Annotated in this window: 58 protein-coding genes (2 of these 58 cut by a window edge); 43 read left to right on the top strand and 15 right to left on the bottom strand. The window is 49.5% G+C overall.

From position 1 onward, the window contains the following. From DUW71_RS12285 to DUW71_RS12300, 4 genes are all read left to right on the top strand, one after another. A protein-coding gene (locus DUW71_RS12285; protein ID WP_119395552.1) for an AMP-binding protein crosses the window boundary here: on the top strand, positions 1-16 show its end. Its footprint begins 1,643 nt before the window's first position; the window shows 16 of its 1,659 coding nt (coding positions 1,644-1,659); the start codon falls outside the window, past its left edge; it ends in the stop codon at positions 14-16. A gap of 153 nt (positions 17-169) precedes the next feature. Further along, the gene (locus DUW71_RS12290) at positions 170-1,813 is read left to right on the top strand and encodes a GGDEF domain-containing protein (RefSeq protein ID WP_158584049.1); all 1,644 of its coding nucleotides are present in this window, start codon (positions 170-172) and stop codon (positions 1,811-1,813) included. A gap of 66 nt (positions 1,814-1,879) precedes the next feature. Further along, positions 1,880-5,770: an ATP-dependent RNA helicase HrpA gene (gene hrpA, locus DUW71_RS12295; RefSeq protein WP_119395554.1), complete on the top strand. Its 3,891-nt coding sequence runs from the start codon at positions 1,880-1,882 to the stop codon at positions 5,768-5,770. Positions 5,771-5,946: 176 nt separating this feature from the next. After that, the gene (locus tag DUW71_RS12300; protein ID WP_119395555.1) at positions 5,947-6,129 is read left to right on the top strand and encodes a MerR family transcriptional regulator; all 183 of its coding nucleotides are present in this window, start codon (positions 5,947-5,949) and stop codon (positions 6,127-6,129) included. Between the two features lie 53 nt (positions 6,130-6,182). Here DUW71_RS12300 and DUW71_RS12305 read toward each other — a convergent pair whose 3' ends face one another. After that, on the bottom strand, positions 6,183-7,715 hold the full coding sequence (locus tag DUW71_RS12305) for a sensor histidine kinase (protein ID WP_119395556.1): 1,533 nt from the start codon (positions 7,713-7,715) through the stop codon (positions 6,183-6,185). Beyond that, a complete protein-coding gene (locus tag DUW71_RS12310) occupies positions 7,715-8,092 on the bottom strand; it encodes a PilZ domain-containing protein (RefSeq protein WP_119395557.1) in 378 nt (125 codons plus the stop codon). The genes DUW71_RS12305 and DUW71_RS12310 overlap by 1 nt, the downstream gene beginning before the upstream one ends. A gap of 160 nt (positions 8,093-8,252) precedes the next feature. Here DUW71_RS12310 and DUW71_RS12315 point away from each other — a divergent pair, with 160 nt between their 5' ends. The 3 genes from DUW71_RS12315 to DUW71_RS12325 all read left to right on the top strand — a co-directional run bounded on the left by DUW71_RS12315 (position 8,253) and on the right by DUW71_RS12325 (position 9,891). Next, positions 8,253-8,645, top strand: coding sequence for an MAPEG family protein (locus DUW71_RS12315; protein ID WP_119395558.1), 393 nt, complete (start codon positions 8,253-8,255; stop codon positions 8,643-8,645). Between the two features lie 75 nt (positions 8,646-8,720). Then, complete coding sequence (locus tag DUW71_RS12320; RefSeq protein ID WP_119395559.1) at positions 8,721-9,080, top strand: DUF4870 domain-containing protein; 360 nt, start codon at positions 8,721-8,723, stop codon at positions 9,078-9,080. Positions 9,081-9,192: 112 nt separating this feature from the next. Further along, positions 9,193-9,891: a DUF3581 family protein gene (locus tag DUW71_RS12325; RefSeq protein WP_119395560.1), complete on the top strand. Its 699-nt coding sequence runs from the start codon at positions 9,193-9,195 to the stop codon at positions 9,889-9,891. 60 nt (positions 9,892-9,951) lie between these two features. Here the strand turns inward: DUW71_RS12325 and nhaD are convergent, their stop codons facing one another. Then, entirely contained in the window at positions 9,952-11,343 is a 1,392-nt protein-coding gene (gene nhaD, locus DUW71_RS12330) for a sodium:proton antiporter NhaD (protein WP_119395561.1), read from the bottom strand. A gap of 171 nt (positions 11,344-11,514) precedes the next feature. On the opposite strand from nhaD, the gene DUW71_RS12335 reads away from it, so the two are divergent. Genes DUW71_RS12335 through DUW71_RS12350 form a run of 4 tightly spaced genes read left to right on the top strand, consistent with a single transcriptional unit; the run spans position 11,515 to position 15,377 of the window. Beyond that, positions 11,515-12,879, top strand: coding sequence for a ribonuclease J (locus DUW71_RS12335; RefSeq protein WP_119395562.1), 1,365 nt, complete (start codon positions 11,515-11,517; stop codon positions 12,877-12,879). 9 nt (positions 12,880-12,888) lie between these two features. Continuing rightward, the gene (gene pyrC, locus DUW71_RS12340) at positions 12,889-13,920 is read left to right on the top strand and encodes a dihydroorotase (RefSeq protein WP_119395563.1); all 1,032 of its coding nucleotides are present in this window, start codon (positions 12,889-12,891) and stop codon (positions 13,918-13,920) included. 12 nt (positions 13,921-13,932) lie between these two features. Beyond that, positions 13,933-14,625 carry a hypothetical protein gene (locus tag DUW71_RS12345; protein ID WP_119395564.1) on the top strand — a complete coding sequence of 231 codons (693 nt, stop codon included), beginning with the start codon at positions 13,933-13,935 and terminating at the stop codon, positions 14,623-14,625. Continuing rightward, positions 14,625-15,377 (top strand): 1-acyl-sn-glycerol-3-phosphate acyltransferase, encoded by a 753-nt coding sequence (locus tag DUW71_RS12350; protein ID WP_119395565.1) that lies wholly within the window; start codon positions 14,625-14,627, stop codon positions 15,375-15,377. The genes DUW71_RS12345 and DUW71_RS12350 overlap by 1 nt, the downstream gene beginning before the upstream one ends. Here DUW71_RS12350 and DUW71_RS12355 read toward each other — a convergent pair. Next, the gene (locus DUW71_RS12355) at positions 15,374-16,282 is read right to left on the bottom strand and encodes a bile acid:sodium symporter family protein (RefSeq protein WP_119395566.1); all 909 of its coding nucleotides are present in this window, start codon (positions 16,280-16,282) and stop codon (positions 15,374-15,376) included. The genes DUW71_RS12350 and DUW71_RS12355 overlap by 4 nt on opposite strands. A 117-nt stretch (positions 16,283-16,399) precedes the next feature. Between DUW71_RS12355 and DUW71_RS12360 the strand changes: the two genes are divergently transcribed. Further along, positions 16,400-17,065 carry a nitroreductase gene (locus tag DUW71_RS12360; protein ID WP_119395567.1) on the top strand — a complete coding sequence of 222 codons (666 nt, stop codon included), beginning with the start codon at positions 16,400-16,402 and terminating at the stop codon, positions 17,063-17,065. Positions 17,066-17,092: 27 nt separating this feature from the next. Here DUW71_RS12360 and DUW71_RS12365 read toward each other — a convergent pair whose 3' ends face one another. From DUW71_RS12365 to trxA, 6 genes are all read right to left on the bottom strand, one after another. Further along, positions 17,093-18,136, bottom strand: a complete 1,044-nt coding sequence (locus DUW71_RS12365; protein ID WP_119395568.1) for a thiolase family protein — start codon at positions 18,134-18,136, stop codon at positions 17,093-17,095. Next, the gene (locus DUW71_RS12370) at positions 18,111-19,250 is read right to left on the bottom strand and encodes an AMP-binding protein (RefSeq protein WP_119395569.1); all 1,140 of its coding nucleotides are present in this window, start codon (positions 19,248-19,250) and stop codon (positions 18,111-18,113) included. Before DUW71_RS12370 ends, DUW71_RS12365 begins: the two co-directional genes overlap by 26 nt. Further along, positions 19,243-19,803: a biotin transporter BioY gene (locus DUW71_RS12375; RefSeq protein ID WP_233546126.1), complete on the bottom strand. Its 561-nt coding sequence runs from the start codon at positions 19,801-19,803 to the stop codon at positions 19,243-19,245. Before DUW71_RS12375 ends, DUW71_RS12370 begins: the two co-directional genes overlap by 8 nt. 15 nt (positions 19,804-19,818) lie before the next feature. Further along, a complete protein-coding gene (locus DUW71_RS12380; RefSeq protein ID WP_119395571.1) occupies positions 19,819-20,421 on the bottom strand; it encodes an energy-coupling factor transporter transmembrane component T family protein in 603 nt (200 codons plus the stop codon). After that, positions 20,418-21,116 carry an energy-coupling factor ABC transporter ATP-binding protein gene (locus DUW71_RS12385; RefSeq protein WP_119395572.1) on the bottom strand — a complete coding sequence of 233 codons (699 nt, stop codon included), beginning with the start codon at positions 21,114-21,116 and terminating at the stop codon, positions 20,418-20,420. The genes DUW71_RS12380 and DUW71_RS12385 overlap by 4 nt, the downstream gene beginning before the upstream one ends. 85 nt (positions 21,117-21,201) lie before the next feature. Next, positions 21,202-21,612, bottom strand: a complete 411-nt coding sequence (gene trxA / locus DUW71_RS12390) for a thioredoxin (RefSeq protein WP_267896667.1) — start codon at positions 21,610-21,612, stop codon at positions 21,202-21,204. Between the two features lie 53 nt (positions 21,613-21,665). Here trxA and DUW71_RS12395 point away from each other — a divergent pair, with 53 nt between their 5' ends. Further along, positions 21,666-22,442 (top strand): PhzF family phenazine biosynthesis protein, encoded by a 777-nt coding sequence (locus DUW71_RS12395; protein WP_119395574.1) that lies wholly within the window; start codon positions 21,666-21,668, stop codon positions 22,440-22,442. 42 nt (positions 22,443-22,484) lie between these two features. After that, positions 22,485-23,252 carry an alpha/beta hydrolase gene (locus tag DUW71_RS12400; protein ID WP_158584051.1) on the top strand — a complete coding sequence of 256 codons (768 nt, stop codon included), beginning with the start codon at positions 22,485-22,487 and terminating at the stop codon, positions 23,250-23,252. Here DUW71_RS12400 and DUW71_RS12405 read toward each other — a convergent pair. Both DUW71_RS12405 and fliK read right to left on the bottom strand, forming a co-directional pair. Further along, positions 23,245-23,532, bottom strand: a complete 288-nt coding sequence (locus DUW71_RS12405) for an EscU/YscU/HrcU family type III secretion system export apparatus switch protein (protein WP_119395576.1) — start codon at positions 23,530-23,532, stop codon at positions 23,245-23,247. The two genes, DUW71_RS12400 and DUW71_RS12405, sit on opposite strands and share 8 nt — an antisense overlap. Further along, positions 23,529-24,860: a flagellar hook-length control protein FliK gene (gene fliK / locus DUW71_RS12410; RefSeq protein ID WP_119395577.1), complete on the bottom strand. Its 1,332-nt coding sequence runs from the start codon at positions 24,858-24,860 to the stop codon at positions 23,529-23,531. The genes DUW71_RS12405 and fliK overlap by 4 nt, the downstream gene beginning before the upstream one ends. Positions 24,861-24,928: 68 nt before the next feature. On the opposite strand from fliK, the gene ccmA reads away from it, so the two are divergent. From ccmA to DUW71_RS12485, 15 genes are all read left to right on the top strand, one after another. Then, positions 24,929-25,513 (top strand): heme ABC exporter ATP-binding protein CcmA, encoded by a 585-nt coding sequence (gene ccmA / locus DUW71_RS12415; protein ID WP_119395578.1) that lies wholly within the window; start codon positions 24,929-24,931, stop codon positions 25,511-25,513. After that, positions 25,510-26,169: a heme exporter protein CcmB gene (locus DUW71_RS12420; protein ID WP_119395579.1), complete on the top strand. Its 660-nt coding sequence runs from the start codon at positions 25,510-25,512 to the stop codon at positions 26,167-26,169. The genes ccmA and DUW71_RS12420 overlap by 4 nt, the downstream gene beginning before the upstream one ends. 4 nt (positions 26,170-26,173) lie before the next feature. Next, positions 26,174-26,938 carry a cytochrome c biogenesis protein gene (gene ccsA / locus DUW71_RS12425; protein WP_119395580.1) on the top strand — a complete coding sequence of 255 codons (765 nt, stop codon included), beginning with the start codon at positions 26,174-26,176 and terminating at the stop codon, positions 26,936-26,938. 1 nt (position 26,939) lies between these two features. Continuing rightward, positions 26,940-27,122: a heme exporter protein CcmD gene (gene ccmD / locus DUW71_RS12430; RefSeq protein WP_119395581.1), complete on the top strand. Its 183-nt coding sequence runs from the start codon at positions 26,940-26,942 to the stop codon at positions 27,120-27,122. After that, positions 27,119-27,583, top strand: a complete 465-nt coding sequence (ccmE, locus tag DUW71_RS12435) for a cytochrome c maturation protein CcmE (protein ID WP_119395582.1) — start codon at positions 27,119-27,121, stop codon at positions 27,581-27,583. The genes ccmD and ccmE overlap by 4 nt, the downstream gene beginning before the upstream one ends. After that, positions 27,580-29,514 carry a heme lyase CcmF/NrfE family subunit gene (locus DUW71_RS12440; RefSeq protein ID WP_119395583.1) on the top strand — a complete coding sequence of 645 codons (1,935 nt, stop codon included), beginning with the start codon at positions 27,580-27,582 and terminating at the stop codon, positions 29,512-29,514. Before ccmE ends, DUW71_RS12440 begins: the two co-directional genes overlap by 4 nt. Further along, positions 29,511-30,038, top strand: a complete 528-nt coding sequence (locus DUW71_RS12445) for a DsbE family thiol:disulfide interchange protein (protein WP_119395584.1) — start codon at positions 29,511-29,513, stop codon at positions 30,036-30,038. Before DUW71_RS12440 ends, DUW71_RS12445 begins: the two co-directional genes overlap by 4 nt. Further along, on the top strand, positions 30,035-30,490 hold the full coding sequence (locus DUW71_RS12450; protein WP_119395585.1) for a cytochrome c-type biogenesis protein: 456 nt from the start codon (positions 30,035-30,037) through the stop codon (positions 30,488-30,490). Before DUW71_RS12445 ends, DUW71_RS12450 begins: the two co-directional genes overlap by 4 nt. Then, positions 30,490-31,710 carry a c-type cytochrome biogenesis protein CcmI gene (gene ccmI / locus DUW71_RS12455; RefSeq protein ID WP_119395586.1) on the top strand — a complete coding sequence of 407 codons (1,221 nt, stop codon included), beginning with the start codon at positions 30,490-30,492 and terminating at the stop codon, positions 31,708-31,710. The genes DUW71_RS12450 and ccmI overlap by 1 nt, the downstream gene beginning before the upstream one ends. A gap of 69 nt (positions 31,711-31,779) precedes the next feature. After that, a complete protein-coding gene (gene smc, locus DUW71_RS12460) occupies positions 31,780-35,229 on the top strand; it encodes a chromosome segregation protein SMC (RefSeq protein ID WP_119395587.1) in 3,450 nt (1,149 codons plus the stop codon). 14 nt (positions 35,230-35,243) lie between these two features. Then, positions 35,244-36,059: a cell division protein ZipA gene (zipA, locus tag DUW71_RS12465; RefSeq protein ID WP_119395588.1), complete on the top strand. Its 816-nt coding sequence runs from the start codon at positions 35,244-35,246 to the stop codon at positions 36,057-36,059. Positions 36,060-36,066: 7 nt separating this feature from the next. Further along, positions 36,067-38,118 carry an NAD-dependent DNA ligase LigA gene (ligA, locus tag DUW71_RS12470; RefSeq protein ID WP_119395589.1) on the top strand — a complete coding sequence of 684 codons (2,052 nt, stop codon included), beginning with the start codon at positions 36,067-36,069 and terminating at the stop codon, positions 38,116-38,118. Continuing rightward, positions 38,115-38,543: a hypothetical protein gene (locus tag DUW71_RS12475; RefSeq protein WP_119395590.1), complete on the top strand. Its 429-nt coding sequence runs from the start codon at positions 38,115-38,117 to the stop codon at positions 38,541-38,543. Before ligA ends, DUW71_RS12475 begins: the two co-directional genes overlap by 4 nt. After that, the gene (locus DUW71_RS12480; protein WP_158584053.1) at positions 38,540-38,767 is read left to right on the top strand and encodes a YheU family protein; all 228 of its coding nucleotides are present in this window, start codon (positions 38,540-38,542) and stop codon (positions 38,765-38,767) included. The genes DUW71_RS12475 and DUW71_RS12480 overlap by 4 nt, the downstream gene beginning before the upstream one ends. A 2-nt stretch (positions 38,768-38,769) precedes the next feature. After that, positions 38,770-39,237, top strand: coding sequence for a DUF2489 domain-containing protein (locus DUW71_RS12485; protein ID WP_119395592.1), 468 nt, complete (start codon positions 38,770-38,772; stop codon positions 39,235-39,237). Here DUW71_RS12485 and DUW71_RS12490 read toward each other — a convergent pair. Further along, positions 39,234-39,662 carry a hypothetical protein gene (locus DUW71_RS12490; protein ID WP_119395593.1) on the bottom strand — a complete coding sequence of 143 codons (429 nt, stop codon included), beginning with the start codon at positions 39,660-39,662 and terminating at the stop codon, positions 39,234-39,236. The two genes, DUW71_RS12485 and DUW71_RS12490, sit on opposite strands and share 4 nt — an antisense overlap. 62 nt (positions 39,663-39,724) lie before the next feature. Continuing rightward, on the bottom strand, positions 39,725-40,609 hold the full coding sequence (locus DUW71_RS12495) for a recombination-associated protein RdgC (protein WP_119395594.1): 885 nt from the start codon (positions 40,607-40,609) through the stop codon (positions 39,725-39,727). Between the two features lie 72 nt (positions 40,610-40,681). Here DUW71_RS12495 and rrtA point away from each other — a divergent pair, with 72 nt between their 5' ends. Further along, entirely contained in the window at positions 40,682-41,284 is a 603-nt protein-coding gene (gene rrtA, locus DUW71_RS12500) for a rhombosortase (protein WP_158584057.1), read from the top strand. On the opposite strand, the gene DUW71_RS12505 is transcribed toward rrtA, so the two are convergent. Then, positions 41,256-42,131: a LysR family transcriptional regulator gene (locus tag DUW71_RS12505; RefSeq protein ID WP_119395596.1), complete on the bottom strand. Its 876-nt coding sequence runs from the start codon at positions 42,129-42,131 to the stop codon at positions 41,256-41,258. The two genes, rrtA and DUW71_RS12505, sit on opposite strands and share 29 nt — an antisense overlap. Before the next feature lie 99 nt (positions 42,132-42,230). Here DUW71_RS12505 and leuC point away from each other — a divergent pair, with 99 nt between their 5' ends. From leuC to galU, 13 genes are all read left to right on the top strand, one after another. Beyond that, complete coding sequence (leuC, locus tag DUW71_RS12510; RefSeq protein WP_119395597.1) at positions 42,231-43,658, top strand: 3-isopropylmalate dehydratase large subunit; 1,428 nt, start codon at positions 42,231-42,233, stop codon at positions 43,656-43,658. Then, positions 43,655-44,299 carry a 3-isopropylmalate dehydratase small subunit gene (gene leuD, locus DUW71_RS12515; protein ID WP_119395598.1) on the top strand — a complete coding sequence of 215 codons (645 nt, stop codon included), beginning with the start codon at positions 43,655-43,657 and terminating at the stop codon, positions 44,297-44,299. Before leuC ends, leuD begins: the two co-directional genes overlap by 4 nt. A 9-nt stretch (positions 44,300-44,308) precedes the next feature. Further along, complete coding sequence (leuB, locus tag DUW71_RS12520) at positions 44,309-45,385, top strand: 3-isopropylmalate dehydrogenase (protein ID WP_119395599.1); 1,077 nt, start codon at positions 44,309-44,311, stop codon at positions 45,383-45,385. Positions 45,386-45,400: 15 nt separating this feature from the next. Then, a complete protein-coding gene (gene asd, locus DUW71_RS12525) occupies positions 45,401-46,504 on the top strand; it encodes an aspartate-semialdehyde dehydrogenase (RefSeq protein ID WP_119395600.1) in 1,104 nt (367 codons plus the stop codon). Positions 46,505-46,692: 188 nt separating this feature from the next. Next, entirely contained in the window at positions 46,693-49,347 is a 2,655-nt protein-coding gene (locus DUW71_RS12530; protein ID WP_119395601.1) for a FimV/HubP family polar landmark protein, read from the top strand. Positions 49,348-49,441: 94 nt separating this feature from the next. Next, a complete protein-coding gene (gene truA / locus DUW71_RS12535) occupies positions 49,442-50,290 on the top strand; it encodes a tRNA pseudouridine(38-40) synthase TruA (RefSeq protein ID WP_119395602.1) in 849 nt (282 codons plus the stop codon). Beyond that, positions 50,274-50,900, top strand: coding sequence for a phosphoribosylanthranilate isomerase (locus tag DUW71_RS12540; protein WP_119395603.1), 627 nt, complete (start codon positions 50,274-50,276; stop codon positions 50,898-50,900). The genes truA and DUW71_RS12540 overlap by 17 nt, the downstream gene beginning before the upstream one ends. 94 nt (positions 50,901-50,994) lie before the next feature. Continuing rightward, positions 50,995-51,867 (top strand): acetyl-CoA carboxylase, carboxyltransferase subunit beta, encoded by an 873-nt coding sequence (accD, locus tag DUW71_RS12545; RefSeq protein ID WP_119395604.1) that lies wholly within the window; start codon positions 50,995-50,997, stop codon positions 51,865-51,867. Then, on the top strand, positions 51,864-53,060 hold the full coding sequence (locus DUW71_RS12550; protein WP_119395605.1) for a bifunctional folylpolyglutamate synthase/dihydrofolate synthase: 1,197 nt from the start codon (positions 51,864-51,866) through the stop codon (positions 53,058-53,060). The genes accD and DUW71_RS12550 overlap by 4 nt, the downstream gene beginning before the upstream one ends. Further along, positions 53,033-53,545 (top strand): SPOR domain-containing protein, encoded by a 513-nt coding sequence (locus DUW71_RS12555; protein ID WP_119395606.1) that lies wholly within the window; start codon positions 53,033-53,035, stop codon positions 53,543-53,545. Before DUW71_RS12550 ends, DUW71_RS12555 begins: the two co-directional genes overlap by 28 nt. Before the next feature lie 59 nt (positions 53,546-53,604). Continuing rightward, a complete protein-coding gene (locus DUW71_RS12560; protein ID WP_119395607.1) occupies positions 53,605-54,093 on the top strand; it encodes a CvpA family protein in 489 nt (162 codons plus the stop codon). Between the two features lie 17 nt (positions 54,094-54,110). Further along, a complete protein-coding gene (gene purF / locus DUW71_RS12565; RefSeq protein ID WP_119395608.1) occupies positions 54,111-55,649 on the top strand; it encodes an amidophosphoribosyltransferase in 1,539 nt (512 codons plus the stop codon). A 228-nt stretch (positions 55,650-55,877) separates the two neighbouring features. Continuing rightward, positions 55,878-56,111, top strand: the 5' end (the start) of a protein-coding gene (gene galU / locus DUW71_RS12570; protein WP_119395609.1) for a UTP--glucose-1-phosphate uridylyltransferase GalU. The gene runs 657 nt beyond the window's last position; 234 of the gene's 891 nt are visible here — the first part of the coding sequence; the start codon lies at positions 55,878-55,880; its stop codon lies beyond the right edge, outside the window.

Here is a 56,111-nt window from a genome sequence, read left to right on the forward strand (position 1 = left end):
CTTGCGTGAGGAATGACGCGCCCGATATATTTTCTTGACTCGATGACAAACTGAGCTGTACTTCTTTTATGTCATCGAGGGGCGTTCCGCCATGGAGCATCGGTATCTTGCTTGGTTGTTAGTATTTGCACTGCATTGTGTTCTACACAATGCAGTGCATGCGAGTGTAATGCCGTCTAATGATCTTGTTGTGTATTCCGATATTAACGAGCAAATAAAAAATGCCCGTGCTGAGCGTGATTTTGACGCCTTGGCTAACAGTCATCAGCTATTCAATTCTAGTCGAGGCGTATTGGGAGATACACAATATTACAAGCTAATGATGGCGCTGTGTTACGCCTATATGCAGTTTGGCGACTACGAGCAGGCCGGTAGCTTGGTTGCTACTCACCTCGCGGCGTTACAGCGCTGGCAACCCACTGGTGACGGGCTTGAAACCAAAGCCAACCTATTTCATATTTACGGCCAAAACCTCACTCGCGAGGGGCGAATTGCTGATGCAATTGGTTATTTTCTTGATGCCGAAGCGATGTTCGCCAGCATTGATGCACAGCACCCGTCCCTGTTTTCTATTCAAGTGATACTCGGCGAGGCGTTTTTGACGGCTAGCCTGTATGACAAAGCGTTAGCGAGTTTCAACCAGTCTATTTTGCTCAAGCCACCCGAGCGCACCGATGGTGTAAGTTACCTGGTAGGTAAACAAGTGCGCGCTTATTTAGGGGCGGGTGATGTGGCAATGGCTCGATCTTTACTAAACGAGTACATGTTTGATCCGGTCGATCCTAGAATTGACTATTATCTATATTTTCAGTTGGCGAATGGCAAAACTCTGTTAGTGGAAGAGCGGTTTGAGACGGTATTGCAGCTATACAATGTTGTTTTGCCAACGTTGATGCGCCAACGCGATACGGCGTTAAAATCGCAATGGCTTGCGCTAGCAGGGCAAGCTGAGCTGGCACTGGGCAACTGGGCGGCGGCCGAAGCTTCCTTAACGCAGGCGCTGAAAGACTTAAGTGCGAGTGCCTATATTGAAAACTTGCAGGTATATGAGTCTTTGATTGAGTTGTATGAACAGCAGGCGCGTTGGCAAGAGGCACTCACCATGAGCCAATTGCTGCAAAATGCCCAGCAACAACTATTCACATTGGCCAACCAAGTGCGTATTGCTGAGCTAGATGCCGTGCGATCACTACAACAAGCTGAACAGGCAAGAACGATTGCCGAAGCTGAAGTGGCTTTGTTGGCCAGTCAAAATCAGCAAGCAAGGCTGTTGTTTTGGCTCACGGCAACTGGTGCTTTAATACTAGCCATTTTAGTTGTTGTGTTGATTTTTCAGTGGCGTCGAATCCATCAGCGTAACCAAATGCTGGCGAAATTTGGCTTTGAAGATTATTTAACCGGTTTAGGCAACCGCAGAGCGTTTCAGCAAGCATTAAACGATAGCCATGGTATGCAGTTAGCCATCGTTGATTTGGATGGTCTAAAACGGATCAATGATGAGAATGGTCATGATATGGGCGATAAGTTGATAACAAAGTTTGCTAAAGCATTGCGCACCGCCTTGTATGCAACCGATGGCAAAGCCTTTCGAATAGGCGGTGATGAGTTTGCTGTTTTGCTAGGCCAAGCCTATTGTATCGATTCGATCATCGCCCAAGTGATATCGCGAGTGCGCATGGCAGGATTTGAGCAAGCGGATGCTAGCTATGGTAGTACCATCTTTGATGGTAATGTGAGTCATTGCATGACCATTGCCGATGCGGCGATGTATCGCATGAAATCACAGCGCAAAACAGCACGCACGAGCCGCTAAGACTCGGCTTGATTGCCGTATAGATGTTACAATTGCGCCAATTTAGAATTTTCTGCAAGGAATACCATGGCGCTCGAGCAGTTAACGCAACTTGCCGCAAACATCGATCAAGTCCTTATCAAAGACCAGCATTGGCTGAGGGTTGAATACAATAAGCTAAAGCAAAGCTTGCAGCAGGGCGTGGAAGATCATGAACGCTTGCTAAAGTGGCTAGAGCGCTACGAGCAATCCCACAATCAGGCACAAACACGCCAAGCAAGTGTGCCTAACATTGAGTTGGCAAGTGGACTACCCGTTAGTGAGCGTGGCGATGAGATTGTTAAGGCGATTCAAGAAAACCAAGTCGTGGTGCTGGCCGGTGAGACGGGTTCAGGTAAAACGACCCAGCTTCCTAAGTTGTGTTTGCAAGCCGGACGGGGTGTTAAAGGCCTCATTGGCCATACTCAGCCAAGGCGTTTAGCGGCGCGCTCGGTGGCGGCGCGTATTGCCCATGAGCTGGGTAGCAGTGAGGGTGATCTGGTTGGTTATCAGGTGCGTTTTGACGATAAGGTTAGTGATAAGACGCTAATCAAATTGATGACCGACGGTATCTTGCTAGCAGAAACTCAGACCGATCGGTTTTTAAATAAGTACGACACCATCATCATCGACGAAGCGCATGAGCGCTCGCTCAATATTGACTTTCTGCTCGGTTATCTTACCCAGCTGCTTAAAAAGCGCCCTGACTTAAAAGTGATCGTTACCTCTGCCACCATTGACGTCGAGCGCTTCGCTAAACACTTTAATGCACCAGTCATCGAGGTCAGCGGTCGTACTTATCCGGTTAGCACGCACTATTTGCCGATGGATAACCTAGAAGGTCCAGGGTTGGATGGCGCCGATGCAATCGAGTATGCGGTGAAAACGCTATTCGATATGGAAAAACGCGGCGAAACGCCGCACAAAGGCGGTGATATTCTTGTTTTTCTAACCGGTGAAGCAGACATTCGCGAAACTCACCATCAATTGAAAAAAGCAAACCTAGGCCATATCGACATTCTGCCACTCTATGCCCGCCTAAGTAGTAGTGAGCAGCAAAAAGTATTTAACCCGCAAGGGCGCAGGCGGATTGTGTTATCAACAAACGTTGCCGAGACGTCGCTTACTGTGCCTGGCATTCACTACGTTATTGATACAGGCTTGGCTAGAATTAGCCGTTATAGCTATCGCTCTAAGGTGCAGCGCTTACCAATAGAGCCCATTTCCCAGGCAAGTGCTAATCAAAGAGCAGGGCGCTGTGGTCGTATTGCTGAAGGTGTGTGTCTGCGCCTGTACAGCGAGGATGACTTCAATAGCCGCCCGGCGTTTACCGAAGCTGAAATTCTGCGCACTAACCTAGCATCGGTCATTCTGCAAATGTTGCACCTAAGATTGGGTGACGTACACAAGTTCCCGTTTATTGATAAGCCTGATAAACGCATGATCAATGACGGCTATACCCTGCTACGTGAGTTAGGTGCCGTTAGCAAAGATCGCCTAACAAAAATTGGCCGCCAGCTAGCGCGCTTACCGGTCGATCCACGCTTAGGGCGCATGCTGATTGCTGCCAATGAACGCGGGGCATTAAAAGAAACCATGGTGATTACCTCGGGTTTGGCGATTCAAGACCCGCGTGAGCGCCCGCAAGACAAACAAGCGCAATCAGATCAAAAACATGCCGTGGATAAAGACCAAGATTCAGACTTTGTTACCTTGCTGAACCTGTGGGCGCGCCTAAATAATGAAATGGCAGAGCGCAGTGGTAATCAGTTTAAAAAATGGTGCAAAGCTGAGTTTATTAACTATTTGCGGGTGCGAGAATGGCACGATATATATCGCCAGCTCAAGCAAAGCGTGCTGCAACTTGGTTTTAAACTGAATCAAACACCACCAGATTACCAGCAGCTTCATACCAGTTTGCTATCCGGTTTACTTAGCCATGTGGCCATGCTGGATGAAAAACGCAGCTACAAGGCCGCCCGCAATCGCCAGTGCATGATTTTCCCAGGCTCTGGCCTTGGCAAAAAAACGCCCAAGTGGATTATGGCGGCAGAGCTGGTTGAGACCAGCCAATTATTTGCCCGAGTCGTTGCCAAAATTGAGCCACAATGGGTTGAACCAATTGCTGAGCATCTAATTAAGCGCCAGTACAATGAACCGCATTGGGCGAAAAAACGTGCGCAAGTGGTTGCCCTAGAAACCGTTACGTTATACGGGCTGCCGATTGTCGCTGGCCGGCGTGTGCACTACGGGCGCATAAAACCAAAAGAAGCACGCGAGATCTTTATTCGCCAAGGGTTGGTAGAAGGTGAGTTTGAATCCAAAGCGCGCGTTCTGGCAGAAAACCGCCAACTCATTGAGTCGATTCGTGATTTGGAAAACCGCCAGCGCCGTCGTGATATCTTGGTAGACGATGAAACCCTGATTAACTTTTATGATGAGCGCCTTGGCGACGATGTGGTAAATGGCATCGGCTTTCATGCTTGGTTAAAAAAGGTGGGCGATGAGGCGCTGCGCTTAACTGAAGAAAAGTTGATGCGCCACAGTGCCGATGCCGTAAGCGACTATGACTACCCAGATCAGCTAACTGTTGGCGCCTTAAAGTTACCGCTTGAATATGCTTTCAATCCCGGTAAGCAAGATGATGGGGTAACCATCAAGGTGCCAATTGGTGCACTACGGCAAGTGCCCTTGTATCGTTTGGATTGGTTGGTGCCAGGTTTGCTGCGTGATAAATGCATTGCTTTGGTTAAAAGCTTACCTAAAAGCCTGCGGCGCAACTTTGTGCCAGCTCCAGATATGGTGGACAAAGCGCTTGATCGAATGCAACCCGACGACATCCCGCTAACGCAAGCGCTGGGCACAGCGCTTAGGCAAATTACTGGTGTGGCCATACCAGAGGATGCCTGGGAAACTAGCAAATTAGACGAGCATTTATCCTTGCGTGTGTCTGTCGTTGATGAGCAAGGCAAGGAACTAAAGTCGGGTCGTGATATTACCGAGCTTTGGGCGCAAATGGAGCAAATGCCAACGAAACCTGTAAGTCAGGTTGCGCAAGTGGATATTGAACGCTCAAATATTGCCAGCTGGGACTTTGACGAGTTGCCTGAAGCCTATGAATACAAGCAGGCTGGTATGACGATTCGAGCGTTTCCGGCGCTTGTTGATCAGCAAGATAGTGTTGCCATTGAGCTATTCGACCAGCTTAGTTGGGCCAACCAAGCGCACGAACAGGGCGTCATTCGGCTACTGCGCTTGTCACTGCCAGACCTCGAAAAATATGTGCGTGATCATTTGCCTAAGCTGAAACAAATGGCACTGTACTTTGCGCCCACGGGAACCGCTAAGGTGTTGCTCGAAGACTTTATCAATGCCGCTTTCGCTAAGCATTTTCTTGCTGACGGGTTGCCACGCAGCCAAAGCCAGTTTAAACAGTTGTTAAATGCAAAACGCGGTGATTTTGTCGATAGTGCGTTTGCACTGGCCGAGGTGGTGCACGACATACTCCAGGCCCATCATCAGGTGCGCAAGCAGTTGAAGGGTTCCTTAAACTTTGCTGTTGCATTTATGTATAGCGATATTCAAGCCCAGTTAGACCAGTTGATTTATCCTGGGTTTATTCGCCAAACGCCGCCGGAATGGTTGCCGCATCTAGCTCGGTTTATTCAGGCCTGTGATGTGCGAATCAACCGCGCTAGTGGCATGAATGCAGGCGAACAAGCAAGGGTCGAGTTTCTTCGTGAGGCCTTTGAAAAGTATCAAAACCGTAAACAGCGGTTAGAAGCTGAACAGCGCATTGATCCTGAGCTAATTACCTACCGATGGCTCATTGAAGAGCTGCGGGTAAGCTGGTTTGCGCAAACCCTAGGCACAAGCGTCACCATTAGTGATAAGCGTCTCAATGCACAATGGGAAAAGGTGAGTAAGCCGACTAGGTAATAAAAAACAATATAAATCTTATATATTTAAATAAAATATTTAATAAATTGAGATTATGGAAGTATAAATATTTTTGGGTTTGCTCTGTTGGTGGAGGGTGATATGCGCTTTTTTCGGCAAACCCGGTGGATCGGGCTAAGCTAAAAAGTGTTTGTTCAGTTCCAAGGGGATTGCCAATGTCCACGATGAATGCCGCTGAAGTCGCCAAGCTAATGGGTGTAACTGAATCCAATGTGCGCCGCTGGGCAAAAGAGAAGTTGCTTCAACCCGTCGACCCAAAAGCAGGTATGTTGGAGTTCGATAAAGAGGCGGTAATGAAATATAAAGACCTACACGAGCGCCTCTATGGGCGCAAGTAATGTGCAACTGGCCAGCTTAGCTGGCCAACCTTCCCTGCCAACAAGGGTTGCCATTATCCTAGATTTGGCAGCGTGATGGTAAAAGTCGTGCCTTGCTCACTGGTATCAAAGCTTACGTTGCCGCCCATTAGCGTAGCTAGCTCGTATACCAGTGCCAAGCCAATGCCGACGCCCTCTGCTTTGCGACTTGCGCCAGTGTGGCCTTGGCGGAACCGTTCGAATAATATCGCCTGGGTGCCTGCATCAATCCCTTGACCCTCATCCTGAACACTGATGATTGCTTGTTCATCGGTCGATGTAAGGGTGATGTTTATGTGGCTATTTTCAGGTGAAAACTTAATCGCGTTAGATAGCAACTGGTGAATGATTTGCTGCACTCTGTCTGGGTCGCCATAAGCTAGCGCGCTCGTTTCAGATCGATCAAGGTTTAGGGTGATATTCTTGCTACTGGCTTCGTTTTGCATAAAGTTCATCACAAACGTCGCTAGTGGGTACAGATCAATGTTGCTTGAAGACAGGGTAAGTGTGCCTTTGCTCATTCTGTCTAGGTCTAACAGGTTGTTAATCAATAGCCCGAGGTGAGCTGTGTTGCGCCTAGCAATGTTGAGAAGATTAGCGCCCTGAGTGTCTAGGTTTTTGGCCAGTTGATGATCTAGTAATGCCAATGACCCCTGAATGGCGGTGATGGGGGTTTTAAGCTCATGGCTGACGATGGCCACAAACTCTCTTTGCACCAACTCGTTTTCACGTGCTAACTGTTGGGTGCGCAACGCACTTCGATATCGAGCGCTTGCTAGTAACAGCACCGCTACAGCGAATAATAAGGCCAAAGGATAGGAAGCTAAGCGAATTTGATTGCTGCGAACATGCTGGGTCGATGCAAACGCACTCAATGTCCAGTCTACCCCGGGGACTGCCAGCTTGCGGTGTGCTGACACATACAGGGTAGGTAGCTCTGGCTTGCCAAACAAAAGCTGCTGTTGGTCGTCGGTTAGTTGAACACTTGCCGAAACCTGATCAAGGTGTGCCAGTATCAGGTCGGCATCCATTACAATACTGGTAATCCCCCAGTAATCACCATCAATATAGATAGGCGAGCGATAAATAAAGCCTAGGCCACCTTGCACTAGGTTTATCGGCCCAACAAGTTTGGGGGTGCCTGAGTCGATGATGGCTTTGATCGCTGGCCATTGGTTGGCTAGATCGGGGTAGTAGATTCCTAAAGCAGCTTCATTCCCTGCAATTGGGTGGATGAGCTCAATACGATTGCCCGGTGCTACGCCAATATTAATTAGTTGCTCAGTTTCAATGAACATACCGGCTAGCCAGTTTTGCATCACCTCGTTGTCTAGCCTGCCGCCTTGGCTTTTGATGTAACTGTTTAGGCCGTTGCTCAGTGAAATAGCGCTATTGAGGTCTCGTTCAATTTTTGCACTCGCTGTATCTAGCCGTGCCGACAGGTTGTTTTCTATGCCAGAAATTTGCGCTTGGGTGCTTAAGTGTACCTGGCGTTCAATGGTCGCTATGCTAAGTAGAGCAATCATTATCGGTAATAGATAAACCTGCTGCCAGCGCTGCCAGGTCATTACTGATCTTCAGCTTGAATGTGGCTTAGGTGCTCAAGCTCTCGATGCAATAAGGATTCGTCGCCGATATTGAGCTCTACCATGCGCTTTAAGTAGGTAATGCTTTCTAGATCAATTTGTTGAATTTCGAAGCGCAAGTGACTGTCATCAAACGAGACCAGCATGGCATCCATTAGCAGTTGGATGTTGCTATCGGGAATGTTGACCGATATTTGGACTAATTCGCTGGGATCAACGGCGAAGTCCATCTCTGGTTTAGAAGTACAAATGCCATGCAGAGACATATCTATCACTTGGCATGTAACTGTCGTTTCATGGCAAGTAATAACAGCCGGTGCACGGTAAGCGACACGCGAAAATAGACGTCGTTCAGTCATCACAGAGTTCCTTAACTGTTTTCATTAACTGTAGTTGACAATCTAGTGATTGCCCAAGTCGTTGTAAGCATATAAAAGTGCTAGGTGCAGGCTAAGTCAGATGATCTATTAATCACCATTACAGCGTATTGAGGGCTATTAGAATCTAAGAGGTACACTCATGACGGTATTGATTGTTTGCTTGATGGTTGCGGCGTTTCTACCTTACCTAGCCAAGGTGCCGTTAATGAAGGCAATGGCGGCGCTAGGTGGATATGACAACAATCATCCAAGAGCTCAACAAACTGCACTGACAGGTTTTGGTGCGCGAGCGTTGGCCGGCCATCAAAATGCATTTGAATCGTTGGCTGTATTTGCACCGGCGGTCGTGGTTGCCATCGCAGTAGGGCAGGATTCAGCTCTGGTACAAGGGCTTGCGGTGGCTCATGTGGTGTTGCGAGTGATTTACCACGTTTTGTATCTGGCTAACCTCAGCACGGCTCGCTCACTTGTTTGGGTTGGTGCGATTCTAGTTCCCTTTGTCATGCTAGCTCTGTGTATACCCTTGATTTAGCGATTGAATCTAGTTGCCAAGATGGTCAGGCTCTGCGACATTAACGACTCTTAATGATCTTAGAAAGGAGCGGTTATGTCGCAACAAATTCGTCCTTGGGGCATGGATATGAATGCCTACTTGGTTTTAATGCACCTGAGCCAGTTTGCTGGTTTTGTTATTCCACTTGGTGGCTTTATTGTGCCAATCATTATGTGGATTGCTAACAAGAATGACTTTCCTGAAATTGACCAGCATGGCAAAAACATTGTCAACTGGATCATCTCAGCGACCATCTACTCAATTATCAGCGTGATTTTGATGGTTGTACTGATCGGTTTTCTAACACTTGCCATCGTAGGCCTATTGGGCGTCATTTTTGCCATTATCGGTGCGCTTAAAGCCAATCAAGGCGAGTATTGGTCATATCCGTTATCTATCAAGCTAATCAAGTAATCACCTGGCATTGTTTTGACCCATCGTTTGGTTGTGGGTCTTATTCCTAAAACCCCGTTAATCGCTCGCTAGTCGATTGGTAGACTGGTAGGCATTAATGGGGGATTCCTAAATGCATATTTCCAATTTTTACAGTGTCTCGCCAGCAGGTCTGCAGATTAGTCGTGAGCAGGGTAGTCAATTTGCCAAGTCTGTTGCCGGTGATTTTAATCCATTGCACGACGCCGATGCCAAGCGTTTTGTTGTGCCAGGTGATTTATTGTTTGCCATTCTACTGACTGAGTTTGGTGCCAATGAAAGCATGAAGTTTCAGTTTAGCGGCATGGTGAATGATGAGATGCAGCTGACTTTGCAGCGCGACACCGACCAAATGTCGGTGTTACATGGTGAGAAAGTGATGACCAGTGCCGCGATCGCTGGCCCATCTATTCAGTCAGCTGAGTTTATCAAGCAATTGATTCTGGCTTATGTCTCGTTTTCCGGCACTACGTACCCGCATATTTTAGTGCCAGTGATGCGCCAAGCTGGGGTAATGATTAACCCAGCTAGGCCAATGGTAATGTATCAGAGCATGGAAATTGAACTAAACGGTAGCGCCAGCGGCGAGATCAGCCTGCGCCCTAGCCAGCACCAGTTTGATGTAAATGGCAAACGCGGTGACATGTACCTGAACTTTGATATCTTGTCTGGCGATGAGGTCATCGGCCGCGGCTCAAAGCATATGCTGTTGAGTGGCTTGCGAGCGTATGACGAATCGGCTATTACAGCATTAACCGAAGAGTATGATGCGTCGAAAGCATCGTTCGCCTAAGCATCGATTGAACCAAAAAAGGGCTGCACTGCAGCCCTTTTTTGTCTTTGGATAGAATAATTATCCATTGATTAAAAAGTGAACAATAATGCTGGCACCATAACCCAATGCAATCACTGGGGTCCACTTTAGGTGGCTAAAAAAGGTGTATTGACCGCGGGCTTGACCCATCAGCGCAACCCCTGCGGCTGAACCAATTGACAATAAACTACCCCCAACACCGGCGGTCAGCGTAACCAATAGCCATTGCACATGATCCATATCCGGCTGCATGGTAAGCACGGCAAACATGACCGGAATGTTGTCGACAATGGCCGACATAATGCCAACTAACACATTGGCCGTTGTGGCCCCAAGTTGACCGTAGAAAAATTCTGAAGCCGCAGCCAGATAGCCAATAAATCCAAGGCCCCCTACGGCCATAATGACACCGTAGAAAAAGAATAAGGTATCCCATTCTGCTTTGGCGATTTTGTTAAAGATATCAAAACCTGCATGAGAGTCTGTCCCTGGCGGGTGTTCACTGCCAGAGTGCCAATGCTGGGCACGGCGGCGCAGCCAGTAACCAAACAATTTTAAATAAGCAAGGCCTAACATCATGCCGTAAACCGGTGGAATATGCAGGAAGTTGTGGAAGCTTACCGCGGTAATAATGGTCGCCAAGAACAAGAATACGATTGTATAACCACCAGGGCGCACAATCGTCGATGCTTGCTCTGAGTTGTTTGGCTTACCGGTTGGTATCGCGAAATGCATTACCGCAGCGGGTACCAAAAAGTTCACCACGGCTGGCACAAATAAGGCGAAAAAACCGCTAAACTCGATGATGCCTTTTTGCCATACCATTAATGTTGTGATGTCACCAAAGGGGCTAAATGCACCACCAGCATTGGCCGCTACGACAATATTGACACAGGCAGTGGCAACAAACTGAGGTTTGCCCTTGCCAACAGCCAATACCACGGCACACATGATCAAGGCAGTGGTTAGGTTATCGGCGACAGGTGATATGAAAAACGCCAACACACCCGTTAACCAGAATAATTGGCGGTAGCTAAATCCAGTTTTAACTAGCCAGTCGCGCAGGGCGTTGAACACATTACGCTCAATCAGAGCGTTAATGTAAGTCATGGCAACCAACAAGAAAAAGAACAGCTCAGCGTATTCAAGGAAGTTGTGGCGAATGGCGGCTTCAACGGTATGATTGTCGTCGCTGCCCAAATATGCAATGGCGATCAAAATCCAAATCAAGCCTGCAGCCAATAACACCGGCTTAGATTTACGCAGATGAATTTGCTCCTCAAAAATAACCAAACAATAAGCTAAGCCAAAAATAATTAATGCGCTTATGCCAACCCAGCTTGTCGTTAGGTCGGTTAATGCATGGCTCGTTTCACTAGCAAAACTAGGTGTGCTAGCAAACAGCAGTAACAAGGCGATCAGGCGTTTCATTGATTCTCCAAAAGATTACCAAATGGTTAGGTAGGCGCATTATCGGCAAATTTGTGGCGGCGTCAATTGCTAAAAGATTACATCTTCCTGTGTTGGTAATAGCCTGACTGATTCAGCACGTATCGATTAGATAATGTATGATCGTTGGCAAGGCTACATGAGAATGAATTGATGGAATTACACCCCGAACAGCTTTATTTTTTGCCGCTAGGCGGCACGGGTGAGATAGGGATGAATCTCAACCTGTATGGCTACAACAATCATTGGCTGATGGTTGATTGTGGTATCACATTTAGTAAATTGCCGGGCGAGCCCGATGTGCAAATGCCAGATCCTAGCTTTATTGCTTCACGGCGTGAGCAGCTCACCGGTATCGTCATTACCCATGCGCATGAAGACCACCTTGGCGCATTGCCTTATTTGTGGTCCATGTTGCAAGTACCTATTTATGCAACGCCATTTGCTGGGGCGGTCATCGAGCGCAAGATGGCAGAAGCCCTGTTACTCGACAAAATTGATTTGCGAATTGTTGATACCAGCCGCCCCTTGGTCCTCGGCGATTTTAGTTTGCAATGGGTAAACCTAACCCACTCAATCCCTGAGCCCTATGGTTTGCTCATTCAAACGCCGGCTGGCAACGTGTTTCACACGGCAGATTGGAAACTCGACCCAGACCCCGTTGTTGGCTGGCCTGTTGACCCAAAATGGTACAAAAACTTGCAAGGCGTGGATGCCATGGTGTGCGATTCAACTAATGCCAACCAAGCCGGCCACTCAATTAGTGAAGGAGCCCTATATGAGGGACTGTATGATCAGGTGGTTGGCTGCCAGGGCAGGGTAGTGGTGACCTGTTTTGCTAGCAACCTAGCCCGCTTGCACACCCTGCTTGGCGTCGCGCGCGACTGTCAGCGTGATGTTGTTCTGCTTGGTCGCTCATTGCAAACCATGGTGCGCTTAGCTAAGCGCCTCGACTATTGGCCGCAGGACTTGCCTAACTTTGTCCATCCTAACGAGATGGGCTATATCCCTGAGCGCCATTTAATGGTCATTGCCACCGGCAGCCAAGGCGAACCCAGAGCTGCGTTGGCGCGCATGGCTGCGGGCATGTTCCGTGAGTTTGATTTAACCAGCGGCGATAAAGTGATCTTTAGTTCGCGGGCAATCCCTGGCAATGAAGAAAGCATTGCGCGGGTACAAAACCAGCTGCGGGCATTAGGGGTGCAGGTCGTAGATGATGATAATGCCGGTAAACCAATTCATGCCTCAGGTCATCCAGCCAGTGATGAGCTTGAGTTAATGTATCAGTGGGTGCAGCCTCATTTGTTGGTACCAACGCACGGTGAAGTTCAGCATATGGCTGCCAATGCCAAAATCGCTAAAGCGGCGGGTGTGCAGCGCACGCTAACCGGTGTTAATGGCGACTTATTTATGCTTTGCCCACAAGTTGGCGTGCAAAGAAAAGCGGCGGTCGTGGGGCGATTAGGGTATGATAACGGGCGTTTGGCTGCTGTGTTGCCAGCCGATGACAACGCTTAGAGAGGTATTATGGAAACGCTTACGATAGTTCGCCCAGACGACTGGCATATTCACTTACGTGATGGGGATGTGCTGCGCAATACGGTCCCAGATGCAAGCCGCTACATGGGGCGCACCATTGTGATGCCCAACCTGGTACCACCAGTGGTGAATGCCAGCGATGCGCAGGCGTATTACGAGAGAATTATGGCAGCGAATCCAAGACCCGGGTTTGTGCCGTTAATGACCCTTTATCTGACCGAAAAAACCACGCCCGACGACATTAGAGCAGCCAAAGCAGCAGGGCTGGTGAAGGCGTGCAAATTGTACCCGGCAGGGGCCACCACCAATAGTGAATCTGGTGTGCGCGATGTAAAGAAAATTTATCACGTACTCGAGGCAATGCAGGAAGAAGGCCTGCTGCTTCTGGTACACGGGGAAGTGACCGACGCTGAGATTGATATTTTTGACCGCGAAAAAGCCTTCCTAGATAAGTTCCTCGCCGATGTGGTGAAGACCTTCCCGAATCTTAAAATTGTGCTCGAGCACATTACCACGAAAGATTCAGTTGATTTTGTCAATGCCCAAGCCAACAATCTAGCGGCTACCATTACTGCGCATCACTTGCTGTATAACCGTAACCATATGCTCGCCGGTGGCATTCGCCCACACTACTACTGCTTACCAATTCTCAAGCGTAACCTGCACCAACAAGCCTTAGTTGCTGCGGCAACGTCTGGCAGTGAGCGCTTCTTCCTCGGAACAGATTCAGCGCCGCATGCTAAAGGCAAAAAAGAAACTAGCTGTGGTTGTGCTGGGGCTTATACCGCCCATGCAGCCATCGAGCTGTATGCCGAAGTGTTTGAACAAGCCAATGCACTTGACAAGTTGGAAGGGTTTGCCTCGTTGCACGGACCAGATTTTTATGGATTGCCGCGCAACTCTGATACCATCACGCTAGTGAAAAAACCATGGCCCGTCGCGGCTGAGCTGCCATTTGGCAGTGAAGTGGTGGTGCCAATTAAAGCCGGTGAGGACATTCACTGGCAAGTAGAACAATAAAAGGAAAAAAGTATGGTCTGGGCGTTGCTGATCGTTGCGGGTCTGTTGTTGTTATGGTTAGTCCTTCGGCTGGAGCGCAAACATCGCTATCAGCGTAAATGGCAGCGCTATGCGCGCCAAAATGGCATGCAGTACTACCCGAAAGCTCCAGCGGCTTTGATTCGCGCCCTTGGCCGCTTTAACCTGCTGCGCCATGCAAAACCTGAGCACTTAACCCATTTGTTATCGCTCGACCAGTACCCATATCGGGTAACGGTCATGCAGCACAAACAACTGCTAAGACTAGGCACAACCCGCACACCGCATGCCCAAACCATCTTTTATTTTGATACTGGTCGCGCCCTGCTGCCGGATTTTGAGCTGCGCCCCGAGTACGCCATTACCCGTCCAGGTAAGCCGTTGAAAGCCTATGATATGCCGCTCGCCGATGCCTCGGCATTCTCACGCTTATTTCGGTTAATGTCGCGCTCGCCAAAGGCGGTTCAGCCCTTGTTTTCCGATGAATTAAAGCAGTTCTTTCAGAATCATCGTACCTACTGTATTGCCGTTGAAGGCAGTAAAGTCATCATCTACGAGCCAGGCATCGAGATCTCTGACAAGGCGCTGCCAAATAAGCTTCGCAAAGCAGAAAATATTCTGACAACAATGACCTCTGCCGCGCTGCGCCAGAGCTACGCACGGCGCCAACAAAAACGGGCAAGTTAATGCTAGAAAATTGGCCATCATGGCTGCGCCGCAGCGTGTTTACCCTAACTGGTGTTGCCTGGGCAAATAAATACGCCTGGCAATGCCAGAACAAAACAAACAGTCAGCATGAAATGCTCAAAACATTGTTTACCGACAGAAAGGTTAAATTGAACGTTGTTGGTGAAGAACAACTTTCTGGTTTGGATGCTTGTATTATTGCCGGAAATCATCCGCACGGTTTGTGGGATGGCATTGCACTGGCAGTGCTTGCTAGTCGATCAGGGCACAAAACCAAGGTGGTTGCGCGCGATTTTTTAAACGTGTTTGAGCCACTTAGGCAAACATTCTTAACGGTAACACTGAACAATAATCGGCAAATTAAATCTCGCAAATCACCCATCGCGCCAGCTCAGCAGGTACTGGCTAACGGAGGGCGCGTGGTCATTACGCCAGCTGGGGGGCTGAGTATCGCTTCACCATTTTGGTCGCAAGCCGTCGACCCGCAGTGGCGCACTGGTGTCGTGCGAATGATGCAAGCAAGTGGGCAACCCGTCGTGCTGGTGCATATCGACGCCGGTCACTCACCCATGCGACAACTGTTGCACCGCATCCACCCTATTGTGCGGTCTTTGGCGCAGTTATTAATGTTCCGTTGGCAGCGCACCAAACCACTCACGCTCACCGTTGTGGATGTGATCCAGCCAGAAGACTTACCTTATCCAGATATGCAGTCGAATGCTATCTGGTTACAGCAAAAGCTATCAGGCTAGTTAGGCTGAACCAGTGGTGGGCGTTTGCCCCAAATCCAAGCCAAAGTCAGCCCACTGACAAGATGCCATACACCCCAAAAGGCAGCAATGAGCATCATGCCACCAACGGTTGGGTAGAACGTGAAGAGCAGAATGAGTGCCAACCCAGAGTTCTGAATGCCCACTTCTAAAGTGATGGCGCGGCGTTCACTGGCTGGCAGGCGCGCCAGCCAGCCGGCACTCCAACCAATAGTAATCGCCAAAAGATTATGGCCAATTACCAAAGCGGCAAACTTAGGTGCGTGCTCGATGAATAAACTACCGTTATTGCCAAAAGCAATGGCCACAAAACCCAAGAAAATCACCAACGACACAGTGCGCATGATCTTCTCTAGTTTGCTGGCGATATCGGCTCGGTAATGCGCAAACAGCATGCCCAGTAATAAGGGTGCACCAAGCACCAAGGCAACCAAAGTCGCCATTTGCAAAGGTGATACGGCAATGTTGGCAACCAGCTCACGAGTATCGGCAGACAAACTCGCGTAAAAAGCAAAGTTAAGCGGGGTCATTACCATGGCAGCAGCCGATGATATGGCCGTCATACTGACCGAAGTTGCCAAACTGCCACGACTTAACCAGGTCATAATGTTAGAAAAACTACCCCCCGGGCAGGCTGCAACAAGGATCATACCTAGCGCCAGTGACGGAGAAATGTTTAATGGCTGAATAAGCAGCCAAGTAAGCGCCGGTAACAAAACAAACTGACAGAACAAGCCAATCAGCGGCGCTTTTGGTGCGAGCAACACATATTTAAAATCTTTTGGTTTAATCGACAGTGCAGCGCCAAACATCATGAAGGCAAGCAGTGCATTCAATAACAATAGACTTTCTGGATTAAACTGTATTTGCACTTGATCTAGAGCCATAACCTTCACTTATGTACGCTTACGGATATATCTTACCGTAAAAATCGATCACTGTGTGATATCTGCCAATGCTAATGTTTGGTAGGCTTACGCTGTTTAACCACTTTTAGGCTAGTTATGATAAGTGTGTCGCAAGCGTTAAATCGTCGCCGTTCCATTCGAAGCTTCACTGATCAACCTGTCGCCCGAGCAACCATTGAACAGATATTAGCCACCGCGCGCTTGGCCCCCTCTGGTGGCAATATTCAGCCAGGTTTTTGCCATGTGCTCAGTGATACCGCTTTATCAAGTTTAGTTGAACGCCTACAAGTTGCCGCACGCCAGCAGGATTTTCAGCCAACTTATCAATATTACCCCGAGCCATTAAGCGCGCCCTATAAAAAACGCGTGATGGGGGCGGCCAAGGCGCTATATGCTTCACTGGCGATAGACCGGCTAGATAAACACCAGCGCTTAGCACAACAGTTGCGCAACTATGCCTTTCATGGCGCCCCAGTTGGCATAATTGTCACCATAGACAAACAACTAGCAGCGGGTAGCTGGGTGGACTTAGGTGCCTTTATTCAAAGTATTATGCTGCTGGCAACCGAACAGGGCTTGGCAACCTGTGCCATTGGTGCGCTAGCGCCACTGGACCATGTGATCAAACAGCAGCTAGCACTGCCGGATAATCAGCAAACATTTTGTGGCATTGCGCTGGGGTATGCCAGTGACCACCCGGTCAATTCAACAGCAACAAGCCGTATCGCCCTCAGTGAGTTTAGCCAGTTTTATAGCGATTAAACCTGGAAAGCTACCCTAAATGGAGCCTCAACATATTTCTAGTAACAAGGCACTGGCCAAGCCACCACCGGCGGCGATGGTGCAAACGGTTAAATCGCCTGGCTGACCGATTCGACAAGCTTCTACCGCTAATACCGTACCCGATGCTGCAATGGCATGGCCTCTGGCCAGTGCACCACCACGTTCGTTTACCCGACTCGGGTCAATTCCTAAGTCGGCGATGGTCACCATAGCCTGCACAGCATAGGCTTCCATTATTTGCCAATGGTCGATTTGCTGTACCCTAAGTCCCTGCTTGGCGAGCAGCTGCTTAACACATTCTATCGGCACCAAGGCCGGTTGCTTAGCGCTGCCTGTTGCTTGCTGGCTAGCAATGACTTTGGCCAATGGCTTGCTGTTGGTGCGCTGTAAATAGCGTTCACTGGCTAGGGCGACGATGGCTGCACCATCGGCTTCTAGAGCAATACTTGCCGATGTGAGGCCATAATCATTATCGCCGACAATCACAGGTAGGCGCGCCAATAACCTATCGGTCAAGGTGCGCTGAGCAGGGTCTGGGTGCTTAGCAGCTTTGTTATGAGACTGCTTGGCAAACTCATGTTGGGCTTGGCGAGTAATGCCTCGTGCGTTGGCTAAGGCTGCCGCCGCCTCGCTCATGTCAACGTCGTCATTGGGCGAAAAAGCAGGGCGCAGGTAAGCTTGATAGTCGCCATTCTGGGTTCGCGCCAGGCGTTTTGGCCGCTGTGAGTAAGACTCAACACCACCAGCGAAGACTAAATCAGCTTGCCCAGCATTAATGGTGGCAATCGCTTGAATCATGCTATCCAAGCCACTGCAGCACTGCGTGTCGATGGTACTGCTGGGAACACATAGGCCTGCATCCAGCGCGCAATATCTGGCTGGGTTGCCGCCCGCTCCTAGGGCATTGCCGAGGATTATTTGCTCGGGTCGCCCAAGTGCAGCCAGTGACTGCAGCAGTGGGCGCGTTAGGTCGGCTAGGCTTGCCTGTTTGTGCAGACCGTTAGCTGGCGCTATTAGGCTGCGCTCAGCGCCGATTAGATAACAGCTCACGGACAGCTCCTAAGTCGATTTTACCAGCTCGATTGTGCGGCAGAGCGGGCAATTGTCGCAAGGTTTTTGGCACACGCGTTTTACCCAGTCGCCGAGCTAACTCGGTTTTAAGCCAGTCAATATCCATTTGGCTGTCTGCGATGAAAGCACCCGCGAGTTTTTCGCCACGCAGCGGACAGGGCAAGCCGACAATCACGGCATCACGAATACCTGCAAGACTTCTCAGCTCGCGTTCTACCTCTTCTGGATAAATGTTTAGCCCAGCTGTATTAATCATGCGCTGATGGCGGCCGTTGACAAACAAATACCCTTGCTCATCTAGATAGCCAACATCATCAACGGTGACCCATTCGCTTGCTGGTAGGTGCTCAGGCAATAGGTAGCCAGAGAATGTCATCGGGCTGCGTACCCAAATGCGTTGCTGGTCATCAAACTTTATATCAACGCCGATCGCCGCTGGTTTACCAACACTGCCGGGTGGCGTTTGGCGGTCGCTAATGGCAATAAAACTGGTTTCTGAGGCACCATAAAACTGGCAAATGTCGGCAGAAGGAAAATGTGCCTTAGCGAGGGTGACATCATCGGCTAACAAAGCGGCACCACTGACCCAAATCTTTTTTACATTCGTGTAAGTTGCATGGCGCTGACAAAGTGCTCGCAGTTGAGCTGGTGTGGTGAATACCCAGTCACAGTTGCCAAGCGCTGGCTGCAGCAAGGATAAGCTAAAGTGATCCATGCTAGTAAAATGACAGCCATAATGACAGGCATAAACGCCAGCAAACAAATGCAGCGAGTGTGATAAATCACCCGTGGTGACAATGGTTTGTGGCGCTTTTCCCAGTGCAGCAAAACTCGCTAGCCAGCTTTGATGGTTGCGATAAAACGCTTTTGGTTCCCCGGTTGAGCCCGAGGTGAACCCCACATAAAAGGTATCGGCGGGCAAAGCACTCGTATCGGGAATGACCCGCCTACTTTGTGGCCAGTCACTAGGAAAGATAACGGCTGGCCGACCCGCTGCCAAGCGCTTAAAAAAAGCCTGCAGCAGCGGCGCCATGCCAGGCTGGCCGTTGTGGACACAGCGCGTCTTGGCATGGCAACGAATGCGCTCAAGCACGGTTGAACTGTTCCGGTAAACCACGGGCAATCGCCGCCACAATAATGGTGGTCAGTACAGCTTTGATTAGGTCACCCGGAATAAACGGCGCCATAAATAGGGTTGCCGCTAAGGGCTCCATGCCAGTGTTGAGAATCATGCCTGGGATGCCAATGGCGTATAACACAACAATGCCGCCTAGCACCGATGCTAAAAATGTCGCGAATTGATTGGCTAACCCAGAGAATTTTTCATAAAACCAGCCAGTGGCAAAGGCTGCGATAGGGTAGCCAATAATAAAGCCTGCTGAACCACCTGCTAATAAACCTAATCCGCCACGACCGCCGGCCAATAGCGGCAAACCAGCCAGCATCAGCAAGGTGAACACCAAGATGGCAAAAAAGCCATTGCGTTTACCAATGATTATGCCTGCCAGCATCACCCCCATCGACTGTGCCGTGATGGGAAGCGTGGCGGTAATATCGATTTTTGGTATCAGGCCTAACGCCGCCATAATGGCAGCAAACAGAGCAATTTGAACGATGTCCAGCGTTTTAAACTGTAAAGCCTTCATAAGGATTCCTTACATTTATTGTTTAGGTATGCCGCCACGCGCGTTGATCGCATCGGCGACATGTTGCGAAAAAACCAAAGATTGAATGATCATGGGAGCGATCACTAACCAGTACTGTTTGCCACCACCACGCGCTTTCCAAGCATCAATTAGATGATCCAAAATGGCGATGAGCAATGGAATAAAACGAATGCATAACGACATGGCAAAGGCGATCAGCTCGGTGGCCAAGCCTAGCTTTTTTAATGGCTGCAGTAACCACAGCATCACCTCGGTAATATCGTCCATCGACGAGGTTAGGGTGATGGCATTAGCCAATAAGATCAGCGTGCTCATTCTTAGTACAAGCAAAACACCAGCATGCCAGCCAGCAAGCCACCATTGCAGAACCAATAGTATTAACAATGACCACAAAATAGGTCGAAAGCTGATTAATTGTTTTAATGCTTCGCCACCTAATGTCCCGTACAGCACAAACGTAAGTACCAGCCCAGCACCCCATAACCACAATGAGTTCAGCGGAATAAGTACCAGGCTAATTAGGGCAAGGGCGAGTAACTTATAGCTCACTCTTATGCGATGAAGCCAAGTAGGGGTTGCGAGGTATAAGCTGATCATAGGTGGTTTCTTTGCTCGGCATTGGCTTCATAAGCGCGAATCACCTCTGTTGGCTGTCCATCCATCTGAACCTTGCCGTCGGCTAGCCAAATAACCCGCTCAAACTCGGCAAATGTGTGTGGTTCATGGCTTACCATAATGACTTGCTGGTCGAGGTTGGCAATGACCTTAGCCAGTTGCTGGCGCGTTGGGTAATCTAGGGCAGAGTAAGGCTCATCGAATAACAAGGTGCTTGGCTGCATCAATAAGATAGAAAGAATACACAATAATTGTTTTTGCCCTTCCGACAATGACGCCACAGGTTTATCGCGCCAATGGCTGCGTTGGTAGTCGGCCAGTATGGTTTCACTCGCCATGATTGCCTCGGCTTTGCTGTAGCCAATATTGCGCAAGCCAAAGCTGAGTTCTTCAATAACGGTAGGGAAGATAAGTTGATGGTCGGGGTTTTGAAAAATTAAGCCAATGGTTCGACAAAGCTTCTTAGCGCCAATTGACGTGCAGTGTTCGCCAACGGTTATGGTGCCGCTATCTGGTTGCATTAAGCCGCACAACAGACGCAAGATGCTGCTTTTACCTGACCCGTTATAACCAATAATGCCAATGCGCCGTTCACTAAGCTGCAAATTGATCTGCTCTAGCACGCTTTGCTGAGCACGCATCAAGGATACATTTGATAAAACAACTTGCGGCTTCATACAGTGACCAAAAATAAACAAAAACGGCGCGATTGTACGCGCCGTTCTGTATTGTGTCTGTATGAAATGCATACAGAGGTAAAGCTTACTGCTGCTTAGCCATTTCCGCTTTGACTTGTGCCATATCTAGGCCGCGCACCTGCTCAATCAGTTGCTCCATGCCTTGTGGTGGCAACATGCCAGGCTGCATAAATACGCCAATGCCATCGCGAAATACGGCTGTCGTTGGAATCGATCGGATACCAAACTCGGCTGACAGTTGCTGCTCCACTTCAGTATTCACTTTGGCGAAGGTGATGTCTGGGTGTTTTTCTGAAGCGGCTTCAAAAATAGGTGCAAAACTTTTACAAGGGCCACACCACTCCGCCCAGAAATCAATAATAACAATGTCGTTGTCAGCAATCGTCTGTTCGAACGTTGCTTGCGTCATTTCAATCGTTGCCATGTTATGCTCCGTACTATTCTGTGTTTCGTTTAATTTAATCAAATGCAACACGTGTTGTAATTAATTTATTTGCATGACACTGTTGCACGAATGGGATAGCCAAAATGAAGTTTTATCAAGTTGATGCGTTCACAAGCCATGCATTTGCCGGCAATCCAGCGGTGGTTTATGTGTTAGATCACCCCATTCACCCAGCGCGTATGCAAGACATTGCCCGCGAACATAACTTGTCTGAAACTGCCTTTGTGCAAAATCATGGATTGCGTTGGTCTATTCGTTGGTTCACGCCAACTGCCGAGGTAAAACTGTGCGGCCATGCGACGTTGGCGGCAGCAAAGGTGCTAAGTGACTTGCTTGGCGTTAGTGGAGAGCTCATTTTTGACTGCTTATCTGGTGAGCTAATCGTCAATAACGCTCGTTCACTCATTCAGCTCGATTTTCCTGCCAAACCCATTGCAGCCGCACAGATACCCGAACCAATTAGTGAGTTTGCCAGTGCTCATAACGGGATTGTTCAGGGCTTTAGTGGTCGAGATTGGTTGGTGCTTATGCCCACGCAAGCAGCCGTTGAGCATGCGCAGCCAAACTTAGCGGCATTAGCCAAGCTGCCTGAGCAAACCCTTTGTATTACTGGTGAAGGGGATGATTGTGATTTTGTCTCGCGCTTTTTTGCGCCGGCACTTGGGGTGTCAGAAGACCCTGTAACGGGCTCGGCGCACTGTATGCTAGCGCCGTTTTGGGCAGAAAGATTAGGGCGCACTGATTTACTTGCCCAGCAGTTATCTGAACGCGGTGGGGAAGTGAGTTGCCGAGTTTCTGGTGATCGGGTTATTCTGCAAGGAGAGGCTGTCGTTGTTATGCAAGGTGAATTGCTAGTCTAACAGCGCCAGATACGCTTAGCCTTTGTGATCATAGAGCGAGATTTGAGTTTGACGATAAATGAAAGTCAGCCGCCAGGCACATCAGCATTAAAGAGCGCCGAGCACTTTATTGTGCCTAATCGTATCGGTGGGCAACTATCCATTTGGCGCTACCATGGTGAGCAGCCAAAAGCGGATGTGGTATTGGTGCACGATTTGACCAATAACGCGGCTGTTTTTGGCGATCAGCAGCAGGGGCTAGTGCAAAGGCTTTGCCAAAATGGCTTTAACGTTTGGACCTGTAACCTGCATGGGTATGGTGATAGTTGGCCACAAATCTCACGCAAAACTCGGTATTCCCTAACAGAGGCCACTCAGGGCGATCTCGCCTTGGTGGTGAAAGCCGTGCAACGCTATCAAGCATTGCCTATTTTTCTATTAGGCAAGGGGGTTGGTGGTGTGTTGTGGCAGCACTACTTATTATCGGCAACGGTACCAAACCTAGCTGGTGTGGTGCTATGGCAACACCCGTACTTCACGCCAACGCCAAAGCGCCGATTTAAACGACTACTGGCTCTATTTGCTGGCTTTCAGCCAGGCCGTCAGCGAGTTGTGCCTGAGTTCTTTCGCCAAGCAAAGCGCGAGAGTGCGCCCAAAGTAACGCGTGCGCCGGTTTCATGCTATGTCCATCAGGCTTGTGAGATCGACCAATACGACTTGGCTGAACGGTTGGGCAAACACAATAGTCAAGTTCTGGTGGCCGCAAAGGCTGAGCAGGAGGCTGCCATTTGTCATTGGTTGCAGTCCAACTTCGCTCGCTCGATTAATTAGAGATATCTTTTTCGCCTGGGTACATTGGGTTGGCTGCTTCGCCTTGCAGCCATAATGCAAACGCAAGTACATCGGTAAGCACAGGTTCTAACCAGGGTGGCATTTGATCGTGGGTATGACTAGCACACAACAAAGCAGCCAGTTCTTCGTTTTCAAATAATGGGATCGCTAGCTCGTGTGCTAAACGTACCATCTCGATCGCCTCATCATCGACGCCCGTGGCGAGCACTGTAGGGCTTTTTCTTTCAGAATATTTTAGCGCGACTGCTTTTTCACTCATGCTTTAATGTCCACTTGCTGTTGTGGGTTGTCAGGCTTTTTCTTCTTCGGTGGCATGCCATATTGGCAGGCGACTGGCTGGCATTGCACATGATTGTTGAGTAAGGCTTGCAAGGTTTCTGTATGTGCTTGCAACAACTTTAAGGTTTGTGGTGTTTCACTCCACAAGGTTAAGGCAAGACTACTGGCATTAAACCTTAGTTCGGCACAAATCGCTGCTAGGGGTGGCAGAGTAAAGTACACCTTGACCCGCCAAGTACGTTCGCTCGCCTGTGTTGCTTCACTGGCTTCAATGTCATACTCGACGGCTTTTAATGTTTGATTGTGAAAAAACGGCAGCCAATGATTGGTAAGGGGAGAATCGGTTTGCAAGTTCACTGCTGCATGTTGCAACTGGGCCACCGTTTGGTGTTGCAATAAACCGTTGAGTAGCTGCGGTAGTCGACTTTCTGGCGTGTCGGCAAGAAAATTGAGCAGTGGCTGGCCGCCGCTCGTTGCGGGTTTATGCATAGCCATGCTGGCGGCTTGCATTTGCAGTAAGTCTGGCGTTTGTTTGGCTATGTGAGCAAGTAATTGGGGCAATAAATTATTGGTTTTCGCTTCGCTGGTGTTGCTTTGCAGCCATTGTAATACCGACGCTAGTTGGCTAAGTGGTGCGGTATTGCTTGCTTGCTGTGTTGGCAGTTGCAAGCTTGGTTTGCTCGCCTGAGTAAATCCAGCTAATAAGCTCGTTTGCTGGCGTACCTGCTGCAGTGCTGGCGCAGGTGGGTTGGTCTGGGCCTGTTTTGGCTTGCTTACATCGGCACTGGTTGTTGGCTTGGATTGGCCGGTGAGCACCTGCACCAGTGCATCCTTGGTCGGTGTCGGTAGCTGCTGGATTAGTTGATTAATCTGGCGAATAATGACCGGCTTTTCAGGCGCTTGATTGGTTAGCTGATTGGTCAAATACTGAATGGCCACCTGTATTTGTTGTGTTTTGCTGGCCGTGTCTTTAGGTGCCTGAATAACGAGCTGGCCTTTGTCGGCTTGTATCATCAAAACCGCGCCGCGCGGTAAAGCCGTGTTTAGCTTGGCCTCAATGATGCTGCCGGCGGGTAAGTCTGGGTGTTTGTTAGGCGAAGGCAGTACCAGCAGCGTGCTGCGAAATGACTTGTCTGCCATCGCACTGCTGTCTTGGATCAGCACTGATAAAAGACCATGCTGAGCAATGCTCTGCTTAATGGTCGCAACCGTATCCAAAACTGGGGTGCCAGTATTTTGTTGCACCCTGGGTTGGATTAGGTTGAGTGCCTGTATTAGTTGTTCGGCTTTGTTTACCATAGTTGTCATACGCTACATTAGCCGCCGCCCTTAACTTAGGGTAGCATTGCCGCCCAGATTACGTGTGGAATGAGTATATGTTGTTGTCGGCCGACGCCATTGTTGCTGAACGCGATGAGTTAGAATTATTTAAACCGCTCAGTTTTTCGTTGTCTGGTGGTGAGGTTGTGCACCTAGTTGGACCGAATGGAAGTGGCAAGTCAACCTTGTTGCGAGGGTTGCTTGGCTTAAACCAAACCCTCACCGGTGATATTACTTGGCACTCTGATAGCCGCTGCTACGTTGGTCACTCACCGGGGCTAAACGGTGCCATCACTGTGGCCGAGAGTCTGCGGTTGTTACTGTTATTGGATGGCATGCAAACAACGGATGAGCAAGTCGAATTTGCTTTAGCGCAAGTGGGGTTGCATGCCTGGCGTTACCAGTTATCAGGTAGGCTATCGGCAGGCCAAACCCGCAAGGTGGCGCTAAGCAGGCTGTATTGCTTGGATGCGCCAAGAATTTGGTTGTTAGATGAACCCTTTACCTCGCTAGATAAAGCTTCAACGCAGAAACTGAGCCAGCGCATTAGCGACCATGCTCGGCAAGGTGGCGCTGTATTGTTAACTAGCCACCAAAATCTTGAAGGAATGGCACACAGAACCTTGGAGCTCGACGTATGATTGCGTTATTAATCAAGCGTGAGGCGGCTTTGGTGGTGCGCACGCCACAAGATTGGCTAAACCCGCTATTGTTCTTTTTTATGGTTGCCGTGGTGTTTGCCGTGGCGATACCGGCGCAATCTGGATTAGCGGCAGAATTAGCGCCTGGCGTCTTGTGGGTCATTCTATTGCTGGCGCTTATGCTAAGCCTGGATAGTATGTTCTATGCTGATATTCGTGATGGTTTCGTTGATCAGGTACTTGTTGGTGCTGTTCTGCCCAGTTTGTTTGTGCTGTTAAAAATTTTAGGGCATTGGGTAAAAATAGGATGGCTGGCAGCCTTGTTTGCCCCAATATTGGCGTGGGCGTATGGTATGTCGGGCATTGCGGTATTTATTTTGGTATTGTCGGTGTGGTTCGGCTCATTGACGATTCTGGCCATTGGTAGCCTGGGTGCAGCGCTTACCAGTCAGATCGGCAAGGGTGGTTTGCTTACCCCTTTGTTAGTTTTACCCCTTTATATCCCGACGTTAATTTTTGCAATTAGCTCGGTGCGGTATGCTGCCGCTGGCTTGCCCTATCTTGCGCCATTGTTATTCACCTTGGTGTTGGCTTTGGTGGCAGTCGTATTCATGCCAGCGGTGACAGCATTTGCATTAAAAATAGTTGCGGAGTAGAGAAATGTGGCAACGGTTTAAAGTTTGGTTTCATAAGTGGGGCTCGCCGCGCTGGTTCGTTGAGATTGGTCCTGGCTGGCAAAACAGCTTATTAGTGATAGGGCTGGTTGGTATCGCGGTGGGCTCTATTTGGGGCCTCGCGTTTGCACCCTATGACTTTCATGAGCAAGGCAACTCTGCTCGCATTATATACTTCCATGTGCCTTCGGCAATTATCGCCCAGTCGCTGTACATGGGTATGGCGATTATGGGTATTGTTTTCCTAGTCTGGAAAATAAAAATGACCATAGTATTCGCCCGCCAGATTGTTCTAGTCGGCATGCTGTTCTCGGCATTGGCATTAGCCACTGGCGGTATATGGGGGTTGCCTACGTGGGGCACTATGGGCTTGATTACCGATCCTCGGATTTTCTCTACCGCAGCCATGTTCTTTTTATACGTTGGCATCTGGGTGCTAAATATGGCGCTAGATGACGTCAAAGTTGCCGATAAAGCAACCGCAGTGTTGGCGATTGTTGGTTCGGTTAATTTGCCAATTATTAAATTCTCGGTTGAGTGGTTTAACAGTCTGCATCAAACGGCGACGTTTACGTTAACCGAACCACCAAAAATGTTGCCTGAAATGTGGCTGCCACTGCTGATTAACGTACTGGCATTTTACTGTTTTGCTGGTGGTGTGGTGCTGGCGCGGGCGCGCTTTGAAGCGCTTAGAAGAGAACGAAAGAAGTCTTGGGCGCAAGAACGTATCAATCAATTAATAGGGCAGTGATATGTTTCAATTTGACAGCTTCGCTGAGTTTATTGCCATGGGTAAGCACGGGCCGTACGTCTGGTCAGCCGTTGGTTTGTTCGTGGTGGTAGTAGCGGCCTGTTTGGTCAGTATTAAATGGCAAAAGTGGCGCTTGCTAGCGAGTGAAAAAAGAATTCGGGCACGTGAGGAGTTACGCCGATGAAGGCGCATAGAAAACAAAAGCTTATTTTAATTTTTGCTGGTGTGGCCGTGTTGGCGCTTGCACTGAGTTTTATCGGCATCGCTATGCGCAATCAGATCAATCTCTATTATAGTCCAACGGATATTGCCAACGGTCTTGCCTCACCAGGGCAAACCTTCCGCGCTGGTGGTTTAGTGGTAGATGGCTCAGTGAGTCGGGATGAAGAAACCCTTTTTGCCCAGTTTACCGTAACCGATGGTGGCAACGAGTTAGTGATGCAGTACATCGGCATACTGCCCGACCTGTTCCGCGAGGGCCAAGGCATTGTTGCGCAAGGTAGTTTAAATGGCGACGGCGTATTTGTTGCCGATGAAGTATTTGCCAAACACGACGAAAACTATTTGCCACCGGAAGTTGCCGAAAGTCTCAAGGCATCAGGACATGATGCTTATCAAAACTACGATAGTGGGGATTACGAATGATTCCAGAGCTTGGGCTCTACGCCATTATCTTGGCTACCATTTTATCTGGCTTAGCGGGTTTGTTGCCGTTGCTGGGTTGGCGTTGGCAATACGCCAACCTGATGGGCACTGCTAAGCCGTTAACATTGGTAACGACAGGCTTTATCGGCTTAGCGTTTATGCTACTGGTATATGCATTTGTTGTTGATGATTTTTCGCTTGCTTATGTGGTTATTCAATCAACCACAACCTTGCCAGTGTATTACAAGGTCAGTGCCGTTTGGGGCGGGCATGAAGGGTCAATGGTACTATGGGTGCTTATGCTATCGGGCTGGGGGGCTGCTGTTGCACTGGCATCACGCTCGCTACCGCAAGACTTGGTATCGGTTGTACTAGCGGTCATCAACTTGGTGCTGTTCGGCTTCATGTTGTTTATCTTGCTGACTTCCAACCCATTTGAGCGGGTATTGCCGAATATTCCAATGGACGGGCAGGACCTGAACCCATTGTTGCAGGACATTGGCCTTATCCTACATCCTCCGTTGCTGTATATGGGGTATGTCGGCTTTGCTGTGGCGTTCGCCTTTGCCGTAGCCGCTCTGATTACTGGTCAATTTGACTCGGCCTGGGCGCGCTGGGCTCGGCCATGGACAGACATCGCCTGGGTATTTTTAACCCTTGGTATTGCCTTGGGTTCATGGTGGGCATATTACGAACTCGGCTGGGGGGGCTGGTGGTTCTGGGACCCTGTTGAAAACGCCTCGCTCATGCCATGGTTAGTGGGCACAGCGCTTATGCACTCGCTTGCCGTAACAGAAAAACGCTCGGGGTTTAAAGTCTGGACAGTGCTCTTGGCCATCTTTGCCTTTGCTTATTCTTTGCTTGGGACCTTCTTGGTTCGCTCTGGGGTGCTGACGTCTGTTCATGCCTTTGCTAATGACCCGGATCGTGGCATGTTCATTTTAGGCTTATTAACCATTACTGTTGCTGGGTCGCTGTTGTTATTTGCTCTGCGCGCCAACCGGTTCAAAGAAAGCATAAGCTTTAACTTGCTATCGCGTGAGTCATTCTTATTGATCAATAACGTCCTGCTAGTGGTCAGTGCTTTTATTATTTTAGCTCTGACATTAATGCCATTGGTGTGGGACGCCATGGGTGGTGGTTCGATCTCTATCGGTGCGCCATTCTTTAATATGATGATTAACCCCATTGCACTGCTTTTGGTATTTGCTGTAGGGGTGGGCCAGCTGCTGCGCTGGAAACAGCATAAACAAGATGGTTTTGGTCGCTGGCTGCTTGTTATGCTCGTGGCCAGTGTTGTGCTGGGCTGGGGCTGGGCATGGTGGATGGGCGACGCGCTCAGCATCTGGTTAGTCGTATCAGCAGTTTCGATTGTCTGGGTACTGCTCAGTACGGGGCGCGAAATTCACCATCGTATTGCGGGCAAAGCGAATAAATGGCAGGTGCTGCGCCGCCAGCAACCTAGTTGGTATGGCATGATGTGTGGCCACCTAGGGGTCATTATGGTTGTGCTGGGTGCGGCATTTGTTACCCACTTTGAAGAAAAGATAGATGTGCGTTTGGTTGATGGTGACCGCATCGAGTTTGCTGGTTATGACTTGCATTACAAGGGCATTAAACATGTTGAGGGCCCGAACTGGGTATCTGATACAGGGGTATTCGATGTTTATCGAGGCGGTGAGTTAGTCACCACCTTGTATCCGGAAAAACGCTTTTATACCGTTGCGCGCCAAATGATGACCGAGGCAGGCATTGATGATCGCTTGTATAGAGACCTATATGTGTCACTTGGCGAGCAGCTTGACAGTGGTGCTTGGACGGCTCGTATACAAGTGAAACCTTATGTTCGATTCCTGTGGCTTGGTGCCCTTGTGATGTCACTGGGTGGCGTGTTGGCTGTGCTGGATCGCCGTTATCGGAGGCAAGCATGAAAAAAGTATGGTTATTATTGCCATTCACCTTTGTCTTCGCCTTGATTGTGGTGTTCTTCTTTGCGCTGCGCGATGAAACGGATAGCTCAATTTTAGAATCGGCATTGCTCAATCAACCATTACCGGAGCGGCCACTGAAACTGCTCGATGGTGATGAGATGATTAACCTCGCTGAAGTCGCCCAAGATGGTCCATTTCTGCTTAATATTTGGGGGACTTGGTGTCCGGCGTGTCGCACAGAGCACCCAGTGCTTAACGAGCTCGCTGCGCAAGGTATTCGTATTGTGGGGGTAAACTACAAAGACGAGCCACTGGCGGCGAAAAAGTGGCTAATTGAGTTACATAATCCTTATTTTCTTAATGTGGAAGACCCAATTGGTAACTATGGCTTAGATCTGGGCGTTTATGGTGCACCTGAGACCTATTTTATCGACGGGCAGGGGATTATTCGCCACCGAGTGGTTGGTGAGGTTACGCGAACGATGTGGCGTGAAGAATTGCAAAGTATTTGGGAGTCTTTATGAGGTGGATGCTGGCCTTATTATTAATGTTGCCGCTGTTGGCCCAGGCTGCTGCTGTCGGTGAGTTCGACCGGCAATTTGATGACCCACAAATGGCTCAGCGCTATAGTGATTTAACCAATCAACTTCGCTGTCCAAAATGTCAAAATAACAATGTTGCCGACTCCAATGCTCAGATTGCCCAAGACATTCGCGCACGCGTTTATGATTTGATGGTGGAAGGGCAATCGGATGATGACATTGTTGATTACATGATTGACCGCTATGGTCGTTTTGTTACCTACAAACCACCATTAACGGCAGGTACGCTAGTGATATATGCCGTGGCACCACTATCTGTGTTGATTGGTATTTTTTGGTTTGTTGCCTATGTCCGCCAGCGCCAATCAGCCCAAGTTGAGCCGCTCGCGGCAAATGAAAAACAAGCGTTCTATCGTTTGTTGGAGGAACGCTAATGTTTTGGTTAGTTGCCGGAGTAATGACCGCCATAGCAGGCCTAGCGCTTTATTGGGGGTGGCAGCGTAATATTGGCTCGCAGCTTGAGCATGCAAGGTGGCAAACGCAAGTTCGTATTGCTCGCAAACGTATCGATGAGTTGAAACTGTCGCTAGAAGAGGGCGAGATTGACCAGCTGGCCTTCGATTTAGAAGAAGCAGAAATTGCCCGCCCACTGTTATCAGTCTCGCAAAAACAGCAGCTTAACCGGCGCCTGCCTATGGCTTGGGTGGCCGTGCCTGTTCTCTTTGTCGCCATCAGCTCGGTGTTGTTATATCAAAAGTACGGAGCCCAGGAAGGCTTGCAGTTATTGGCGATGCGGCAAGCGGGTATTGATACACCAGCTGAGCGCAACGAAGCACTGCAGGTGTGGCAAGCTTGGCAAGATAAACGCCCGAAAGACATTGAGGGCTGGTTAGGTCTTGCACTGGCGTACAGTCAAGGTGGGCGTTTTGAACAAGCCGAGCAAGCCTTCTTATCGACGCTTGCGGCGCTAAACCGTCAAGAGTCACCCGCCGAACTAGATGAAGCCTATGTTTACGCTAACTTGGCACAAAACCGCTTTAACCAAAACCAGCAGCAGTTCGATCAGCAGACCGAGTTGTGGTTAGACAAAGCACTAGAGCTTAACCCGGATAGTGAACTAGGTTTGGGCTTGCGTGGTGTGCAGGGCTTTGCCAATGAAGACTGGCTGCAAGTTATTACTGCTTGGAATCGATTACTGCCAATGCTGGAGAATGCTCAAGAGCGAGCCGCCATTCAAGGGGCAATGGCGCAAGCGCGTAGTGCCTATGTTAATGCTGGCGGTGATCCGGCTGCGCTGGCTGCCATCGAAGGGGTTGGCTTTGATGTGCTGATCAACCTAGAGGCGGATCGGCTTAACCTTGAGGATTACCCGGTGTTGTTCCTCATCGCCCGTCCACAGGGCGCAACCATGCCGGTTGCGGTTAGGCGTGTGTTAGTGGATCGCTTCCCAATGACTGTTCGCCTAAGTAGTTTGGATAGCATGGGAAATGGCATTTCAATGCTTGATTTTGAGTCATTGGAAATTGTTGCTAGGTTGTCGCAATCCGGTAGTGCTATTGCCCAGGAGGGAGATTGGCAATCGGCCCCTGTACTAGCAGACATACCAGAAGACTACGTACCACTAACGCTTAGCATTGATCAGCCGGTACGCTAGCAGTGGCATTCAAGTGCTGAGCTGGTTAGAATCCGAGACTTGTCACTTTGTTAAAGGATTCATCGCAGCATGCGTTTAAAGGCCATCCGGCTTGCTGGTTTTAAAAGCTTTGTCGATCCAACCATGGTGCCGTTTCCTTCTAATATGACGGCCGTGGTTGGGCCTAATGGCTGTGGTAAATCCAATGTTATCGACGCCGTGCGCTGGGTAATGGGCGAAAGCTCAGCCAAACAGTTGCGCGGTGAGTCGATGACGGACGTGATTTTTAATGGTTCAACTCAGCGCCGCCCGGCTGGGCAGTGTAGTGTTGAGCTCATATTTGATAACACCGACCGCACCCTAATTGGCCAATATGCGGCCTATGATGAAGTCTCGGTAAAGCGGGTTGTCACCCGTGATGGGCAAAGTAGTTACTTCCTCAACCAAGCTAAGTGCCGCCGCCGCGATATTACGGACCTATTTTTGGGGACTGGCTTAGGTCCCCGCTCTTACGCCATCATCGAACAAGGCATGATATCGCGCCTAATCGAATCTAAGCCTGACGAGCTTCGCATCTATGTTGAAGAAGCGGCAGGTATCTCGCGCTATAAAGAACGTCGAAAAGAAACTCAGCAGCGCATGCAGCGCACGCAGGATAATTTGGTGCGTTTAACTGACTTGCGTGATGAGTTAGGCCGCCAGCTTGCCAACCTGCAAACGCAAGCTGAAACCGCCAAGCGCTATAAAGTGTTAAAAGCAGAAGAGCGGCAAAAGCGTGCTGAACTAGCTGCCATGCAATGGCAAACACAGCAGCAGGCGAAAGCTGAACTCGCGACACAGTGGTCTGAACACCAGCTTGCGGTCACTGAACTTGAAACCGAACAAGTTCGTTGTGAAACACTGCTTGAGCAGCATGAGCTTGCACTGCGTGACCAAGCCGACCACTATGAGCGCCAGCAGCAGGCTTTCTATCAAGCGGGCACTGAGGTTGCCAAAGCTGAGCAGTTGCTAAGCTTCACCCGCCAACAGGCCGAACGTGCCAATACCGATATCTCAGCCCTGCGCCAGCAAGAAGCCGAACTGGAAGAGCGCCAAGAGCAAGATCTCTTGCGAGTAGAGCAACTTCAGCAAAACCTTGCAGCACTGGACACATCTGCCAGTGACACAGAGCTCGCTGCTCTGGTGCAACAAGTGCAAGATGCGCGCCAGCGCCTAGAGCAGCGTCAGCACGAGTTGATTCGCTTGCAGTCAGCCAGTGGTGGGGTAGAGGCCGAGCAAGCGTCGATTAAAGAGCAAATTGCAAACTTGCAGCGCCGCCGCAGTCGTGAACAGTCGCGGTTAGCCAATATGTCTGAACAAGGTGATGACTTTGACCAGCAAGCGTTAGCACAAGCACAGGCTGATGCTGAACAAGCACAAGAAGCTTGGCAGGCCATTACCGAGCAGCGCCAAGTAGTCGAACAGCAGGCCAATGAAACACGGGCGAAAATAGAGGCCTTGCGCCAACGACGCGATGCCAATATGGCTGAATTATCGGATGCCAAAGCCGATTTGGCCACGGTCAATGGCCGAATCGCAGCAATGCGCGCTTCGTCTGCCGATGATTGGTTGGAAAAAAATGGCTTAGCCAAATCACGCTTACTGGATTTATTAACCGTGCATGACGAGCGCTGGCAGCCGGCGATTATGACCGTGTTAGGTCATCTGTTGTCAGCCCCAGTAACCGACGACCTAGCTCGACTCAGTCAACTGCTACAGGATGCGCAAGAGCTAGATTTATTCGCGTTGCAAACCAGTGACGCAGCACCTGCAGCGCCCGGAAGCTTAGCAAGCCAACTGTCAGCACCGGTTGATCTATCAATTTGGCTAGCTGACGTATTTTGCTGTGAATCGGTTGATCAGGTGCCGGCAATGTTGGCACAGCATAACAGTGTGGTGTTGCCCGATGGGCGCTGGTTTGGTCAACATCATGTGGCGCTGCGCCGCGGTGCCGATAGTCAAAAAGATTGGCATGGCGAACAGACTCGCTTAGCGGCTGTGGTCGATGAGTTAGAGGTCGCATTAGAAGATATTGATGTCGACATTGAATCACTGCAATTGCAGCAATCTGGTAGCCAGCAGCGCTTGCAAGACTTGGTAGCGGGTGAACAGTTGCAGCGCCAGCAGTATGACGAAGCCTTAGCGCAGTATAATGAGCTAAATAGTCAGTGGCAGGCAATTGCCAGCCAGCGCGAAGCCGTGGCACAAACCCGTAGTCAAGTGGTTGATGAGCTTGAGGAAATTGCAATTGAGCTAGAAGAGCTCGAGATGCGCCTTGAAGACCTAGAAAATGATGCCACTGATGATGAGCAGGCTTTGTTGCTTGAAGATGAAATTGAACGCCTACGTTTGCTCGTGGGTGAGCGTGAGTCGGCAGTCAATGATGCGCGCCAAGCACGCCATCAGCTAGATATACAAGCTACCCAGTTGCGCGAACAACTAAACGCTGCCAAGCAGGCGAGCGAACGCACAGGTGAGCAACTTGGCGAACTGGTTGAGCAAATCAACCAATCGCAAGCGGTTAAGCCAGTTGATTCGGGTGAGCTTGAAGCGGCACAGCTTGCTTTGCAAGAGGCAACAGAGTGGCAGGGCGAGTGTGAAAAACGCATGGCACAGGCCAAAGCGGTGACGACTGAAACCGAGGCGACGATTGCCAGTTTGCGCGATCAGATCAAGCAAATTGGCCACAAACAGTTAAGCGAGCGGCAAGCGCTAGAGGCGACCAGTGCCAAACAAGCTGCCGTGGATACCCGCTTGCAAGCCTTGCAAGAACAGTTGCACGAGGCAGATATCAATGTCCAGTTGGTGCTGCAAGAAATGCCAGACGATGCCAATGAAGAAGGCTGGAAGCGACGTGTTTCGGCGCTAAAAATGGAAATAGAACGTTTGGGGCCAATCAATCTAGCGGCGATTGATGAATATGAAGTGCAAGGCCAGCGTAAGCGTTACCTGGATCAGCAGGACGAAGAGCTTAACAAAGCGCTTACCACCCTGCAGGCGGCCATAGATCGTATTGATAACGAAACCAAAACGCGCTTTGAAACTACGTTTAATGCCATTAATGCGGGTCTGTCGCAACTGTTCCCTAAGGTGTTTGGTGGTGGTACTGCTTGGTTAGCACTAACCGATGATGACATGCTCACCACTGGGGTAAGTATTATGGCTCGCCCGCCGGGCAAGCGAAATAGCACCATCCACCTACTTTCTGGTGGTGAAAAAGCGCTAACGGCGCTAGCATTAGTGTTTGCCATCTTCCAATTGAACCCAGCGCCGTTTTGCATGCTAGATGAAGTGGACGCACCATTGGACGATGCAAACGTTGGACGTTACGCTGAATTAGTATCGGCGATGTCCGATCAAGTACAATTCATATATATTACACATAACAAGGTTGCGATGGAGAAAGCACACCGCCTGGTTGGCGTTACGATGAACGAACCAGGTGTATCGCGACCGGTCACCGTTAATTTAGAGCAAGCTACCGCATTGGCAGAGGTTTAAGGGGCTATAACAGCATGGATTTTATTCGCGATTGGCTAATTTTATTCAGTATTGTGGTAATCGCATTTATCGCATGGGACGCGTGGCGCCGAGTCAAGGCGAAGAATAGTTACCAAGGTAAGTACATTAAGCCAAATGCTGATGCTGATGATATGGTCAGCCCAGTGAGAAAACGCCAAGCGACGGCTGACGAGGTGGATCATGGCCGACGCACATTACGACTTGATGAAGACGATGATGAGCCGGTGCCAATGCTAATTGATGAGGTAGAGCAAGGCGAGCCTTTGCCTGACTATGAACCACCGATCGAAGCCTTTGATGAACCTGAGCTAGAAGCATTGGAAGACGAAGTAGTCGAGCCTGAAGCACCTGAGTCGGCGCAAGAGCAAGTTGAAGAGCCGGTTGAGGTTGACGAGGTGCTGATCATTCATGTGTTTGCCAAAGACGGGCAGCCAGAGTTTGAAGGGGCTGATTTGCTAGATAACCTGCTAGCGGCCAACTTAAAGCACGGTAAAATGGATATCTTTCACAGCCATGATGAGCAGGGCCGCTTGCAGTTCTCGATCGCTAATGGCGTCAACCCAGGTACGCTCAACCCAGATACCCTAGCTGATCAAACGACACCGGGTGTTAGTTTGTTCCTGCAGTTGCCACACCCTGGCGATGCCAAGGCAGCATTGGATCATATGTACAAGGTAGCGAAGTTTTTAGCTGAAGAGTTCTCGGCTGCTTTGCTCGATGATCAGCGCAGTGTACTAACGCCGCAAACAATCGAACATTATCAACAGCGTATAACTGAATATCAGCGCGCGCAGATGATTCCGCATTAGACCGATTATGACAACAGATACCGTTTCTCAACAGGTGCGCGCGCTCGTCGAGCGCATCCGCCAGCTCGACCATGCCTATTATGTTAATAACGAATCTCTGGTTCCAGACAGCGAATACGATGCGTTATTAAATCAATTGCGCCAATTAGAAGCGCAGCACCCCAGCCTTGTAACAGCCGATTCACCAACCCAACGTGTTGGGGGTGCGGTGGCGCAGGGGTTTACGTCGGTCACGCATGATGTGCCAATGCTCTCGCTCGACAATGCCTTTGATGCTGAACAGCTGGTGGATTTTGACCGTCGCGTCTGCGAGGGGCTTGGTGTTGCACAAGTCACTTACGTGGGCGAGCCAAAGCTCGATGGCGTGGCGCTTTCTTTATTGTATCGCGATGGTGAACTGGTTCGTGGGGCAACCCGAGGTGATGGCTTAACAGGCGAAGATGTAACGGCCAATGTGCGTACGATACGCAATGTGCCATTAAAGCTGGTTGGCGACTATCCTGCTGTACTAGAAGTGCGTGGCGAGGTGGTCATCCATAAAGCGGACTTTGAACAACTTAATAAAAAAGCAGAGTTGGCCGGCGAAAAAACATATGCCAATCCACGCAACACCGCCAGTGGTAGCCTGCGCCAACTCGATTCTGCTATGACTGCCAAACGACCACTTAAGTTTTGTGCTTATAGCGTGGCGCAAGGGCAGGACGGCTATGATTGCCATAGTGAGTTGATGGAAAAACTAAAAGCATGGGGCCTGCCAACCCATGATGTGCAAGCAAGCTGTCAATCAATCGACGACTGCCATGCATTTGTTGAGGAGATGTCGGCGAAGCGCGAAGCGCTGCCTTACGACATTGATGGCCTGGTATTTAAGGTTGATCAATTTGCCCAACAAGAAGAGCTCGGATTTGTTTCGCGAGCGCCCCGTTGGGCCATTGCATGGAAGTTCCCGGCGCAAGAAAAGCTGACCAAATTATTGGGTGTTGATTTTCAGGTAGGTCGCACCGGTGCGCTCACCCCAGTCGCCCGCCTTGAGCCGGTGAATGTTGCTGGTGTAATGGTGAGTAATGCAACCTTGCACAACCAAGATGAAATTGCTCGTTTAGGGGTGAAAATAGGTGACATGGTCAGTGTACGCCGTGCGGGAGAAGTGATTCCTCAGGTCGTCTCGGTCGACTTATCGCAGCGCCCAGACGATGCACTAGACATTGAGTTTCCAAGTCAGTGCCCAGTTTGCCACAGTGATGTCGAACGTGTTGAAGGTGAAGCGGTAGCCCGTTGTACGGGTGGTTTGGTGTGCTCGGCCCAGCGAGTTGAAGCGCTTAAGCACTTTGTCTCGCGCAAAGCGATGGATGTTGACGGGCTAGGCGATAAGCTGCTAGAGCAACTGGTTGCGCGTGACTGGATACAAGGGCCGGCCGATTTATACACTCAATTAGACGTTGTCAAGTTGGCGTCTTTGCCACGTATGGCGGAAAAATCAGCACAAAATGTATTGGCAGCACTTGAGGCCAGTAAAAAGACGACCCTTGCCAAATTCTTATACGCCCTAGGTATTCGCGAAGTAGGGGTGAGTACTGCCAATAACCTCGCTGCACAATATGGTACGCTTGCGGCCCTAAAAGAGGCTGCTTTGGTGCCTAGCGATGAGAAAGGCAATTGGGTGCTACAAGAAGTAGATGATGTTGGACCCATTGTGGCAGAGCATATTCATAACTTTTTTGCCCAGCCAGAAAACACCGCGCAAATTGATGCCCTAGTGAGCGCTGGCATTAATTGGCAAGAGATTGAGCAAGACAATGATCGACCACAGCCGCTCGCTGGTCAAACCTGGGTGCTGACAGGTAAGTTAGAACAGATAAGTCGTGCTGATGGGGAAGCCGCATTGCGAAGCCTAGGTGCCAAGGTGGCTGGCAGTGTGTCGAAAAAAACCACTAAGGTAGTTGCTGGCCCCGGTGCTGGCAGTAAACTGGCGAAAGCTGAGTCGTTGGCCGTGCCGGTAATCAATGAGGCCGCCTTTATGCAGTTGTTACTCACCTATGATGTGGAGTTTGGTGAATGATTGGCGAAAGCGAATCCTTGGTATACGGCTTGATTGTAGATGAGCCTGATAGTGATCCAGATTATCTAGCGACAGCCCGTCGCCATAACCGGCAAGTCATTCAGAGCTTAGGTTTCGAAGATGGCTTTCCGGCTATTATCAGTACCCAGTTTTCTGTGCATGGTGGTATGCAGGGGTTTGGTACCCATCAGCCGCAGTTAATACATTTTTCTATGAGCTACCCTGGGGTGGAATACTACTGGCAAACATGGCTGAAAAAGTTTGAGTCGGTACTCGCTCAGCTTTATTGGACCAGTGCTAGGGTGCAGCTAGAAACTGAATTGTCGGGCAAACATTGTTTTAGCTGGACATCAGATCAAACTCGCCACTTGCCCAACCAAGGCATTGTTATTGCAACCTGTGAATGGGCGCACGACATCATATGATTATCCCAGTCAGTGCACTAGAACCAGCTACCTTACGTAACCTTATTGAGAACTTTGTTACCAGTGGTGCCAGTGATATTGAACACCTAGATTGGACGCTGGAAGATAAGGTTCAACATGTTGAGAGAGGGTTGCGCGCTGGGTCGCTGTATATTGTTTTTGATGAAGCCAGTGAATCTTGCACAATCCTTACCCTAGACCAATGGCAAGAGATGAATAAATAGTGATGTGGTTAATAATATTGGCGGTTGCCATCGTATTGGGTTTGGCTGGCTATGCTGGGTACCTGTTATGGCAAGTAAAGCAGCAGCGCATCAAGCTTGAAGCAAGCCGAGCGCAACGGCTAAAAACTGAGCAAAGTAAACACGATTACGTTGCCGAAAGTTGTCGTGTCATCGCGCGCCATATTGTTGAAGGTGAGTTAAATATCTCAGAAGGTGCCATCCGCTTAAAAGTGCTGCTCGACAACATTAATTTGTCAGATATCGATAAACAACGGTTTGTTGCCTTTGAGCGCTTGTACGAGCAAGTAAAAGATCTTGATACCCATGACGCGCGTGCGCAACTAACGGTTAACGAACGCAAGGCGCAAGACCGTGTGCGCCACAAGGCTGAGTATCAACATCAGGAAAGTGTTACCAATGCCGCGAAAGCGTTACTGGAGTTTGATCTTAACCGCTATCGCCCGAGTTAGTCGGGCGCATTAACAATTACGCGAAACCGCAATACGATCTGGTCACCAGCGTCTAGCAGTGGAATGGTCCACCTTAATTGGGTGATCTGATCAAGGCGCTGACCTTGCAATTGGCTGACTGGAAAAAACTGACCGTTGGCGTTGCCAACAAATGGATTGAAGCGCGCTTCAGGTAACTCATAAAGCTTGGTGAGCTCTGGAATCGGGTTATCGACCTCAAAATTGGTGGCAGCACTGGTGCCAATATTGTTGATGTGCAACTCCATTAAAATAATGTCGCCTGGATCAACGAACTCTACCGGCTGTTTAACCACCTCTCCCGCTTTGGGCACCTCAATAAAGGCATAGCTGTCTAAAACTAATTCCGCGTCAGCACTGGCAAAAAAACTGATACCGACGAGTAGCAATGCAGTTAGCAATCTCATTGCATTCCCCTTGTTATAATTTTTTTGCCAGCCTAACCCAAATTGGCTTGTTTTGGGAATGCCTATGCGACTAAATCGCTGAGATCTTGCAATAAATAGTTAATCTGTTCAGCTTGCAAGGTGAAATCCGTGGCAGCCGCCATGGTATCGTCGTCTTGGTAGTCATCATTGTCGTCAAACAGGGTTTCACTGAACTTAATGCGCTTGATCAACCCATCTTTGTCCAAGATAAACTGGATGCGATCACGCCAGTTACACAGAAGCTTGCTGACTTGCCAGTCGTCGGCGAGGAGCTGTTTGCATTCATCTAGCGATAGTTCATGGTTTTTGTGGCGAGTGATGGTGTCTGTCTCGCCAGTTTGGCGCAGTTCAAACTCATCTCCGGCGGCTAGCAATTCTCCATGTTCACCAACGAAGGTCTCGGTAAGTAGGTTGGCGATATTCAGTTTACTGGCTAGTGGTACCGCTGGCAGCGTGCCCAAAGCCTCGCGCAATAGTGATAACAGCTCATCGGCGCGACTGGCACTGCCAACTCCAATAATCACATAACCAGCGTCGCGATTGATATACAGCCAATGTTGCTGGGTGCGAGTAAATGCGCGTGGTAGCAGTTCAAAAGTAATCTCATCTTTCAGCGTCTGGCGCTCATTACGACCAACTTTGCGACTTTCTTTTTGTTCAATCTGCTCTACTTTTTCAGCCAAGGCTTCGCTAATAACCGAGCTTGGCAATAGGCGCTCTTGGCGCTTAATGGCCATAAGGGTGTTATGCCCTTGGTTGAAGCAAAATGCGTCGCCGCCTGGCAGGGGTGGGCAGAAGCCTAGGCTAACTTGTTGCTGCTGACTGCAAGGTTGAAATTCATGCTCAGCAAGTGCCTGTTCTAGCGTGGTATCGTCGACTAATTGATCGGTTTTGATAGGAAAGATGACGAGGTTCTTAAACCACATGCATTACCCCTTTGCTTGTTGAATAAAGCAAGGCATTATGAACCAGCGATGGAAACCTGCAAGAGAATAATAATGACATTAGTAAAGCAGTATTTTGGTTGGGGCTTGTTAGTGCTACTTATGGCAATCGTTGAGCTACCCTTTCTTCAGTTGAAGCAATATTTCTACTTTGATCAACAGTATGTTGAGTTAGGCCAGGTGTGGCGTATTGTCACGACCCACCTAGTGCACATGAATCTCACCCACTTTGCGATGAACTTTTTAGGGTTGGCGATCATCGCTTGGGTGGGGCCGCGTTGGCTAACGGATTGGCGGGCGTTGCCTTTCAATTTGTGGCTATTTTTGCTGGTGGGTTATGGTATTTGGGAGGTTGCCAAGGCCGATCCTGCCTTTAATGCCTATTTTGGTTTTTCTGGTGTTCTGTATGGTTGGCTGGTAGTAGCCTTGGCTTTCGCACCAAACTACAGCATTCCTATTCGCATCTTGGCGGCTGGCTTTATCTCAGCGAAAGTGTTGCTCGAGCAAATACCTGGCTTTAGCTTTGTTGCCACAGATGCTGCCATAGGCGCGCCTGTGATGGTACAGGCGCACTTGTTCGGGCTATTAGGGGCAATCATCGTCATGCCTATTTTGTGGCGCTTGTTCATTAAGCCCGCGCGTGCAACACCTCAATAAAACGTTTCGCAGCATTGCTCATGGTGCGCCCGCGCATGGCTAAGTAGCCAAGGTGGCGCACCGGTGTGGCCGCCGAAACCGGCAATTCAACCAAGGGTGATTGGATCATGTTGCGCGGCAGTACCGACCAGCCAAGGCCGCTCGCTACAAGCGTGCGAATGGTTTCAATATAATTCACAGGAATGGTTGGTCGCAGTGGTAGTTTGTGGCGGCTAAATAGCTGCGCCACTAGCTCGAACGTGGTGGTATTCGTCTCAGGCAAGATGCAATCCGAGTAGGCCAATTCGTTAAGCTGTACCTGCTTTCTATTCGCCAATGGGTGTTCACCTGAGGCGGCGAAACACAATTCATCGCGCCATAGTTTGGTGGCATTTAGTTCGCTGCTCAGTTGTTTTGGCAACGTAATAAATGCCAACTCTATGCGCCGCTGCTTGAGTGCGGCAATCGCTTCCTCGGAACTCATAAACTGAAGTTCTAGGTTTACATCTGGGTGCAGTTGCCGGTAGGCCTTTAATACATGCGGTAAACGGTGTATGCCAATATGGTGGCTGCAGGCAATATTAAGTGTGCCAGTCACATGTAGCGCTAAATTGTTCATTACCAGGCTGGCTTCATCAAGCTCTGCCATAATGCGTTTGGCAATAGGTACTAATGCTGCGCCTGCCTCGGTTAGCTGTAGGTTGCGACCAATGCGATCGAACAAAGGGCTGCCCACCTCATCCTCTAACACCTTGATGCGCTTGCTCACCGCAGGTTGTGAGATGTGCAAGGCTTGGGACGCGGCGGAAAATGATCCAAGTTCGGCTATTTTTACTAAGGCCGCCAAGCCTTGTAAGTCAAGATTCATAGCTCATGGTTATAGATGTTATGAAAAATATCAATTTGAGTGATTGTAGCAACCGACGTATCATTTGTCAGTGTTGCAGAGTGAGTAATGGAGCTCGTTATGGGCAAAACCTTATATGACAAATTATGGGACGCACACGTCGTGGATACGCGCGATGATGGCACGTCATTATTGTATATCGACCGGCAGTTGTTGCATGAAGTGACCTCGCCACAGGCGTTTGAGGGGCTGCGCATTGCTGGGCGCAAGCCATGGCGCATAGCGGCTAACCTAGCTACGCCAGATCACAATGTGCCAACCAGTGCCGCCGAGCGTACGCAAGGCATCAATGGCATTGCTGATCCGGTGTCGAAAATTCAGGTGCAAACCCTTGATGACAACTGTAATGAGTTTGGTGTGATGCAGTTTGCCATGGGTGACCAGCGTCAAGGCATCGTACACGTAGTCGGCCCAGAGCAAGGTGCCACGCTACCTGGCATGACCGTTGTTTGTGGTGACTCGCACACGGCAACCCACGGTGCATTTGCTGCACTGGCCCACGGTATTGGTACCAGTGAAGTAGAGCATGTGCTTGCGACACAGTGTTTGTTGCAGCGCAAAATGAAAAACATGTTGGTTCAGGTGAATGGCAAGGTTGGCCCTGGCATTACCGGTAAAGATATTGTTTTGCATGTGATTGGCGTTATCGGCACGGCTGGCGGCAATGGTTGCGCCATTGAGTTTGCCGGTGAAGCCATTCGAGACTTGTCGATGGAAGGTCGTATGTCGGTGTGCAATATGGCCATTGAAGCCGGTGCTCGCGTTGGGCTAGTGGCGGTGGATGAAAAAACCATCGACTATTTAAAAGACCGCCCGTTTGCACCAAAAGCGGAGCAGTGGCAGCAAGCAGTTGACTACTGGCGCACCCTAGTATCAGACGCTGATGCACAGTTTGACAAGGTAGTGGAAATTAACGCTAGTGATATTGAGCCGCAAGTGTCTTGGGGAACGTCTCCTGAGATGGTTGTGCCAGTGTCGGGCAAGGTGCCAGCTTTAGCACAAGCTAAAAGTGATGTGCAGCGCAAAGACTGGCAACGTGCTTATGAGTATATGGGGTTGGCACCAGAGCAAAGCATCGAGTCCATTCAGTTGGATCGTGTGTTCATTGGCTCTTGCACAAACTCGCGTATTGAAGATATTCGTGCGGCTGCAGCCGTTGCCAAAGGTCGCAAGGTAGCAAGCTCGGTTAAACAAGCCATGGTGGTGCCGGGTTCTGGTTTGGTTAAAGCTCAAGCCGAAGCAGAAGGTTTGCATGAAGTGTTGCTCGAGGCTGGGTTTGAATGGCGTGAGCCAGGTTGCTCAATGTGCTTGGCGATGAATGCCGACCGCCTAGGAGCGGGTGAGCACTGCGCCTCTACTTCAAACCGTAACTTTGAAGGTCGCCAAGGTTTTGGCGGGCGCACACACCTAGTTAGCCCAGCGATGGCAGCGGCAGCAGCCATTGCTGGTCATTTTGTCGATGTACGTACCATGGTGGAGGAAGCATGAAAGCGTTTACCGTAGAGCAGGGTATCGTTGCACCAATGGATCGTGCCAACATTGATACCGACATGATTATCCCAAAGCAGTTCTTGAAATCGATCAAGCGCACCGGCTTTGGCCCTAATTTGTTTGATGAGTTGCGCTATCTTGATGTTGGCCAGCCCGGCATGGACAACAGCAAGCGCCCATTAAACGAGAGTTTTGTGTTAAATCAACCGCGCTACCAAGGTGCTTCGGTACTGTTGGCACGTGAGAACTTCGGATGTGGTTCGAGCCGTGAGCACGCGCCGTGGGCGCTAGACGATTATGGCTTTCGTGCTGTGATTGCGCCAAGTTTTGCTGATATTTTCTACAACAACTGTTTCAAGAATGGTCTGTTACCAATCGTATTAGACGATGCCATTGTTGATCAGCTGTTTAGTGAAGTGGCCGCAACGGAAGGTTACCAGCTAACGGTTGATCTATCTGAGCAAGTGGTTGTAACCCCTGGCGAAGAACGATTCGCCTTTGAGGTGGATGCGTTTCGCAAGCATTGTTTATTAAACGGCCTGGATGACATAGGCCTGACCTTGCAAGAAGCCGACAAAATTAAGAACTATGAGCAGCAGCGTAAGGCGGTAACGCCATGGTTGTTTGCTGACGTGTAAGGAATCAAAGTGAAAAAAGTACTTGTATTGCCAGGTGATGGTATTGGCCCTGAAATTGTATCACAAGCCGAAAGAGTGCTGGCGGCAGTGGTTGCCAAGTTTGACCTCGATATCGAAACGAGTCACGGACTTATTGGTGGTGCTGCCATTGATGCGACAGGGAAACCCTACCCAGAAGCAACCGATGCAGCGGCAAAAGCGGCAGATGCGATTTTGTTAGGTGCTGTTGGTGGTCCTAAATGGGATGCCCTAGATATGGCAATTCGCCCTGAAAAGGGATTGTTAGCCATTCGCTCGCAGCTTGGTTTGTTTGGTAACTTACGTCCTGCCTTGTTATACCCTCAGCTGGCGTCGGCTTCTACGCTTAAGCCAGAAGTAGTATCCGGTTTGGACTTGTTAATCGTGCGTGAATTGACCGGTGGTATCTATTTTGGTCAGCCGCGTGGTATTCGCACACTAGAAAATGGTGAGCGCGAGGGCTTTAACACATACGTTTATAGTGAATCGGAAATCCGTCGTATCGCTGTTGTTGCATTCGAGGCGGCAATGAAGCGCGATAAGCGTGTTTGCTCGGTAGACAAAGCAAACGTACTAGAAGCGACTGTGTTGTGGCGCGAAATCATGGAAGAGGTGGCTAAAGATTACCCTGAAGTCGAGCTGTCGCACATGTATGTTGACAATGCCGCAATGCAGCTCGTTCGCGCGCCAAAGCAGTTTGATGTTATGGTAACGGGTAATATGTTCGGTGACATCTTATCAGACTGTGCAGCCATGCTAACAGGTTCAATCGGCATGCTTCCGTCGGCGTCACTGGATCAAGCGGGCAAGGGTATGTACGAGCCAATTCACGGCAGTGCCCCTGATATTGCTGGCCAAAATGTGGCTAACCCGCTGGCAACCATTTTGTCTGTTGCCATGATGTTGCGCTACTCACTGGGTGAGTTAGCTGCTGCCGATGCGATCGAACAAGCAGTTGTAGCAGTACTAGATCAAGGTTTGCGTACTGCAGATATCGCAACAAAAGATGAACAAGCTGTCTCAACAACTGCCATGGGTGATGCAGTCGTTGCAGCATTGAATGCATAAGTTTTTGGAGTTTTTATGTTGAAAGTAGGTTTTGTAGGCTGGCGTGGTATGGTCGGCTCAGTACTGATGGACCGTATGCAGGAAGAAGGTGATTTTAACAACATCTCTGCAACTTTTTTTACCACCTCGCAAGCTGGTCAGCTAGGCCCAGATTTCGCTGGCGAGGCAACGCCACTGCAAGATGCAACAGATATCAAACTGTTAGCTGAGCAAGACGTGATTGTAACCTGCCAAGGCGGCGACTACACATCAGAAGTCTACCAGCCATTGCGTGATTCAGGTTGGAATGGCTACTGGATCGATGCAGCGTCATCACTGCGTATGCAAGATGATGCTGTCATTGTTCTAGATCCAGTTAACCGCAGTGTGATCGATGATGCTTTAAAAGCTGGTACGAAAACCTATGTGGGCGGTAACTGTACCGTGTCATTACTGTTGCTAGCGATTGGTGGTCTATTCGAGCAAGACTTAGTTGAGTGGGTAACGCCACATACTTATCAAGCTGCGTCAGGTGCTGGTGCCCGCAACATGAAGGAGCTGCTGGCGCAGATGAGTGCGCTGGGTAAAACAGCAGAAGAAAATCCGTCGGCAGCAATTCTTGAGCTAGACAAAAAAGTTACCGAGACATTGCGTAGTGAAGCATTTCCAACGGAAAATTTTGGCGCCCCGCTTGCTGGTAGCTTGATTCCATGGATCGACAAGGCGTTACCGTCAGGTCAGAGTAAAGAAGAGTGGAAAGCACAGGTTGAAGCGAACAAAATCGTTGGTCGTTCTGACAATCCAGTGTTTATCGACGGTATCTGTGTTCGTATTGGCGCCATGCGCTCTCACAGCCAAGCATTAACGATTAAGTTGAAGAAGGATTTGCCGGTTGCCGAGATTGAAAAAATCTTAGCTGCGCACAACGATTGGGTTGAAGTGGTGCCGAACGACAAAGAAGCAACGATGCAGAAGTTGACGCCAGCATACGCCACAGGCACCCTAAAGATTCCGGTTGGCCGAATCCGTAAACTGGCAATGGGTGGCGAATATATTTCAGCCTTCACCGTTGGCGACCAGTTGCTGTGGGGTGCTGCTGAGCCGCTGCGCCGCATGCTAGGAATTTTGGTTGAACAGTGATCTAATTCAAAAGATTGATCTAGGCCGGTTTCATACCGGCCTTTTTTATTGCCGGAATAGCGCTCAGTGATTGATTCGTCGTCGCGAATCTTTAATACTTAGTGAAATAACGCAAAATTCGCTAAACTAAAGCGAATTCGATATATTGCGAAATAAACGAATAGAATAATTGGGAAAGGAACTGACAGATGCTACGTAAACTCGCCTTAGCGGTCGCTACCGCTGGTAGTTTGTATTCTGCGCCGGCGATGGCCTTAGGGCTTGGCAGTATCCAACTAGACTCTGCACAAAATGAGCCGTTGAGTGCAGAAATTGTATTAGCTGATATTGATGGCCTGGCGCTAACAGATATCCAGCCAGAACTAGCTGATAACGAGGACTTTCAGAGAGCGGGTATTGAACGCTTCTTTTTCCTTTCCAACTTAAAGTTTGAACCTTTCGTCGACAGCGACGGCGTAAGCAAGATTCGTGTGACAACCTCGCAGCCAGTGGTTGAGCCCTACTTATCATTCTTGCTGGAAGTGAATTGGCCTACTGGCCGCTTGTTAAAAGAATATACAGTTCTGCTCGACCCGCCGAGTGTGGCTGGCAAATCTGCCCTACCTGAAATTCGTGTTGCAACAAACAATGATGCGGGGACGTCGCAACCGGTTGCGCCATCGCAGGGCGGCAATATTACATCGACCGCCACCATAACCAGCCGCAATGAAACAGTCACCACGACAACTGAACGCCCAGTACGCAATGAGCAGCTGCCAAGTGGTCAATACCGCGTTGAAAGTGGCGACACACTTTGGGTGATTGCACGCGACAGCCGACCTCAAGGCGCGTCGGTAAATCAAACCATGGTTGCTATCCAACGAATGAACCCGAATGCGTTCCTTAATGGCAACATTAACCTGATAAAAGCGGGCAGTGTACTTGATTTGCCAAGTGCTGATGACGTTCGTCGTTATGCAGCAAACCAAGCCGATCAGTTGGTCGCCGAGCAAAATCGTGCGTTCAGCAGCGGTGCTCCGGTAGCGCAAGAAGAGACGCTTATTGCCACACCTACTCAGCCAGATGAGCCGGTGCAGGCTGAGCAGGATGCTGACGGGCGTTTGGAGGTGGTGAGCGAAAGCAATCCAGATGATGCCAACAAGGTTGAGCAGCTAGAAAATGAGCTGGCCATTTCGCAAGACGAAGTGGACCGTCTGTCGCGCCAAAACGAGTTGTTAAACTCTCGTATTGCCGACTTAGAGCAAAGCCTGCAAGACATGCAGCGCCTAATTGATTTGCAAAGCGAAACGGCTGCCGTGATTGCAGCTACAGCGACGCCAACGCCGAACGCCACCGGTGCAGTGGGCGAGGTAATGGTCGATGCAACGCCCGTTGCAGCGGAAACGCCTACCAGTAATGAAGCCGCGCCTGTTGCGGCAAGCCCAACGCCAACCTTAACGCCAACACCTGCACCTGTAGCGGTAGTGCCTGAGCCAGAGCCAAATCTATTAACCAAGGTGACGAATTGGCTGACAGGTAATATTCTAAATGCTGCCATTGTTGGTCTAGGTGCTTTTATCATTGTTGCCGGTGCAATTGTACTCGTAACACGTCGTCGTAAAGAAGATGACCTCGATGATTTGGAAGAGGAAGATCTGGACGCACTGGATGGCTTTGATGAAGAGGTCGATTCGTTGCCTGAGGCTGATCATGAGGCGCCGGAAGCTGCGGAAAATAGCAGCGAGCCAGACGAAGAAAATCCTTTCTCAAACACCGAGATGTACTTAGCTTTTGGTCACTTCGATCAGGCGATGGATGAGCTTGATGCGGTAGAAGGTCGTGGTGTTGCGTCGCATTTGGTTGACGAAAAACGCCTTGAAGTACTCGCTGAGGCCGGTTTGCGTGACCGTTTTGAAGTCATTGCACACCGAGTTGACCTGCCGGCTGAAAAGCTGCAAGCGTTGCAAGCCAAGCTGAGTGAAAATGAAGTTGCTCTGCCTGACTCGTCTGATGATGTCGACCTGTCGATGGACTTCAACGAGACAGCCGATAACGACTTGTCATTTGATGAAACGAGCTTTGATGAAGGCGAAGAGCTGAATCTAGATTCGCCTGAAAGCGCTGCAGAAGCAGCCTTGGATGTTGATGAGTCGAATGATCTAAACTTTGATGCGCCTGAACCAATTGCTGAAGGCATGGATCTCACTGAAGAACAGCTTGATTACAGTTTTGATGAGCCTGCAAGCGAGCAGGACGACGGCCTAGATTTCGATTTTGATGCGCCAGCCCCTGAGTCGCAGTCATCTGTCGATGAATCGCCTGACAGTGGCGATGACTTTGCCGCTGATTCAGGCATGGATTTCGATCTGCCAGAATCAGATGCAACGCCAGAAGCTGAAACCCCTGCAGCGGAAGCACCAAGCAATGAGTTTGATTTTGATGAAGTGCCAGCAGTTGAACCGGTTGATTCAGAATTACCTGCAGCTGAGGAGAGCTGGGAAGCACCAGAGTTTGAGAATGTTGAAGAGCCAGAAGAGCAGGTAAAAGATGCTGAGCTTGATATGGGTCTTGATTTTGGCGACCTAGATGCAGACTTCGATGAGCTAAGCAGCGAACTTGAAGCATCGATGAATGATCCTGTGCAAGTGTCGAGTGATGCACCAGATTCACTCGATGATGACTCTGACGACGACTTCGGTATTTTGAGCAGTGCAGATGAGTTTGGTACCAAGCTTGACTTGGCTCGCGCCTACATTGATATGGAAGACGTTGAGTCGGCTCGCGACATTTTGCAAGAAGTGATAGCAGACGGTGATGACGAGCAGAAGTCACAAGCACAGTCGTTACTAAGTGAGCTGAACTAGGCTTTATTATTTGTTCGGCGGTGACTTTCTTTAGTATTTCGCCGGAAACTTTGGTAAAAAGCACCGCTTGTCGGTGCTTTTTTTGTTGTGAGATATGACTGAAGAATTTCGTCCAGATGCCCCAGATAAAATCCACCGCTATGCGCTAGGCGTAGAGTACGATGGGCAAGCGTTTTATGGTTTTCAGCTGCAAACCAATGCGTTTCCTACTGTGCAAGGGGTGTTGGAAACAGCCGTTGGTAAAATTGCTAATGAAGCTGTCCGCTTCTCCTGTGCCGGCAGAACCGATACGGGTGTGAGTGCGAGTGTGCAAGTGGTTCACTTTGATACCAGTGTTGAGCGCCCAATACATTCTTGGATACTGGGATCTAACCGCCATCTGCCAGATGGCTGCAGTATTCAGTGGGCAAAAAAAATGCCTGCCAGTTTTCATGCGCGTTTTAGTGCACAGGCCCGACGCTATCGCTATTGTATTGTTAACCGTGACTACCCACATGCGATCAATCGCCGTGGTTTGGCATGGTATCGCCATCCGCTCGATGTTGAAAAAATGCATGCGGCAGCGCAACTGCTAGTAGGTGAGCATGACTTTAGTTCATTCCGTGCTGCTCATTGTCAGGCTCACTCACCGGTGAAAAATCTGCATTTTATTCGTGTTGAGCGATATGGCGATATGGTTACCATAGATGTGAAAGCGAACGCCTTTCTATATCATATGGTGCGCAATATTGCTGGTTCGCTAATGCAAATTGGTGCCGGCGACTACCCGGTTGATTGGTTGGCTGAGGTGTTTGCCAAACGTGATCGCAGACAAGCTGGTATTACAGCGCCGCCGGAAGGCCTAACGTTTACTGGGGTAGACTATGATAAAAAGTTTGAGTTGCCTTGCACCTATCGTGAACCCGTTTTTTTAAGTTGGATTGACCATGCGAACCAGAATTAAAATTTGTGGGCTGCGAACCCCAGAAAATGCCTTGGCCGCCGTGGCCGCGGGCGCTGATGCCATAGGACTGGTTTTTTATCCGAACAGTCCGCGCAGTGTAACCATTGCCGAGGCTGCGGCCATTGCTCGCGCATTGCCACCGTTTGTTAGCAAAGTGGCCTTATTGGTCGATCCGTCAGAAAGCTTGGTTAAACAAGTGATCAATGAAGTTGGGGTCGATGTGCTGCAATTTCATGGCAATGAGTCGCAAGCGTTTTGCCAAGCATTTGATAAGAGCTGGTATAAAGCCGTGCGCGTCAAAGATAAACAAGCCGTGGCGCAAGCCTTGCAAACTTTTGATCAGGCGAATGCTTTGTTGTTAGATGCCTTTGTTGAAGGGGTGCCTGGTGGTACAGGTGAGCAGTTTGATTGGTCGCTGGTGCCAAAAGATGGCCCTCGTATCATCCTTGCTGGTGGCTTGACTCCAGATAATGTGGCTGATGCAATGGCTGCGACTCGACCTTACGCGGTTGATGTAAGTGGTGGTGTTGAAGCAAGCAAGGGAGTGAAAGATCCCCAGAAAATGCAAGCTTTTGTTAAGCAAGTATTGGCAGCAGACATGGCGCGCTAGTGAAATTGCTTCACAGGTGTCTGCAGTGATTAAGCATAGGTATGCGATCATGGATATCGCATAATGATGGAAGGATTTAGGGTAGGAATTTGAAATGAGTAGCTGGTTAGAGAAAATTGTACCGTCGATCATGCGCTCTGAGCGCAAGCCATCAAGCAGTGTGCCTGAAGGGCTTTGGGATAAATGTCCTAGCTGCTCGGCTGTATTGTATCGCCCAGAGCTAGAGCGTAACCAAGAAGTATGTCCAAAGTGCGACCACCATATGCGTTTATCTGGTCGGGCGCGAATTAATGTATTTTTAGACGAAGACGGCCGCCAAGAAATTGGTGCCGAAGTTGAACCGGTTGACCGCCTAAAATTTAAAGACAGCAAGCGCTATAAAGATCGTATTACCGCGGCGCAAAAATCGACAGGCGAAAAAGATGCCTTAACCGTAATGTCTGGCAAGGTGGAAGGTGTGCCAGTTGTTGTGGCGGCATTTGATTTTAAATACATGGGTGGTTCCATGGGCGCGGTTGTTGGCCACAAGTTTGCGATGGCCGTTGAGCATTGTTTGGCAAATAACTTGCCACTAGTATGCTTCTCAACCTCGGGTGGGGCGCGCATGCAAGAAGCCCTGTTCTCGCTTATGCAAATGGCAAAAACATCGGCTGGCATTGAAAAAATGCGTCAAAACGGTCTGCCATATATCTCCGTGATGCTAGACCCTTGTTACGGTGGTGTGTCTGCGTCGTTGTCTATGTTGGGTGATTTGAACATTGCCGAACCAAAAGCGGTTATTGGTTTTGCTGGTCGTCGCGTAATTGAGCAAACTGTTCGTGAAGCACTACCGGATGATTTTCAAACGGCAGAGTTTTTACTTGAGCATGGCGCGATCGACATGGTGGTTCATCGCCATGAGATGCGCAATGTCATCGCTCGTAACCTGGCTAAATTTATGCAGTTGCCGGAAGTCGCTCGTTCATGACCTTAGCGGATTGGTTACAGCGCATAGAGCAGTACCACCCAAGCGAGATTGAGCTTGGGTTGGATCGCTTGCGACACGTTTGGCAAGCAATGAACTGTAGGGTTGATGCAACCGTTGTCACGGTTGCTGGTACCAATGGTAAGGGCTCAACTTGTGCATATATTGACGCATTGTTAACCGAGCATGGGTTGTATACCGGCCGCTATAGCTCGCCGCATTTTCATCAATTTAACGAACGCATTTTGATTGACGGTCAGCCGGTCGATGATGCCACGCTTGTAGCTGCCTTCGAGCACGTTGATCGAGCTCGCGGTGATATCCCACTTACTTATTTCGAGTTCACTACGCTTGCTGCCTTTTATTGTTACTGGCAAGCAGAAGTGGAGGTTTGGATTTTGGAGGTTGGGCTGGGTGGCCGTTTGGATGCGGTAAACCTGCTCGATGCGGATGTCGCTGTACTAACATCGGTTGGTTTAGACCACCAAGACTATTTAGGGGATACCCTAGAGGCAATCGGTCGTGAAAAAGCGGGCATTTGCCGCTTTGCACGGCCCTTTGTGATTGGACTAGCGTCGCCGCCGGAGTCGGTTTTGAGAGTAGCCGAGCAGACAGACGCTGAGGTTCTTCTGCGTGATCTGCACTTTGGCGATACGGACAGTGGCGTGTATGTCGGCGAGCAAACATTCACAGTGCCAAAGCTTAATTTACCTCGCATCAATGTCGCCACCGCGATGCAGGCGGCGCAGCGCCTTGTTGACCTTGAACCGGCGCTAGTGAGTAAAGCTTTGGCCAAGGCTGCTTTGATTGGGCGCATGCAAACGATTAGTTGGCAGGGTCAAACGGTCACGTTAGATGTAGCACATAACCCTGAAGCGGCGACTAACCTTGCGCAGCAATTAGCAGGCAGTTCATTCGCAGTGGTCTTTGCTGGCTTAGTGGACAAAGATTTAGCCGGTGTGGTCAGTGCTTTGCAGCCAGTCGCTGATACCTGGCACCTAGCTGGATTGGATGTGCCACGAGGCTTATCGGCGCAAGGGTTGGCTGAGCGCACAGGTCTTGCTGCGGATTTGTATGCAACGCCGCAGCTGGCACTAGAAGGCGCACTACGCACAGGTAAAAATGTGTTAGTCTGTGGCTCGTTTTTTACTGTTTCTGCGGCGTTATCATGGCTGAGCAATCCAACAAAAGATTAATTCTTCGACGTGTACTAGGTGTTATTTTAGTCGTCAGTGCAGGTGCATTGGTATTCCCGCGGCTATTTGATGGTAGTGGCGTGGTGCCAACGTCCCAGCGCGTTGACATCCCACCCGCGCCAGTTGTTGAACTACCACAGCCAGCTGAAGTGGTCGAGTATCTCGATCAAGAGGATGCGCTCGAGTTATTAGCGGAGCCAACGCCAAGCGTGCAGTCACCAACACCGAGTGTGTCGACCATCTCGGCTGGTTGGGTGGTGCAGCTGGGAACCTTCTCAGATGCGGCTAACGCCGAGCGTTTAGTTGAAAATGTGCGCGCTGCAGGGGAAGTGGCCTTCGTGCGAGACTTGATCGCCCGCGATGAACGCGTGTTTTATCAGGTCATGGTAGGCCCAGTTGCTGAAGAGGCAACGGCTCGTGAGTTAAAGCGTCAATTAGACGAGCAATTTTCTGTGGCAGGCTTAGTGCTTAAGTTCACGCCTTAATGTTGGTGATTACACGAGGCTCTGGTACACTGCGCCCGTTTTAGATACCTAGGTCAATCATGGTCCTGATCGATTGGATTATCGTCATAGTAGTGCTGCTCTCTACCTTAGTGAGCCTAGCACGCGGTTTCGTCAAAGAGGCCATGTCATTGGCTAGCTGGGTTGCCGCTTTTCTGCTGGCCCGTTTAATGGCGCCTCGTCTCTCGATTTATTTTGTTGATTGGTTTGAATCACCAACCGTACAAGTCGGATTAGCCTTCGTTGCCGTTTTTATCTGTGTGCTGATACTTGGTGCACTCATCTCTTTTTTATTTCATTCAGCAGTCGAACAAGTAGGCCTCAAGGGCTCAGATCGACTGTTGGGTAGTGTATTTGGCTTTGCCCGTGGCTTATTGGTTGTGGTGTTGGGGTACAGCTTAATGCAGGTATTTTCTATGCAGCAAATGTGGCCAGATTCCCTTTTGCTGCCATATGTCGAACCTATCGCAGCGTGGACAGCTGATCACCTTCAGCAGGTCTCCGCTACACTTATCGAGCTAAGCAATTAAGTAGAGGAAAGCAGCAAATGTGCGGAATTGCAGGCATTTATGGGTATTCGCCGGTCAATCAGCAGTTGTATGATGCATTGACCGTACTGCAACACCGAGGGCAGGATGCTGCCGGTATTGTGACGGCCGAAAGTGGCAAATTTTATCTACGTAAAAGCAATGGTTTAGTGCGTGATGTGTTCCGTACTCGCCATATGAAACGCTTAGTGGGCAATATGGGCATCGCGCATGCTCGCTACCCAACAGCTGGTACGTCTAGTTTGGCCGAATCACAGCCATTCTATGTCAACTCACCCTATGGCATTGCCTTGGCACACAACGGTAATCTAACGAACTCAGAGCAGCTAAGTGAAGAGATCTTCCGCGAAGACCTTCGTCATATCAATACCACGTCTGACTCAGAAGTATTGTTGAACGTACTTGCCCATGAACTACAAGTAATTGGCAAGTTAATGCCAACAGCCAGTGATGTGTTTGCTGCGGTTCGTGCTACGCATAATCGCTGTCGTGGTGGTTATGCCGTGGTTGCCATGATCTCAGGCTATGGCATGTTAGGTTTTCGTGACCCGAATGGCATACGTCCAATTTGTTATGGTATTCGCCATACTGAAGATGGTCGCACTGAGTACATGCTGGCCAGTGAAAGTGTGGCATTAACGGCCTGTGGTTTTGAGATGGTTCGCGATCTCGCACCAGGTGAATGTATTTATATTGACAGTTCTGGTGCCATGCATAGCGAAATTTGTGCTGATAACGCCAAGTTGAGCCCTTGTATCTTTGAACACGTTTATTTTGCACGCCCAGATTCAATCATCGATGGCATTCCGGTGTATCACGCGCGCCTTGAAATGGGCAGTTCGCTCGCCAAAAAGATTAAACGAGAGCGTCCAGAGCACGATATTGATGTAGTGATGCCAATTCCGGATACCTCGCGAACGTCGGCGCTGCAACTCGCCACCGAGCTTGGTGTCGAGTATCGCGAGGGGTTTATTAAAAACCGCTACATTGGCCGCACCTTTATCATGCCAGGCCAAGCCATTCGCAAAAAATCAGTGAAGCAGAAACTCAACCCAATCAATCTTGAGTTTAAAGACAAGGTTGTACTGCTGGTAGACGATTCAATCGTGCGTGGGACAACGTGTGATCAAATCATTGAGATGGCCCGCGAATCTGGCGCCAAAAAAGTTTATTTTGCTTCCGCTGCTCCGGCTGTTCGTTACCCAAACGTTTATGGTATCGATATGCCAGCGGCCAGTGAGTTAATTGCACACGGGCGCACAACTGAACAAGTACAAGAAGAAATTGGTGCGGACTGGTTAATTTACCAAGACCTACCAGATCTGATTGATGCTGTGCAAGCAGCTGCGCCAGACGTCAAAATTGAGCAATATGACTGCTCGGTATTTAACGGTGAGTATGTCACTGGTGATGTGACAGCTGATTATTTGGCACGCATAGAAGCGGCACGAAATGACTCAAATAAGTCAAAAAGCTTGCCAGCCGATGAATCGGGCATGATTGACTTGCACAATGATGATACCAGCGAGAATGGCTAACGCAGTCAGCTAGGGATATCGACAAAACCGCGGCGCTTTAGTCGCGGTTTTTTTTGTGCTTTTGAAAATCACCGCAAAAAGCTATTCATATCAACGACTTATACTAGATTTGCTGGAACATTATGACCTCGTTTGCAAATTGCTTGTGCGTAGTCTGGGTTTTCGGTTATGAACACGTTACGATAACACCATAGGGCAGAAAGCCTAGTCGAATAAATAAGGACACCCATGCAAGTCAGAAAAGCTGTTATCCCTGTTGCTGGTTTAGGCACGCGTATGTTGCCAGCCACTAAAGCCATCCCAAAAGAAATGCTGCCTGTGGTAGACAAGCCGATGATTCAATACATCGTCAACGAGTGTGTTGAAGCGGGTATTAAAGAAATTGTCTTAGTGACGCACGCCTCGAAAAACAGCATCGAAAACCACTTTGATACATCGTTTGAACTTGAAGCAACATTGGAG

Source organism: Salinibius halmophilus (genome assembly GCF_003577475.1).
Taxonomy (GTDB): Bacteria; Pseudomonadota; Gammaproteobacteria; order Pseudomonadales; family Natronospirillaceae; genus Salinibius; species Salinibius halmophilus.

What these genes read in the sequence shown, in the direction of transcription:
- DUW71_RS12290 (WP_158584049.1), top strand. Translation starts at nt 170, where the DNA reads ATGCCGTCTAATGATCTTGTTGTGTATTCCGATATTAACGAGCAAATA.
- hrpA (WP_119395554.1), top strand. Translation starts at nt 1,880, where the DNA reads ATGGCGCTCGAGCAGTTAACGCAACTTGCCGCAAACATCGATCAAGTC.
- DUW71_RS12300 (WP_119395555.1), top strand. Translation starts at nt 5,947, where the DNA reads ATGTCCACGATGAATGCCGCTGAAGTCGCCAAGCTAATGGGTGTAACT.
- DUW71_RS12305 (WP_119395556.1), bottom strand. Translation starts at nt 7,715, where the DNA reads ATGACCTGGCAGCGCTGGCAGCAGGTTTATCTATTACCGATAATGATT.
- DUW71_RS12310 (WP_119395557.1), bottom strand. Translation starts at nt 8,092, where the DNA reads ATGACTGAACGACGTCTATTTTCGCGTGTCGCTTACCGTGCACCGGCT.
- DUW71_RS12315 (WP_119395558.1), top strand. Translation starts at nt 8,253, where the DNA reads ATGACGGTATTGATTGTTTGCTTGATGGTTGCGGCGTTTCTACCTTAC.
- DUW71_RS12320 (WP_119395559.1), top strand. Translation starts at nt 8,721, where the DNA reads ATGTCGCAACAAATTCGTCCTTGGGGCATGGATATGAATGCCTACTTG.
- DUW71_RS12325 (WP_119395560.1), top strand. Translation starts at nt 9,193, where the DNA reads ATGCATATTTCCAATTTTTACAGTGTCTCGCCAGCAGGTCTGCAGATT.
- nhaD (WP_119395561.1), bottom strand. Translation starts at nt 11,343, where the DNA reads ATGAAACGCCTGATCGCCTTGTTACTGCTGTTTGCTAGCACACCTAGT.
- DUW71_RS12335 (WP_119395562.1), top strand. Translation starts at nt 11,515, where the DNA reads ATGGAATTACACCCCGAACAGCTTTATTTTTTGCCGCTAGGCGGCACG.
- pyrC (WP_119395563.1), top strand. Translation starts at nt 12,889, where the DNA reads ATGGAAACGCTTACGATAGTTCGCCCAGACGACTGGCATATTCACTTA.
- DUW71_RS12345 (WP_119395564.1), top strand. Translation starts at nt 13,933, where the DNA reads ATGGTCTGGGCGTTGCTGATCGTTGCGGGTCTGTTGTTGTTATGGTTA.
- DUW71_RS12350 (WP_119395565.1), top strand. Translation starts at nt 14,625, where the DNA reads ATGCTAGAAAATTGGCCATCATGGCTGCGCCGCAGCGTGTTTACCCTA.
- DUW71_RS12355 (WP_119395566.1), bottom strand. Translation starts at nt 16,282, where the DNA reads ATGGCTCTAGATCAAGTGCAAATACAGTTTAATCCAGAAAGTCTATTG.
- DUW71_RS12360 (WP_119395567.1), top strand. Translation starts at nt 16,400, where the DNA reads ATGATAAGTGTGTCGCAAGCGTTAAATCGTCGCCGTTCCATTCGAAGC.
- DUW71_RS12375 (WP_233546126.1), bottom strand. Translation starts at nt 19,803, where the DNA reads ATGAAGGCTTTACAGTTTAAAACGCTGGACATCGTTCAAATTGCTCTG.
- DUW71_RS12380 (WP_119395571.1), bottom strand. Translation starts at nt 20,421, where the DNA reads ATGATCAGCTTATACCTCGCAACCCCTACTTGGCTTCATCGCATAAGA.
- DUW71_RS12385 (WP_119395572.1), bottom strand. Translation starts at nt 21,116, where the DNA reads ATGAAGCCGCAAGTTGTTTTATCAAATGTATCCTTGATGCGTGCTCAG.
- DUW71_RS12395 (WP_119395574.1), top strand. Translation starts at nt 21,666, where the DNA reads ATGAAGTTTTATCAAGTTGATGCGTTCACAAGCCATGCATTTGCCGGC.
- DUW71_RS12405 (WP_119395576.1), bottom strand. Translation starts at nt 23,532, where the DNA reads ATGAGTGAAAAAGCAGTCGCGCTAAAATATTCTGAAAGAAAAAGCCCT.
- fliK (WP_119395577.1), bottom strand. Translation starts at nt 24,860, where the DNA reads ATGACAACTATGGTAAACAAAGCCGAACAACTAATACAGGCACTCAAC.
- ccmA (WP_119395578.1), top strand. Translation starts at nt 24,929, where the DNA reads ATGTTGTTGTCGGCCGACGCCATTGTTGCTGAACGCGATGAGTTAGAA.
- DUW71_RS12420 (WP_119395579.1), top strand. Translation starts at nt 25,510, where the DNA reads ATGATTGCGTTATTAATCAAGCGTGAGGCGGCTTTGGTGGTGCGCACG.
- ccsA (WP_119395580.1), top strand. Translation starts at nt 26,174, where the DNA reads ATGTGGCAACGGTTTAAAGTTTGGTTTCATAAGTGGGGCTCGCCGCGC.
- ccmD (WP_119395581.1), top strand. Translation starts at nt 26,940, where the DNA reads ATGTTTCAATTTGACAGCTTCGCTGAGTTTATTGCCATGGGTAAGCAC.
- ccmE (WP_119395582.1), top strand. Translation starts at nt 27,119, where the DNA reads ATGAAGGCGCATAGAAAACAAAAGCTTATTTTAATTTTTGCTGGTGTG.
- DUW71_RS12440 (WP_119395583.1), top strand. Translation starts at nt 27,580, where the DNA reads ATGATTCCAGAGCTTGGGCTCTACGCCATTATCTTGGCTACCATTTTA.
- DUW71_RS12445 (WP_119395584.1), top strand. Translation starts at nt 29,511, where the DNA reads ATGAAAAAAGTATGGTTATTATTGCCATTCACCTTTGTCTTCGCCTTG.
- DUW71_RS12450 (WP_119395585.1), top strand. Translation starts at nt 30,035, where the DNA reads ATGAGGTGGATGCTGGCCTTATTATTAATGTTGCCGCTGTTGGCCCAG.
- ccmI (WP_119395586.1), top strand. Translation starts at nt 30,490, where the DNA reads ATGTTTTGGTTAGTTGCCGGAGTAATGACCGCCATAGCAGGCCTAGCG.
- smc (WP_119395587.1), top strand. Translation starts at nt 31,780, where the DNA reads ATGCGTTTAAAGGCCATCCGGCTTGCTGGTTTTAAAAGCTTTGTCGAT.
- zipA (WP_119395588.1), top strand. Translation starts at nt 35,244, where the DNA reads ATGGATTTTATTCGCGATTGGCTAATTTTATTCAGTATTGTGGTAATC.
- ligA (WP_119395589.1), top strand. Translation starts at nt 36,067, where the DNA reads ATGACAACAGATACCGTTTCTCAACAGGTGCGCGCGCTCGTCGAGCGC.
- DUW71_RS12475 (WP_119395590.1), top strand. Translation starts at nt 38,115, where the DNA reads ATGATTGGCGAAAGCGAATCCTTGGTATACGGCTTGATTGTAGATGAG.
- DUW71_RS12480 (WP_158584053.1), top strand. Translation starts at nt 38,540, where the DNA reads ATGATTATCCCAGTCAGTGCACTAGAACCAGCTACCTTACGTAACCTT.
- DUW71_RS12485 (WP_119395592.1), top strand. Translation starts at nt 38,770, where the DNA reads ATGTGGTTAATAATATTGGCGGTTGCCATCGTATTGGGTTTGGCTGGC.
- DUW71_RS12490 (WP_119395593.1), bottom strand. Translation starts at nt 39,662, where the DNA reads ATGAGATTGCTAACTGCATTGCTACTCGTCGGTATCAGTTTTTTTGCC.
- DUW71_RS12495 (WP_119395594.1), bottom strand. Translation starts at nt 40,609, where the DNA reads ATGTGGTTTAAGAACCTCGTCATCTTTCCTATCAAAACCGATCAATTA.
- rrtA (WP_158584057.1), top strand. Translation starts at nt 40,682, where the DNA reads ATGACATTAGTAAAGCAGTATTTTGGTTGGGGCTTGTTAGTGCTACTT.
- DUW71_RS12505 (WP_119395596.1), bottom strand. Translation starts at nt 42,131, where the DNA reads ATGAATCTTGACTTACAAGGCTTGGCGGCCTTAGTAAAAATAGCCGAA.
- leuC (WP_119395597.1), top strand. Translation starts at nt 42,231, where the DNA reads ATGGGCAAAACCTTATATGACAAATTATGGGACGCACACGTCGTGGAT.
- leuD (WP_119395598.1), top strand. Translation starts at nt 43,655, where the DNA reads ATGAAAGCGTTTACCGTAGAGCAGGGTATCGTTGCACCAATGGATCGT.
- asd (WP_119395600.1), top strand. Translation starts at nt 45,401, where the DNA reads ATGTTGAAAGTAGGTTTTGTAGGCTGGCGTGGTATGGTCGGCTCAGTA.
- DUW71_RS12530 (WP_119395601.1), top strand. Translation starts at nt 46,693, where the DNA reads ATGCTACGTAAACTCGCCTTAGCGGTCGCTACCGCTGGTAGTTTGTAT.
- truA (WP_119395602.1), top strand. Translation starts at nt 49,442, where the DNA reads ATGACTGAAGAATTTCGTCCAGATGCCCCAGATAAAATCCACCGCTAT.
- DUW71_RS12540 (WP_119395603.1), top strand. Translation starts at nt 50,274, where the DNA reads ATGCGAACCAGAATTAAAATTTGTGGGCTGCGAACCCCAGAAAATGCC.
- accD (WP_119395604.1), top strand. Translation starts at nt 50,995, where the DNA reads ATGAGTAGCTGGTTAGAGAAAATTGTACCGTCGATCATGCGCTCTGAG.
- DUW71_RS12550 (WP_119395605.1), top strand. Translation starts at nt 51,864, where the DNA reads ATGACCTTAGCGGATTGGTTACAGCGCATAGAGCAGTACCACCCAAGC.
- DUW71_RS12555 (WP_119395606.1), top strand. Translation starts at nt 53,033, where the DNA reads ATGGCTGAGCAATCCAACAAAAGATTAATTCTTCGACGTGTACTAGGT.
- DUW71_RS12560 (WP_119395607.1), top strand. Translation starts at nt 53,605, where the DNA reads ATGGTCCTGATCGATTGGATTATCGTCATAGTAGTGCTGCTCTCTACC.
- purF (WP_119395608.1), top strand. Translation starts at nt 54,111, where the DNA reads ATGTGCGGAATTGCAGGCATTTATGGGTATTCGCCGGTCAATCAGCAG.